43 protein-coding genes are annotated in these 50,206 nt (G+C 73.6%); 27 read left to right on the top strand and 16 right to left on the bottom strand.

From position 1 onward, the window contains the following. The 4 genes from VNL12_RS13135 to VNL12_RS13120 all read left to right on the top strand — a co-directional run. Positions 1 to 1,294 (top strand): aldehyde dehydrogenase family protein (locus tag VNL12_RS13135; RefSeq protein WP_325595277.1); only part of this gene is annotated, 1,294 nt, incomplete at its 5' end. Between the two features lie 124 nt (positions 1,295 to 1,418). Then, complete coding sequence (locus VNL12_RS13130) at positions 1,419 to 1,940, top strand: MaoC family dehydratase (protein ID WP_325595275.1); 522 nt, start codon at positions 1,419 to 1,421, stop codon at positions 1,938 to 1,940. 4 nt (positions 1,941 to 1,944) lie between these two features. Further along, a complete protein-coding gene (locus VNL12_RS13125; RefSeq protein ID WP_325595273.1) occupies positions 1,945 to 2,760 on the top strand; it encodes a class I SAM-dependent methyltransferase in 816 nt (271 codons plus the stop codon). A gap of 155 nt (positions 2,761 to 2,915) precedes the next feature. Then, complete coding sequence (locus tag VNL12_RS13120) at positions 2,916 to 3,755, top strand: A/G-specific adenine glycosylase (RefSeq protein WP_325595271.1); 840 nt, start codon at positions 2,916 to 2,918, stop codon at positions 3,753 to 3,755. A gap of 210 nt (positions 3,756 to 3,965) precedes the next feature. Here the strand turns inward: VNL12_RS13120 and VNL12_RS13115 are convergent, their stop codons facing one another. Both VNL12_RS13115 and VNL12_RS13110 read right to left on the bottom strand, forming a co-directional pair. Next, a complete protein-coding gene (locus VNL12_RS13115) occupies positions 3,966 to 4,469 on the bottom strand; it encodes a nuclear transport factor 2 family protein (RefSeq protein ID WP_325595269.1) in 504 nt (167 codons plus the stop codon). A gap of 1 nt (position 4,470) precedes the next feature. After that, positions 4,471 to 5,385 (bottom strand): alpha/beta hydrolase, encoded by a 915-nt coding sequence (locus tag VNL12_RS13110; RefSeq protein ID WP_325595267.1) that lies wholly within the window; start codon positions 5,383 to 5,385, stop codon positions 4,471 to 4,473. Between the two features lie 172 nt (positions 5,386 to 5,557). Here VNL12_RS13110 and VNL12_RS13105 point away from each other — a divergent pair, with 172 nt between their 5' ends. The 3 genes from VNL12_RS13105 to VNL12_RS13095 all read left to right on the top strand — a co-directional run bounded on the left by VNL12_RS13105 (position 5,558) and on the right by VNL12_RS13095 (position 8,301). Further along, positions 5,558 to 6,511 carry an MBL fold metallo-hydrolase gene (locus tag VNL12_RS13105; protein ID WP_325595265.1) on the top strand — a complete coding sequence of 318 codons (954 nt, stop codon included), beginning with the start codon at positions 5,558 to 5,560 and terminating at the stop codon, positions 6,509 to 6,511. 53 nt (positions 6,512 to 6,564) lie between these two features. Next, positions 6,565 to 7,725: an acyl-CoA dehydrogenase family protein gene (locus tag VNL12_RS13100; RefSeq protein WP_325595263.1), complete on the top strand. Its 1,161-nt coding sequence runs from the start codon at positions 6,565 to 6,567 to the stop codon at positions 7,723 to 7,725. Between the two features lie 87 nt (positions 7,726 to 7,812). Then, the gene (locus VNL12_RS13095; RefSeq protein WP_325595261.1) at positions 7,813 to 8,301 is read left to right on the top strand and encodes a flavin reductase family protein; all 489 of its coding nucleotides are present in this window, start codon (positions 7,813 to 7,815) and stop codon (positions 8,299 to 8,301) included. A gap of 38 nt (positions 8,302 to 8,339) precedes the next feature. Here VNL12_RS13095 and VNL12_RS13090 read toward each other — a convergent pair whose 3' ends face one another. Then, entirely contained in the window at positions 8,340 to 10,502 is a 2,163-nt protein-coding gene (locus VNL12_RS13090; protein WP_325595259.1) for a S9 family peptidase, read from the bottom strand. 61 nt (positions 10,503 to 10,563) lie between these two features. On the opposite strand from VNL12_RS13090, the gene VNL12_RS13085 reads away from it, so the two are divergent. Beyond that, on the top strand, positions 10,564 to 11,085 hold the full coding sequence (locus VNL12_RS13085; protein ID WP_325595257.1) for a gamma carbonic anhydrase family protein: 522 nt from the start codon (positions 10,564 to 10,566) through the stop codon (positions 11,083 to 11,085). A 212-nt stretch (positions 11,086 to 11,297) separates the two neighbouring features. On the opposite strand, the gene VNL12_RS13080 is transcribed toward VNL12_RS13085, so the two are convergent. Both VNL12_RS13080 and VNL12_RS13075 read right to left on the bottom strand, forming a co-directional pair. Continuing rightward, positions 11,298 to 11,852, bottom strand: coding sequence for a DUF2752 domain-containing protein (locus tag VNL12_RS13080; RefSeq protein WP_325595255.1), 555 nt, complete (start codon positions 11,850 to 11,852; stop codon positions 11,298 to 11,300). A 10-nt stretch (positions 11,853 to 11,862) separates the two neighbouring features. After that, entirely contained in the window at positions 11,863 to 13,221 is a 1,359-nt protein-coding gene (locus tag VNL12_RS13075; protein WP_325595253.1) for an ABC1 kinase family protein, read from the bottom strand. Between the two features lie 147 nt (positions 13,222 to 13,368). Between VNL12_RS13075 and VNL12_RS13070 the strand changes: the two genes are divergently transcribed. Both VNL12_RS13070 and VNL12_RS13065 read left to right on the top strand, forming a co-directional pair. Then, a complete protein-coding gene (locus tag VNL12_RS13070) occupies positions 13,369 to 15,270 on the top strand; it encodes an ABC transporter ATP-binding protein (RefSeq protein ID WP_325595251.1) in 1,902 nt (633 codons plus the stop codon). Then, a complete protein-coding gene (locus VNL12_RS13065) occupies positions 15,267 to 17,060 on the top strand; it encodes an ABC transporter ATP-binding protein (RefSeq protein WP_325595249.1) in 1,794 nt (597 codons plus the stop codon). The genes VNL12_RS13070 and VNL12_RS13065 overlap by 4 nt, the downstream gene beginning before the upstream one ends. 286 nt (positions 17,061 to 17,346) lie before the next feature. Here the strand turns inward: VNL12_RS13065 and VNL12_RS13060 are convergent, their stop codons facing one another. After that, complete coding sequence (locus VNL12_RS13060; RefSeq protein WP_325595247.1) at positions 17,347 to 17,901, bottom strand: hypothetical protein; 555 nt, start codon at positions 17,899 to 17,901, stop codon at positions 17,347 to 17,349. A gap of 297 nt (positions 17,902 to 18,198) precedes the next feature. Further along, on the bottom strand, positions 18,199 to 19,245 hold the full coding sequence (locus VNL12_RS13055) for a DUF480 domain-containing protein (RefSeq protein WP_325595245.1): 1,047 nt from the start codon (positions 19,243 to 19,245) through the stop codon (positions 18,199 to 18,201). A 107-nt stretch (positions 19,246 to 19,352) separates the two neighbouring features. Between VNL12_RS13055 and VNL12_RS13050 the strand changes: the two genes are divergently transcribed. After that, a complete protein-coding gene (locus tag VNL12_RS13050) occupies positions 19,353 to 20,582 on the top strand; it encodes a SpoIID/LytB domain-containing protein (protein WP_325595243.1) in 1,230 nt (409 codons plus the stop codon). Then, a complete protein-coding gene (locus VNL12_RS13045; RefSeq protein WP_325595242.1) occupies positions 20,579 to 22,822 on the top strand; it encodes an FG-GAP-like repeat-containing protein in 2,244 nt (747 codons plus the stop codon). The genes VNL12_RS13050 and VNL12_RS13045 overlap by 4 nt, the downstream gene beginning before the upstream one ends. 141 nt (positions 22,823 to 22,963) lie before the next feature. Here VNL12_RS13045 and VNL12_RS13040 read toward each other — a convergent pair whose 3' ends face one another. Continuing rightward, positions 22,964 to 23,290 carry a hypothetical protein gene (locus VNL12_RS13040; protein WP_325595240.1) on the bottom strand — a complete coding sequence of 109 codons (327 nt, stop codon included), beginning with the start codon at positions 23,288 to 23,290 and terminating at the stop codon, positions 22,964 to 22,966. A 161-nt stretch (positions 23,291 to 23,451) separates the two neighbouring features. Between VNL12_RS13040 and VNL12_RS13035 the strand changes: the two genes are divergently transcribed. The 3 genes from VNL12_RS13035 to VNL12_RS13025 are packed head-to-tail and all read left to right on the top strand — an operon-like array spanning position 23,452 to position 28,905. Then, positions 23,452 to 26,781: a glycosyltransferase family 2 protein gene (locus tag VNL12_RS13035; protein ID WP_325595238.1), complete on the top strand. Its 3,330-nt coding sequence runs from the start codon at positions 23,452 to 23,454 to the stop codon at positions 26,779 to 26,781. Beyond that, the gene (locus VNL12_RS13030; protein ID WP_325595236.1) at positions 26,778 to 28,376 is read left to right on the top strand and encodes a DUF5719 family protein; all 1,599 of its coding nucleotides are present in this window, start codon (positions 26,778 to 26,780) and stop codon (positions 28,374 to 28,376) included. The genes VNL12_RS13035 and VNL12_RS13030 overlap by 4 nt, the downstream gene beginning before the upstream one ends. A gap of 52 nt (positions 28,377 to 28,428) precedes the next feature. Further along, a complete protein-coding gene (locus tag VNL12_RS13025) occupies positions 28,429 to 28,905 on the top strand; it encodes a thioredoxin domain-containing protein (protein WP_325595234.1) in 477 nt (158 codons plus the stop codon). A gap of 34 nt (positions 28,906 to 28,939) precedes the next feature. Here the strand turns inward: VNL12_RS13025 and ftsH are convergent, their stop codons facing one another. Next, positions 28,940 to 30,859: an ATP-dependent zinc metalloprotease FtsH gene (gene ftsH, locus VNL12_RS13020; protein WP_325595232.1), complete on the bottom strand. Its 1,920-nt coding sequence runs from the start codon at positions 30,857 to 30,859 to the stop codon at positions 28,940 to 28,942. 75 nt (positions 30,860 to 30,934) lie between these two features. Between ftsH and VNL12_RS13015 the strand changes: the two genes are divergently transcribed. The 8 genes from VNL12_RS13015 to VNL12_RS12980 all read left to right on the top strand — a co-directional run bounded on the left by VNL12_RS13015 (position 30,935) and on the right by VNL12_RS12980 (position 40,509). Continuing rightward, complete coding sequence (locus VNL12_RS13015; protein ID WP_325595230.1) at positions 30,935 to 31,171, top strand: DUF3499 family protein; 237 nt, start codon at positions 30,935 to 30,937, stop codon at positions 31,169 to 31,171. Between the two features lie 125 nt (positions 31,172 to 31,296). Continuing rightward, positions 31,297 to 32,076, top strand: a complete 780-nt coding sequence (locus VNL12_RS13010) for a type II CAAX endopeptidase family protein (RefSeq protein WP_325595228.1) — start codon at positions 31,297 to 31,299, stop codon at positions 32,074 to 32,076. After that, positions 32,073 to 34,979 carry a hypothetical protein gene (locus tag VNL12_RS13005; RefSeq protein ID WP_325595226.1) on the top strand — a complete coding sequence of 969 codons (2,907 nt, stop codon included), beginning with the start codon at positions 32,073 to 32,075 and terminating at the stop codon, positions 34,977 to 34,979. Before VNL12_RS13010 ends, VNL12_RS13005 begins: the two co-directional genes overlap by 4 nt. Before the next feature lie 8 nt (positions 34,980 to 34,987). Continuing rightward, positions 34,988 to 36,178, top strand: a complete 1,191-nt coding sequence (locus VNL12_RS13000) for a glycosyltransferase (RefSeq protein WP_325595224.1) — start codon at positions 34,988 to 34,990, stop codon at positions 36,176 to 36,178. A gap of 12 nt (positions 36,179 to 36,190) precedes the next feature. Further along, positions 36,191 to 37,570 (top strand): phosphomannomutase/phosphoglucomutase, encoded by a 1,380-nt coding sequence (locus VNL12_RS12995; protein WP_325595222.1) that lies wholly within the window; start codon positions 36,191 to 36,193, stop codon positions 37,568 to 37,570. Between the two features lie 8 nt (positions 37,571 to 37,578). Beyond that, positions 37,579 to 37,815 carry a Trm112 family protein gene (locus VNL12_RS12990; protein ID WP_325595220.1) on the top strand — a complete coding sequence of 79 codons (237 nt, stop codon included), beginning with the start codon at positions 37,579 to 37,581 and terminating at the stop codon, positions 37,813 to 37,815. 4 nt (positions 37,816 to 37,819) lie between these two features. Then, the gene (locus tag VNL12_RS12985; protein WP_325595218.1) at positions 37,820 to 38,884 is read left to right on the top strand and encodes a bifunctional phosphoglucose/phosphomannose isomerase; all 1,065 of its coding nucleotides are present in this window, start codon (positions 37,820 to 37,822) and stop codon (positions 38,882 to 38,884) included. A 194-nt stretch (positions 38,885 to 39,078) separates the two neighbouring features. Next, entirely contained in the window at positions 39,079 to 40,509 is a 1,431-nt protein-coding gene (locus VNL12_RS12980) for a DUF2786 domain-containing protein (protein WP_325595216.1), read from the top strand. Between the two features lie 208 nt (positions 40,510 to 40,717). On the opposite strand, the gene VNL12_RS12975 is transcribed toward VNL12_RS12980, so the two are convergent. The 4 genes from VNL12_RS12975 to VNL12_RS12960 all read right to left on the bottom strand — a co-directional run bounded on the left by VNL12_RS12975 (position 40,718) and on the right by VNL12_RS12960 (position 43,385). Further along, a complete protein-coding gene (locus tag VNL12_RS12975; protein ID WP_325595214.1) occupies positions 40,718 to 42,052 on the bottom strand; it encodes a neocarzinostatin apoprotein domain-containing protein in 1,335 nt (444 codons plus the stop codon). Further along, complete coding sequence (locus tag VNL12_RS12970; protein ID WP_325595279.1) at positions 42,049 to 42,600, bottom strand: RNA polymerase sigma factor; 552 nt, start codon at positions 42,598 to 42,600, stop codon at positions 42,049 to 42,051. The genes VNL12_RS12975 and VNL12_RS12970 overlap by 4 nt, the downstream gene beginning before the upstream one ends. Positions 42,601 to 42,685: 85 nt before the next feature. Next, a complete protein-coding gene (locus tag VNL12_RS12965; protein ID WP_325595212.1) occupies positions 42,686 to 43,090 on the bottom strand; it encodes a type II toxin-antitoxin system VapC family toxin in 405 nt (134 codons plus the stop codon). 16 nt (positions 43,091 to 43,106) lie between these two features. Then, entirely contained in the window at positions 43,107 to 43,385 is a 279-nt protein-coding gene (locus tag VNL12_RS12960; RefSeq protein ID WP_325595210.1) for a type II toxin-antitoxin system prevent-host-death family antitoxin, read from the bottom strand. A 93-nt stretch (positions 43,386 to 43,478) separates the two neighbouring features. Here VNL12_RS12960 and VNL12_RS12955 point away from each other — a divergent pair, with 93 nt between their 5' ends. Next, positions 43,479 to 44,594 (top strand): acyl-CoA dehydrogenase family protein, encoded by a 1,116-nt coding sequence (locus tag VNL12_RS12955; RefSeq protein WP_325595208.1) that lies wholly within the window; start codon positions 43,479 to 43,481, stop codon positions 44,592 to 44,594. 248 nt (positions 44,595 to 44,842) lie between these two features. On the opposite strand, the gene VNL12_RS12950 is transcribed toward VNL12_RS12955, so the two are convergent. After that, positions 44,843 to 45,844: a GNAT family N-acetyltransferase gene (locus VNL12_RS12950; RefSeq protein WP_325595206.1), complete on the bottom strand. Its 1,002-nt coding sequence runs from the start codon at positions 45,842 to 45,844 to the stop codon at positions 44,843 to 44,845. 92 nt (positions 45,845 to 45,936) lie between these two features. On the opposite strand from VNL12_RS12950, the gene VNL12_RS12945 reads away from it, so the two are divergent. The 3 genes from VNL12_RS12945 to VNL12_RS12935 all read left to right on the top strand — a co-directional run bounded on the left by VNL12_RS12945 (position 45,937) and on the right by VNL12_RS12935 (position 47,500). Further along, positions 45,937 to 46,404 (top strand): hypothetical protein, encoded by a 468-nt coding sequence (locus VNL12_RS12945; protein WP_325595204.1) that lies wholly within the window; start codon positions 45,937 to 45,939, stop codon positions 46,402 to 46,404. A gap of 77 nt (positions 46,405 to 46,481) precedes the next feature. After that, positions 46,482 to 46,727 carry a hypothetical protein gene (locus tag VNL12_RS12940; protein WP_325595202.1) on the top strand — a complete coding sequence of 82 codons (246 nt, stop codon included), beginning with the start codon at positions 46,482 to 46,484 and terminating at the stop codon, positions 46,725 to 46,727. Between the two features lie 11 nt (positions 46,728 to 46,738). Further along, entirely contained in the window at positions 46,739 to 47,500 is a 762-nt protein-coding gene (locus VNL12_RS12935; protein ID WP_325595200.1) for an alpha/beta hydrolase, read from the top strand. 33 nt (positions 47,501 to 47,533) lie between these two features. On the opposite strand, the gene VNL12_RS12930 is transcribed toward VNL12_RS12935, so the two are convergent. Further along, entirely contained in the window at positions 47,534 to 49,357 is a 1,824-nt protein-coding gene (locus tag VNL12_RS12930; protein ID WP_325595198.1) for a DUF2207 domain-containing protein, read from the bottom strand. Next, positions 49,354 to 50,013, bottom strand: coding sequence for an HhH-GPD-type base excision DNA repair protein (locus VNL12_RS12925; protein ID WP_325595196.1), 660 nt, complete (start codon positions 50,011 to 50,013; stop codon positions 49,354 to 49,356). Before VNL12_RS12925 ends, VNL12_RS12930 begins: the two co-directional genes overlap by 4 nt. Positions 50,014 to 50,206: the final 193 nt, after the last annotated feature.

Below are 50,206 nucleotides of genomic sequence, written 5' to 3'. Positions count from 1 at the left end.
CCCCGAGCGCGCCGCGGTGCTGTTCGGGGCGGCGGCCTGGATGCGGGCCCGGCGCGACGAGCTGGCCGCCCGCCAGGTGCACGAGGCGGCCAAGCCGTGGGACCAAGCCGACGCCGATGTGTGCGAGGCGATGGACTTCTGCGAGTACTACGGGCGCGAGATGCTCCGCCTCGATGCCGGGGGCGAGGTGCAGTCACCGCCGGGGGAGGCCAACCGCCTGACCTATGAGGGCAAGGGCGTCACCGCGGTGATCGCCCCGTGGAACTTCCCCCTCGCCATCGCGTGCGGGATGACCGTGGCCGCCCTGGTGGCCGGCAACCCGGTGGTGCTCAAGCCCGCCGAGCAGACGCCGGCAGCGGCGTGGTCGCTGGTCGAGGCCCTCACCGCCGCCGGGCTGCCCCCCGGCGTCCTCGGCTTCGTGCCCGGACGGGGGGAGGAGGTCGGCGCCCGCCTCGTCGACCACCCCGATGTCGCCGTCATCGCCTTCACCGGCTCGCGCCCCGTGGGCCTGGCGATCAACGCCGCCGCCGCGGTCACCCACCCCGGCCAGCGCCACGTGAAGCGGGTCATCGCCGAGATGGGGGGCAAGAACCCGCTGATCGTCGATGCCGACGCGGACCCCGACGAGGTGGTGCCCCTCGTGGTGCGCTCCGCCTTCGGCTTCTCGGGCCAGAAGTGCTCGGCCCTCTCCCGGCTGATCGTGCTCGACCGGGCGTGGGACGCCATCGTGCCCCGGCTGGTCGCCGCCGTCGCCGAGCTCGTCGTCGGATCGGCCTCCGACATGGGCACGCAGGTGGGGCCGGTCATCGACGCCGATGCCCACGAGCGCCTGCGCGGCGTCATCGCCACCGCGGGACAGCACGGCACGGTGGCCCTTGCCCGCGACGACGCGCCGAACGAGGGCTTCTACGTCGGGCCCACGGTGGTGACCGACGTCGACCCCTCGTCTCCGCTGGCGCGGAACGAGCACTTCGGCCCGGTGCTGAGCGTGTTCCGGGCCCGGGACCTCGACGAGGCCATCGCCCTGGCCAACGACACCGACTACGCCCTCACCGCCGGGGTGTGCAGCCGATCACCGTCGACCGCTGAGCGGTGCCGCGCCGAGCTGCACGCCGGCAACGTCTATGTGAACCGCGACATCACCGGGGCGGTCGTCGGCCGCCACCCCTTCGGCGGCGTCGGGCTCTCCGGGGTCGGCTCCAAGGCCGGTGGCCCCGATTACCTGCTCCAGATGCTCGACCCCCGGGCGTCGAGTGAGAACACGGTGCGCCAGGGCTTCGCCCCTGGCTCCTGATCGGCCGACGCTCGTGACCCTGGCGGTGGGCGTCGGCCCGCGGCACGGGTGTGTCGTCCGAGGCGGAGCGGAGGTGACCCGCGTCCTACGCTGACGGCCGCATCGACCCCAGGAGGACCCCACGGTGACCGTCCACGAGCGTCCCTTCGGCCGCACCTTCGAGGACTTCGAGGTGGGCGACGTCTACCGCCACTGGCCCGGCAAGACGATCACCGAGTACGACGACCACCTGTTCTGCATGATCACCATGAACCACCACCCGCTGCACACCAACGACTGGTTCGCGGCCCAGGCCCCCCAGGGCCGCAACGTCGTGGTCGGCAACCTGGTGTACTCGCTGGTGCTGGGCCTGAGCGTCCCCGACGTGTCGGGCCAGGCCGTGGCCAACCTGGAGGTCGAGGTGCTCAAGCACGCCAAGCCCACCTTCCACGGCGACACCATCCACGCCGAGACGCGGGTGCTCGACAAGAAGCTGACCTCCAAGGGCGACCGGGGGATCGTGACGGTCGAGACCAAGGGGCTCAACCAGCACGGCGACGAGGTCTGCTACTTCCGCCGCAAGGTGATGGTCTGGACCAACGCCGCCGCTCCCGGGCGACCCCGCCCCTATGACGTCGATGCCGTGTGGGCCGACGAGGGGGCCTAGTCAGGTGGCGTCCTCCGACCTCAGCCCCGGCACCGACGGGCACGGGGCGCCCGACGCGCGGGTGATGCTGGCGGCCGCCTCGGGGTTCTCGGTCGGGGCCGGGGACTACGAGCGGGGGCGCCCGTCGTATCCCGCCGATGCGGTCGAGCTGCTGTGCCGTGAGCTCGGCATCGGACCCGGCGCAACGGTGCTCGACCTCGCCGCCGGCACCGGCAAGCTCACGCGCCTCCTGGTGCCGACCGGGGCCGAGGTGGTGGCGGTCGAGCCGGTGGCCGAGATGCGGGCCCTGCTCGAGGCCTCGACGCCGACGGTCGACGTGCGTGATGGAACCGCTGAGCACCTGCCGTTGGCGGGCGCGTCGGTCGATGCCGTCACCGTGGCCCAGGCCTTCCACTGGTTCGACGCCGAGGTCGCGCTGCGCGAGATCGCCCGGGTGCTGCGCCCCGGCGGCGGGCTCGGGCTGATCTGGAACGAGCGCGACACGCGTGAGCCGTGGGTGGCCGAGCTCAGCCGGCTCATCCGGTGGGACCAGCGGGGCGAGTGGCAGGTGCCCTACACCGTGGAGGACGACTGGGTGGCGCGGATCGAGGCTCTCGACGTGCCCTTCGGGGCCGTCTCCCGGCACGACACGACCTACCGCCAGCGGATGGACGTCGACACCCTCGTCGCCCGGGTGCTGTCGACGTCGTACATCGCCTCGCAGCCCCCCGAGGCTCGGTCGAGCCTGGCGGCCGAGGTGCGGGCCCTGGTGGCCGACGTTGCCGAACCCTTCGACCTGCCGTACGTCACCGTCGTGTACTGGTGCCGGCGGAACCCCTGAGCGCCCAGCCACCGGCGGCCGCCGGCGGCGAGGCCCCGGCCCCCGCTGGCGTTGCTCCGTCGGCCGTCGAATCGACAGCGAATCGCTCCCCGATGCCCGGCGGTCCGTCGGTCGACGAATCGACAGCGAATCGCTCCCCGACGGCTGAGGGATCGGTGGAGGAGGTGGTCGGGTGGTTCGCCGCCGGCGGCCGCGACCTGCCGTGGCGTGGGACCCGCGACCCGTGGGCCGTCCTCGTCTCCGAGCTCATGTTGCAACAGACCGGCGTGGCTCGGGTCCTGCCCCGCTACGTCGCCTTCCTCGAGCGGTTCGGGACCCCGGCGGCCTGCGCCGCAGCACCGGTGGGCGACACTGTGGCGCTCTGGCAGGGCCTCGGGTACAACCGCCGGGCCGTGAACCTGCACCGGTGCGCGGTCGCGATCACCACCGCCCACGGTGGCCAGCTCCCCACGACGCTCGACGGGTTGCTGGGACTCCCCGGCATCGGCCCCTACACGGCGCGCGCCGTGCTGGCCTTCGCCTACGAGCAGCCGGTCGGGGTGCTCGACGTCAACGTGCAGCGCGCTCTGTCCCGCCTGCACGGCCGACCCGTCACCCAGCCCGACGCCGATGCCCTCGCCGCCCACGCCGCGGCCCTCCCGGGCGGCGCGTGGGCCTGGAACCAAGCCGTGATGGAGCTGGGCGCCACGGTGTGCCGACCCCGCCCCCGATGCGCTGAGTGCCCGGCGATGACCCGCTGTGCCTGGCGCGAGGCGGGCCCGATCGAGCCCGACCCCTGGGTGAGGGCTCGCCCCCAGTCCCGCTTCGAGGGCAGCGATCGCCAAGGCCGAGGCCGCCTCGTCGACGCCCTCCGATCGGGTCCGGTCGCCGAACCCGACCTCCCAGAGGTGATGGGCTGGCCCGACGACCCAGAGCGTTCGACGAGAGTGGCGGCCACCCTCGAGGCCGACGGCCTCGCAACCCACGCCGAAGATGGCACCTGGCACCTGCCCTGACGCAGGCACGGCCAGCCCGGTCCCCATGGAGACGCGAGCAGCAACGCGCGGGGCCGACAACCCCGTGAGGTGGACGCCCGACGGACCGGAAGGCGACCGGCGTCGCCCGCAGCGAAGCGCAGCCGCGCAGCGAGCTTGCGAGCGGAGCCAGAGCGAGCATCGAACGGGCGGTGCTGGTCGCCCACCCCGTCCAGCAGGGCGTTCGGAGCCCTATCCGGCGAGGCTGCTGCGGCCGTCGGTGCGCCACCAGGAGGCGGTGAGCTGGAGGCCCTCGGTCGAGGCACGCGGGGCCAGCTCCTCCCAGAGCCGCTTGTAGCCGGTGGCGGCGATGAGCCACCGGCCGTTCTGGCGCACGTAGCGGTCCTCGTAGAAGCCGGCGCCGCGGATGGTGATGTCGAAGTCCAACATGATCACCGTGTCCTCCATGGCCCAGGTGCCGGTGGCGTCAGTGGCGGACGTGAGGCGGATCTCGGGGTGGTGGCAGTGGTGCGCGGAGTGGAACGACTCGGCGCCCATCGAGCGCTGGAGGAAGTCCAGCACCGCGTCGCGCCCCGAGAAGGAGTTGGTGCCCCCGGAGTAGGTCGCCTCGACGTCGGGGATGAGGAGCGTCTCCATCTCCTCCCAGCGCTTCTGGTCGAGGCAGCGGAAGTAGGCGTACTTCAGCTGCTCGATGTGGTGGATCGCCACGAGGTCGTCGAGCGTGATGTCGGGCATCTCAGGACCCTTCGGTCAGGAAGGCGCTGATGAGCGGGTTCACCACGTCGGGGGCCTCGACGTGGAGGAAGTGGCCGACGCCGTCGACCACCTCGGCGCGCGACCCGGGTGCGGGCAGGTGCGCCTCGACGTCGACGACGAGCTCGGCGCCGAGGCAGCCGTCGGTGGCGCCGTGCAGGTAGAGCGTGGGGATCGGCGTCGGGGTCGTCCACCCGGCCTGGGCCTCATCCAGGGCGGGATCGGTCGGGCCCGTGCCGAGCGTGGCCCGGTAGTAGCCGAGGGCGGCGGCCAAGCAGGCTGGGTCGCGGAGCGCCGCCTTCACCGCCGGCAGATCTTCGGCGGCGTCGAAGCCCGGAGACCAGTCGGCCCACAACCGGTCGATGAAGGCGAGGTCGTCGGCTGCCACCGCCCCTTCGGCCAGTGGGCTCTGGAAGAAGAACATGTACCAGCTCCGACGCAGCTGGTCATAGGAGGTGAACCCGCCGAGCATGGCCGCCGCGGGCGGCACCGCGAGGGTGACGACCCGGCGCCACAGGTTCGGCTGCCAGCCGGCGGCGGCATAGGCCGCCATCGCCCCCCAGTCGTGGCCCACGACCACTGCGTCGGGGCCACCGCCGAGGGCGTCGTGGAGGCGGTTCGCGTCGCGGGCGAGGGCCCCGACCTGGTAGAGCCCGTCGTCGGGCACCGACGTGGGGGCGTAGCCCCGCAGCCACGGGGCGACGGGTCGGAACCCGGCGTCGGTGAGGGCGGGGATGAGGTGGCGCCACGTGGTCGCGGCGTCGGGGAAGCCGTGCAGCAGCAGGGCCAGCGGTGCGTCGGGATCGGCGCGGGGGTCGGTGAGCCAGGCCACGTCGAGGTCGCCGAGGTCGGTGTGCCCGAGGGTCAGACCCGGCGGGAGATCGGGAGGAGCGTCCATCGGGGCGGGACGGTACACAGCGCGGCGGCGTGATGGGGCTCGTCTGCTCGCGGGCGATGCGAGTCTGCTCGCGCCCGTATCTGTCATTTCGGTCACACACCGTCCATGGTCCGGCCACCTCCACTACGGTTCGCCGCCACCTGGGGGCGGTGACGAGGGGAAGAGCGCGCGCATGGTCAACATCACGTTCTGGGGCGTCCGAGGATCGACGCCGTGTCCGTGTGCAGACAACCAGCGCTACGGGGGCAACACCGCCTGCGTGTCGATCGAGCGCCCCGGGCACCAGCCGATCATCCTCGACCTCGGCACCGGTCTGCGGTTCTTCGGCGAGACCCAGCCCACCGACGGCACGTTCGCGGCCCACGCCTTCGTCACCCACATGCACTGGGACCACGTCCAGGGCCTCCCGTTCTTCACCCCGGTGCTGGCCCCCGGCGCTCACCTCACCGTCCACGCCCCGCGGCCGTCGGCGGGGGTCAGCCTGGCCGACGCCTTCAGTGAGTTCATGCGCCCGCCCTACTTTCCGGTGCGGGTCGAGCAGCTCCACGGCCACATCGAGTTCGTCGACTTCGACGACGGCGAGGCGGTCGAGGTCGACGGGGCGACGATCCGGGCCTGGGCGGTGCCCCACGTCGGCGCCACCAACGGCTACCGGGTCGAGGTGGACGGTGTGTCGATCGCCTACATCAGCGACCACCAGCAGCCCACCGACGGCACCGATCGCATCGCCGAGGGGGCCCTCGCCCTCTGCGACGGGGCCGACCTGGTGATCCACGACGCCCAGTTCACCCACGGCGACTTCGCCCGAAAGTCCGACTGGGGCCACTGCACCGTCGACTACGCGGTGCACGTGGCCGCCACCGCCGGGGCCCGCCGCCTAGCCCTGTTCCACCACGATCCCGAGCGTCACGACGACGCCGTCGACGCCCTGCTCCGCCACGCCCGGGTGCTCGGCGCCGAGCGGGGCCTCGAAGAGGTCATCGCCGGCGCCGAGGGCACGACCGTGGCGCTCGCCCCCCGGAACCCGTGCCCGTCCAACGCGGTGATCTCGTCGCCGGTGCACGTCGGCCATGCCCTCGGTGCCATGTCCGAGCTGGCCACCGGGCGCGCCGCCACCGGTTCCTAGGACCGGCGATCGCCACCGCGTCGCGCGCCCGTCGGCCCGGTCGCGGCTGAGCGATGGACTTCACCGAGGATCCTGACCACGTCGCGCTGGGGGCCGGCGTCCGGGCCGTCACCGGGCAGTTCGACGACGACTACTGGTCGGCGTGTGATCGCGAGCACCGGTTCCCGTGGGAGTTCTACGGGGCCATGGCCGAGGGCGGTTGGATCGGCGTGGCGCTCCCCTCGGAGCACGGAGGCGGCGGGTGCGGCATCACCGAGGCCGCCATCGTGATGCGCGAGGTGGCGGCGTCGGGCGCGGCCATGAACGGCTGCACCGCGCTGCACCTGACCGTGTTCGGGCTCGAGCCGGTGGTGCGCTTCGGCTCCGAGCGCTTGAAGCAGGCGTTCCTGCCCCGTGCCGCGGCGGGTGACCTGCACGTGGCGTTCGGCGTCACCGAGCCCGACGCCGGCACCGACACCTCACGGATCACCACCCGGGCCGAGCGCGTCGGCGACGACTGGCGCATCTCGGGCCAGAAGATCTGGACCTCCAAGGCCGAGGAGTCCGAGGTCTGCCTCCTGCTCGCCCGCACCGGCCACGACGACACCGACCGCCTGGGCGGGCTCAGCCTTTTCCTCGTCGACCTCGACCCCGACCACGTCACCATCCGGCCCATCGCCAAGACGGCGCGCAACGCGGTGGGCAGCTGTGAGGTCTTCTACGACGACCTGCCCGTCGAGGGTTGGCGGCTGGTGGGCGAGGAGGGCCGAGGCTTCGCCCAGCTGCTCTCGGGGCTCAACCCCGAGCGCATCCTGATCGCGGCGGAGGCCGTGGGCACCGGCCTGGCGGCCCTCCACCGCGCCGTCGCCTACGCCTGTGGGCGCGAGGTCTTCGGGCGGCCCATCGGGGCCAACCAGGCCATCAGCCACCCCTTGGCCGACGCCCACGCCCGCCTGCGCGCCGCCTGGCTGATGACCGAGATGGCGGCGTGGCGCTACGACCACGGCCTTCCGTGTGGCGAGGAGGCCAACACGGCCAAGTACCTGGCGGCCGAGGCCGGGTTCGACGCGTGTGACCGTGCGATCCAGGTCCACGGCGGGTTGGGCTTCGCCGAGGAGTACCACGTGGGTCGCTACTGGCGCGAGGCCCGGATCATGCGGGTGGCCCCGGTGAGCCAGGAGATGACGCTGAACCACCTGGCCCAGAAGGTGCTCGGCCTGCCGCGCAGCTACTGAGGCTCGCGAGGCGCGCCGGGCGGAGCGGGGGCTCGCGTACCCTGACGACCCATCAGGTCGCCCCGGCCTGGCCCGACCGGAGGTCCCATGTCCGATCCCGCCATCGACCCGGCCAGCTACCGACAGGTGCTCGGCCACTTCCCGACCGGGGTCACCGTGATCACCGCCGAGGGCGACGGAGGGCGCGTCGGGCTGGCCGTGGGGTCGTTCTTCTCGGTGTCGCTCGATCCTCCGCTGGTGGGCTTCTGCGCCGGGCACCAGTCGTCGAGCTGGCCGAGGATCCGTGCCGCCGGGCGGTTCTGCGTGAACGTCCTCGCCGCCGATCAGGAGCACGTGTGCCGGGTGTTCGCCGGCAAGTCCGACGACAAGTTCGCCGGGCTGGGCTACGACGCCGCCCCGCACTCCGGCGCCCCGCGCATCGCCGACGTGCTGGCGTGGGTGGATTGCGAGCTCGAGGTCGTCCACGCCGCCGGTGACCACGACATCGTGATCGGGCGGGTGCACGATCTCGCCGTGGTCGACGAGGGCACCCCGCTGGTGTTCTTCCGCGGCGGCTACGCCGAGGTGGCGCGCTGAGCGACCAGGCCCAGGTGTTGACGCTCAGGCGGTGACGTTCACGCGGTGACGTCGAGGGCGGTCAGGAGGAAGGCCAGCACCTCGGCCTCCTTGCGCCAGGCGTCGTAACGGCCCGACGGCCCGCCGTGGCCCGCCCCCAGCTCGACGCGCAGCACGACGGGGCGCTCCGGTGCCGCCTCGGTGTGCTCGCGCAGGCGCTGCACCCATGTCGCGGGCTCGTGCACGCCGACGCGGGGGTCGTGGCGCCCGCCGGTCGCGTAGATCGCCGGGTAGGGGCCCGAGCCCACGTTCTCGGTGGGGCTGTAGCCCCGCATCACCGCGAACGCCTCGGGGTCGGTGATGGGGTTGCCCCACTCCTCCCACTCGGTGGCGGTGAGCGGCGCCTCGGGGTCGAGGATCGTGTTCAGCGCATCGACGAAGGGCACCTCGGCCACCACGGCCCGGAACCGCTGCGGGGCCCGGTTGACCGCGGCGGCGACGAGCAGCCCGCCAGCGCTCCCGCCGCGGGTGGCGATGCGATCCGGGGCGGCCCAGCCCTCGGACGCGAGGTGGTCGGCGACGGCGACGAGGTCGGCGAAGGAGCTCGGCTTGGCCGCGAGCTTGCCGTCCTCGTACCAGCGCCGACCCATCTCCCCGCCGCCCCGCACGTGGGCCACGGCGAAGGTGACCCCCCGATCGAGCAGGGACAGGCGGGCGATCGAGAACCACGGGTCCATGCTGATCTCATAGGCCCCGTAGCCGTAGAGCACGAGGGGGGCGGTGCCGTCGGGGGCCACGTCGGCCCGGTGGACGATCGAGACGGGCACCTCGGCCCCGTCACCCGACGGGGCCCACACCCGAGCCGTACGGTACGCGCCGGGGTCGAAGTCGCCCAGCACCGGCATCCGCTTGAGCTGGAAGCGCTCACCGGTGGCCAGGTCCTCCTCGAACACGGTCCCTGGGGTGGCGAGCGACTGGTAGCTGAAGCGGAACCGGCGAGTGTCCCACTCCTCGTTCGCGGCGCCGCCGAGGGTGTAGCCGGCGTCGGGGAACGTGAGGTCCCGGCTGGCGGCGGCCACCGTGGCCGGGTCGGGGGCTCCCCCGCCCCTGTCGAGGGCGGCCACGTCGATGACCCGCAGGGCGGGGCGGCCCTCGGAACGGAGGTGGAGGACGAGGTGGTCCCGGAACGCCTCCACGCCGAGCAGCCGGGTGCCCGGCGAGTGGGCGACGACCGGCTGCCAGCGGCCGCGGTCGGGCGCCGCGAGGGGAGCCCGCCACAGTGCGAAGTCGAGGGCGTCGTCGTTGCTCACCAGGTAGAGCCAGTCGCCGTGGTGCGCGACCTGGACCTCCACCCCCTGGCGGCGGGGGATCGCCAGGCGGGCGCCGGCCTCGGGGGCGTGGGCGTCGACGAGGCGGAGCTCGGAGGTCACCGCGCTGCCCACGTCGACGGTGATGAGGTCGCCGCTGCGGCTGGACCCGACCCCGACGAAGAAGCGGTCGTCGGGCTCCTCGAGCACGAGCGGGTCCTCGGCGCCGGTGGGGTTCGCGCCGAGGTGGTGGGTGTGCACGCGCCACGGGCGGTGGGCCGGGTCGAGGGTGGTGTAGAGGAACGCTTCGCTGTCGGCGGCCCAGGCGAAGCCGTAGGACACGTTCGCGATGGCGACCGGGAGGTCGCGGCAGGTGCGCAGGTCGCGCACCCGCAGCTCGTGGGCCTCGGAGCCGTCGACATCCAGCGCGTAGGCCAGGAGCCACCCGTCGGGGCTGATGTCGGCCACACCGACCGAGAGGTACCCGAGGCCCTCGGCGAGGGCGTTCTCGTCGAGGATCAGCTCGACCGGTGCATCCGCCGCAGGGCCCGAGCCGTCGCCGACGTCGGGCCGGCGCTCGTGGATGGCGTAGGAGGCTCCCTCCTCGGTGCGGGTCTGGTACCACCAGCCGCCCTTGCGGTGCGGCACCGACATGTCGTCCTCCTGGGTGCGGGCCCGGATCTCGGCCTCGATCTCGTCGATGAGGGGGGCCAGCGGCGCGAGCACGGCCTCGGCGTGGGCGTCCTCGGCCTCGAGCAACCGCAGGAGGGCGGCGTTGGAGTGGTCCCGCATCCAACCGAGGTCGTCGGCCTCGTCGTGACCGTGGCGGATCCGGCGGGCTGCCCGGCGCGGGGCGACGGGAGCCTCGGCCGGGGCGAAGCGGGGACGGGGGGTGCTCGGGTCACCGGTGATCACCCGCTGGAGGGTACGGGCTGGCCGTGACCGGCGGTCCCAGCACCGTCGATAAGGTCGGCCCATGGCGATCTACGCGCTCGGTGACCAGGTGCCCGACATCCACCCCGGGGCCTACGTGCACCCCGACGCGGTGGTCATCGGTTCGGTCACCATCGGGGCCGAGTCGTCGGTGTGGCCCCACGCCGTGCTGCGGGGCGACGACGGCGCCATCGTCGTCGGGTCGAGGACCTCCATCCAGGACGGCACCGTCGTGCACACCACCCCCGACTGGCCCACCACCGTCGGCGACGACTGCGTGATCGGCCACAACGTCCACCTCGAGGGCTGCACCATCGAGGACGGTGCCCTGGTCGGCTCGGGATCGGTGGTGCTGCACCGCGCCGTCGTGCGCACCGAGGCCCTCGTCGGGGCCAACGCCCTGGTCACCAACGACACCGAGGTGCCGAGCCGGGCCATGGCCCTCGGAGTCCCGGCCGTGATCAAGGAGGGCCGCGTCGACCCCGAGACGATGATCCGCCTGGGCGCCGAGGCGTACCGCGACCGCATCCCCCGGTACCGCGACGGGCTGCGGCGCCTCGATTGACCCCGACGTGCAGGGCCGACGAAGAGGCGCGCCATGCGGGCGCGCCCGACCTCGCCGAGACCGGCGAAGACCGTCACGCGCTCATCGATCCGCACCCGGATCGTGCCCTCTCGGTGGGGGATGAACAGCTCGTCGACCAGCACGGAGACCTCCGCTGCTGATCATCGGTCCGAGGCCGGCGTTCCTGAGCGCCGGCCCTTCGGGCGGCCGGGTCAGGTCGTGCTGTTGAGGTACTCGAAGAGGGCCACGCCACTGATGTTGCGGATCACCGTGAAGGCCAGGAGCAACGCGCCCAGGGCCCACCACACGGGCGCCTTGGGTTGCGGCGGGCGGGGGATGCGGACCCCGAGGCTCCGCAGCAGCCAGATGCCCCACAGCACCACCAGGGCGGGGAGGAGGGCGACGATCACGACGTTGTGGTCGAGGGCGCCCGCCAGGTCACCACGGGTGAGGGCGTGGGTGGCCCGGAGGCCCCCGCAGCCCGGGCAGTCCCAGCCCGTCGCCTCCCGCAGCGGGCAGCCGGGGAAGACGCCGCCGGCGTTGGGGTCCTGCCAGGCGGTGTAGCCGGTGGCCAGGCAGATTGCGGAGCCGACGAGCACGGGCGCGAGCCACGGCCGGGCCACATGCGCCCGGGTGAGGCGCCCGGGCGGGCGCGGCGTCCATGCGGGAGCCTCACCGTGAGCGGAGGCGTCGCCGTCGCGGCGAGGGTACGGGTGGTCGTCCACGGCGCGGGCCGGGGTCGAGGCAGGATCGGTCGTCGTGGCCACGTCCGCCACGCTACCTCCGCGACCGGGCGCCGCGGCCGGCGGCGGCGGCGGCGGCGATGGCATCGTCCATCTCACGGCCCCGCTGCATCGCACCCTGGATCTGGCTGGCCAGGTCGGGGTACTTGGTCATCAGGGTGGAGTATATGAGCGTCTGCTCCTGGAGCAGGTCGGCGTCGGGGGCGAGGGTCGCCGCCGCGCCTTCGAGGTACAGCATCTGCTTGGTGAGCAGCACCAGCTCGCGCGGCATGCGGACCCGGTGGCGGACCATGGCGCGGATGAGGGTGTCCATCAGCTCGCCCAGCTGGGCGATGACCACCCCGCCCTGCACGAACGGCTCGTAGAGCTCCGCGATGGTGGCCGCCAGCTCGTCGACGTCGACGTCGCGCGGCACCGAGCCGAACGAGCGCAGCGCCCGGACCATGGCTGCGTAGTCGTTGGTGGTGACCGCCATCAGGTAGGTGGCGAGCCGGGTGCGGGTCGACTCGGTGAGGCGACCGACGATGCCGAAGTCGAAGAGCACGAACGTGCCGTCGGGGAGGACGCAGAGGTTGCCGGCGTGCAGGTCGCCGTGGAAGAAGCCGTGCACCAACACGCCCTCCACCACCGTCTGGACGCCGAGTCGCAGCAACCTCTCGGTGTCGATGCCCTCGGCCCTCATGGCCTCCACGTCGGTGAAGTGCAGGCCGTCGATCCTCTCCATGGTGAGGACCCGGCGCCCGACGAGGTCGTGGTGCACCTCGGGCACGCGACAGTCACCGATGCCCGATGTGTCCAGCAGCCGGCGCATGCGGTCCATGTTCTCGGCCTCGAGCCGGAAGTCCATCTCCTCGTGGAGCGTGCGGGCGAAGTCCTCGGCCAGGGCGCGTGGCGAGCCGACCGATGTCTGGGGGATGCGCTCGAGCAGCTCGCACACGATGAGCAGGGCGCGCAGCTCGTCGCGGACCTGCTCCGCGAGACGGGGACGCTGGACCTTGACCACCACCGCCCGTCCGTCGAGGAGGGTCGCCCCGTGCACCTGGGCGATCGACGCCGCCGCCAGCGGTTCGGTGTCGAAGGAGGAGAAGATGCTCGAGAGCGGGCGGCCGAGGTCCTCCTCGACGGTCCGCCGGGCGAGGGCGGTGGGGAACGGCGGGACCTGGTCGCGCAGGGAGGAGAACTCATCGATCCAGTCCCGGGGGAAGAGACCGGGGCTCGAGGCGATGACCTGGCCGACCTTGACGAACGTCGGCCCCAGCTCGGTGAAGGCGGTGCGGAGGCGTCGGGGGAGCGGGTCGCGCACCCGGGCCAGGTGGCGGGCGAACGTGGTGCTGATGTCGGCCGATCGCCGAGCGATGCCGGGGCGCGACACGGGAGCGCCGGGTCTGCTCATCGGCCCTCGACGGTAGCCCCGGGCGGCCCTCGCACCGCGTCAGGCGGGTTCAGCGCCCAACGGCCTGCCGGCGCCCGGGGGTGCCCCGGTAACCTCTCGACCCGTGGGTCAAGTCTCGAGCGGTCCGGTCACCAGGTGCGGCGCCCGGTGACGGCGTCGACTCCGGTCCTCCCCCCGGCGGGCGCCTCGAAGGACGGGTGGCGGCTCCTCCGCCAGCAGCTGGGTCGCCAGAAGGTGGGCCTCGTCACCGGCGTGGCCATGGGCCTGGTGTGGACCGCGGGACGGGTGAGCATCCCGACGTTCGTCCAAAAGGCCATTGACCAGGGGATCGAGCGAGGCGACCAGGACGCCATCGTCGGTTGGGCCTTGACCATCGGCCTCGTGGCCATGTTGACCGCGGTGTGCACCGGAGGCCGGCGGTACCTGGCGTTCCGCGAGGCCCGTCACGCCGAGGCGTCGCTCCGAGATCGGCTGTTCGCCCACCTGGTGCGCCTGTCGCACCCGTTCCACGACCAGAGCGCCACGGGCCAGCTCATGAGCCGGGCGAACCTCGACCTGCAGCAGGTGCAGAACTTCGTCGCCCTCGTGCCTCTCACCATCGCCAACCTGGTCACGGTCCTGGCCACCGCCGTCATCCTCGTGCGCATCAACCTGTTGCTGACGCTCCTGGCCCTCGGTGCGCTGCCGTTCGTGGTCGTGCTGACCCGGCGGCTCAGCACCCGGCTCTTCCCGACGATGATGCGGGTCCAGCAGGAGTCCGCCGAGCTGTCCGAGGTGGTGGAGGAGACCGTGTCGGGCGTCCGGGTGGTCAAGGGGTTCGGGGCCGAGGGGGTGCAGACCACCCGCCTGGCCGGTGAGGCCGACGACGTCTACGACGCGGCGATGGCGGGGGCAACGGTGCGGTCGCGCTTCTGGCCGGCGCTCGAGCTGCTCCCCAGCCTCGGGCTGATCATGGTGCTGGCCTACGGCGGTCACCTGGTCATCGACGGTCGGCTGAGCATCGGGGAGCTGGTGGCGTTCAACGCCTACGTGGCGCTGTTGGTCTGGCCGATGCGCATGCTCGGGTGGATCGTGGCCATGGCCCAGCGGGCCGTCGCCGCCGCCCAGCGGGTGGCCGAGGTGCTGAGCACCGAGGTGGAGGTGGCCGAGCCCCGGTCGCCCCGACCTCTCCCCGTCGGGGAGCCCGGGCGCGACGTCGGTCTGGTCTCCTTCTCGGGGGTGTGCTTCGGCTACGCCCCGGGACCGCCGGTGCTCGACGGGTTCACGCTGGAGGTTCCCGCCGGCCAGTCCGTGGCGGTCGTCGGGGCGACCGGGACCGGCAAGTCGACCGTCGCCCGACTGCTCTGCCGCTTCTACGACGTCGACGAGGGAACGGTCCGACTCGACGGGGTCGACGTGAGTGACGTGCGGCTGCACGACCTGCGCCGCGCCGTGGGGCTGGTCTTCGAGGACACGTTCCTCTTCAGCGACTCGATCGCCGCGAACATCGCCTTCGCCGAGCCCGACGCCGAGATGGAGGAGATCGAACGCGCGGCGCGGCTGGCCGGCGCCCATGACTTCGTGACCGCCTTGCCCGACGGGTACGACACGTTGATCGGCGAGCGGGGCTACTCGCTCTCGGGCGGCCAGCGCCAGCGGATCGCCATCGCCCGCGCCATCCTGGCCGATCCCCGCGTCCTGATCCTCGACGACGCCACCAGCGCCGTCGACCCCACCAAGGAGCACGAGATCCGTGACGCCCTCGGCGAGGTGATGCGGAACCGGACCACGATCGTGATCGCTCACCGGCCCGCCACCATCGCCCTGGCCGAGCGTGTGGTGCTGATCGACGATGGCCGGGTCGAGGCCGATGGCACCCATGAGTCGCTGCTGCACACGAGCGCTCGCTACCGCCAGGTGCTGGCCTCGGTCCGGGTTTCGGACGACGACCACGACGGGGCGCCTGGTACCGGTGCGGCCGGCGCGGGTGCGATCGGTGCGGCGGGTGCGGCGGGTGCGACGGGCGCCTCGGAGGGCGATCAGGTGCTGCCCATCGGCGGTGGGTCGTGAACACGGGCTCGGCGGTCAGCGAGGAGGACCGGCTCGACCGCAAGGCGGCCCGGCGAGTCCTGCGGCGCGCGGGTCGAACCCTGGGCCCGTACCGCCGCGGCCTCGTCGCCGCCATGGTGCTGATCATCGTCTACACGCTGACGACCATCGCGGGGCCCTTCCTCGTGCGGGTCGGCATCGACGACGGCATCAAGGAGGGCGATAGGGGCGCGCTCAACCGGGCGGTGGTGCTCTACGTGGTGGTGGCGCTCATCGGCTTCGCGGTCAACCGGGTGCAGATCCTGTTGATCTCGCGCGTCGGGGAGGGGTTCCTGCGCGACATGCGCAACCGCGTGTTCCAGCACCTGCTGCGGCTCTCCATGCCGTACTACGACCGGGAGAAGGCGGGGGTCATCGTCTCCCGCATGACCTCGGACATCGACTCGCTCCAGGAGCTCGTCCAGCTGGGGCTCCTCCAGTTCCTGTCCAACGTGTTGCTCATCGTGTTGACGTTCGTGCTGCTCGGCATCACGTCGTGGCAGCTGCTGCTGATCGTCGCCATCCCCTTGCCGTTCGTCGTGCTGGCGAGCATCCGGTTCCAGCGCGACTCGAACGCGGCCTACCTCACCGTGCGCGACCGGATCGGCCTCATGCTGTCGCACCTGCAGGAGGGCATCAGTGGGGTGCGGGTCATCCAGGCCTACGCCCGTGAGGAGGTCGAGACCGAGCGCTTCGCCTACCGCAACCGGGGCCTCTACCGGGCGCACATGCGGTCGGTCTGGGTGCAGTCGTGGTACCTGCCGGTGATCGAGATCGCCGGCACCGGGGCCACGGCCCTGGTGGTCTACTTCGGCGGTCGGCTCGTGCTCGATGGGAGCCTCACGGTGGGGACCGTCGCCCTCTTCGTGCTGTCGCTCTCGAACCTCTTCGACCCGGTCCAGCAGCTCTCCCAGCTCTTCAACCAGGTGCAGTCGGCCGGGGCCGGGCTGAAGAAGCTGTTCGAGGTGCTCGACACCGAGGTCGACGTGCCCGAGGCCGCCGACGCCGTCGACCTGCCGGCGGCCGGGACCATCGCCGTGGCCGGGCTGCGCTTCGCCTACCGCCCCGACCTCGCCCCGGTGCTGAGCGGCGTCGACCTGGAGATCGCTCCCGGTGAGCGCATCGCCCTGGTGGGGCCCACCGGAGCGGGCAAGTCCACCCTCGCCAAGATGATCGCCCGCTTCTATGACCCGACCGCCGGTTCGGTCTCCTTCGGCGGCGTCGACCTGCGCCGGGCGACGCTCGCCTCGCTGCGCGACAGGGTCGCCGTGGTACCCCAGGAGGGCTTCCTCTTCAACGGCACCATCCGCGACAACGTCCGCGTAGCCCGGGCCGGAGCGACCGACGCGGAGGTCGACGCCGCCCTCGAGGCAATCGGCGTCCGCGAGCGGTTCGCAGCTCTGCCCGACGGCCTCGACACCGAGGTGCGCGAGCGTGGCAGCCGGCTCTCGGCCGGAGAGAAGCAGCTCGTGTCGATGGCCCGGGCCGCCCTGGCCGACCCCGCCGTGCTGGTGCTCGACGAGGCCACCTCCAGCCTCGACCCCGGCACCGAGGCGGTGGTCGAAGCAGCCGTGGAGCGCCTGATGGAGGGTCGGACGACGATCGTGATCGCCCACCGACTGTCGACCGCAGCTCGCGCCGACCGGGTCGGGGTGGTCGACGGAGGCGAGCTGGCCGAGCTCGGACCGCACGCGGAGCTGGTGGCCATCGACGGGGGGCGGTACCAGGCTCTCTACTCGGCCTGGACCTCTGGGTTGGCTCCCGCCGGTTGAGTTGCCCGGTCGGGGCGCCGTGGAGGCCGCTGACCCCCGCCACCCACCACCCACCCACATGGCCCTGACGCTCTGGCCTTCCGATCTCTCCTGCCCCTCTCCCCGACCCCACACATCTGCGGCAAACCGTCGGTCGGCGATTCGACGTCGATTCGCTGCCCGACGGCGGCGAGAGGGGTGCTGGGGGTGCGCGGTTGGAGGTCGGATGAGGGGCGGTCGGCGCGGGCCTGTCCGTCGGCGTCGGGGCCTCGCTGTCACACCCCCCGGTCAAGATGGGCCCACGGCGTCACCACGGCACCGGATCGCGATCCCCCGACCGCCGCACTGACCCCTCCACCTGGAGATGGCGATGACCCGCCCATCGTCCGAGCGGCCCCGCGCCGAACCGAAGCCCACCGCAGGCCCGAGGCACTGGGACCGCACCCTGGTGCGCGGCCGCCCGCCGACCTTGGGCGATGCCCGCCTGTTCCCCAACCGCCGACGGTCCGGCCTGCACCCGGCGGCCCGTCTCGAGCTGCAGGTGGCGCGCGACCGGCTCTTCGCCGAGCTGGACGAGCTCGACCGCTCGATGGTGAGGGTGGCAGAGAGGCGCCTCGACCTGCTCGACGAGCTGGCCGAGGCGCGCAACGAGCTGTGGCCCGTCATCCCGTGGCAACGGGGTCGTCGTCCGCCTGTCCTCGGAGGTGATCCCTTGCCGCCCGCAGCGACCGAAGCCATCGCCGTGGGCGGCGTCGCCCTGCGTCAGGCCTGCATCCAGATCCTCACCCGGCACGGCGAGCTGGCTCTCCGCGAGATCCACGCCTGGCTCCACCGCTACGGCTACCTGGTCGAAGGAGCCCACCCGGTGAAGGTCCTGGCCGACGCCCTGGGCCACGAGCACGACGCCGGGCGAGCCCGCCGCACGGCCCGGGGCGTGTATGACCTCGACCTCTTCTACCGACCTCTGCAGGGCCGCCCCACCGATCCGACTTCGACGGGCGACCTCGTGCCGGTCGTCGATCCGCTCGTCGACCCTCCGATCCGCCACGACCCGGACGACGACCCGGACGACGACCCGGACGACGACCCGTGGCCGACCTCTGATGCGGACCCGCAACCCGACGGCGGAGCCGACCTCCCCGCGGGGGGCGACCAGGCCTCACCGGCGGCGGAGGGTGGCCCGGAGGTGGTGGGCCACGGGGTGTCCGACGGCGGCCATCGACACGTCGTAGGTGAGCACGTCGCCCTCCACCCGGTAGCTGCGCTCCGTGGCCGTCACCACCTTGGCCGACGGCGTCCCCGCCACCGCCTCGGAGGCCAGCTCAACCCCGACGCCGGTCGCGGTCCGCTCGACGATGCCGGCACAGGCCTCGACGATGCCGGGGCCGGCGGCCACCACCAGCTCGACGCCTCCGTCCCCGGTGAGGCGGAAGAACCCGCTCTCGGCGTGCAGTCCCCGCCCGTCATCGGCCGCGCTGGTCACCGAGCGGTAGGCGAGGAGCGGCTTCCCGGGCACGGGCGTGACCTCGATCTGCTCCGCATAGGAGAAGCCGGCGATCGTCGGGTAGTGCCCGTCGCCCGGGCCAACCCACGTCCCCACCAGCGCAACGAGCTCGCCGTGGAGCACCGGGTCGGGTGCCGGTACCGCCGGCCCGGTGGGCGGGACCGGCGCGACGCTCGTCGGTTCGGCGACCTCGGGCTCGCTCGGCTCCCCGGCCAGGCGGTGGGCCCACCGGGTGTCGCGCTGCCCCCGTCGTCGGGGCAGCTCGGCGACCAGCGGATCACCCCAGCCGGCCATGTCGACGAGGGTCTCGCGCACGACCTCCGCATCGCCGAAGGGGTGGAGGCGCTCGGCGCGGGTCCGCAGCTCCTGGGGTGTCTGCGGCCCTCGCAGCAGGAGCACGGTGAGGACCGCGCGCTGGGCGTCGTCGACGGTGAGAGCCTCCTGGGCGACCTGGCGGTACTTCGTGGCCCGGGTGCCGGTGGTGGCGAGAACCTTGCGGACCAGCTTGTGGGCCTTGAGGCCCTCGACCGCGGCATCGACCTCGGCCTCCGACACGTCCATCAGCGGATCGCGGCTGGAGCTCTGGTTGCACGCTGCCACCAGCGCCTTCATCGTCAGCGGGTAGGTGGCAGGCACGGTGCGCTCCTTCTCCAGGAGGCTGCCCAGCACCCTGACCTCGACCGCCGTCAGCACCACGTCCACGGGGGCCAACCTAGGACCTGTGGTCACCCGCCGTCGGCGGCACCGGCCACCCGAGCCGGTGTCCCGGGTTGTCTCAACTTGGGTCCACGGCTGACCGATGGACGGGGATGGCATCGCGAACCCTCCTCATCCGCGTCGTGGCCGGGCTGCTCGCGCTCGTCTCGGTGATCGCGCTCACCGGTTGTGAGACCACACCGTCCTCCGCGACGCTGCGCGGCCACGGGTTTGGGCACGGGAGGGGCATGGGCCAGTGGGGCGCCCTCGGCTACGCCGTCGACCACGGGTGGAGCGGCACCCGAATCCTCGACCACTACTACGGCGGCACCACCACGGCGACGGTCACCCCTGCTGAGGATCAGAGGGCGTACCTGGTGGCGAGCAAGGGGCGGGAGCTGATCGTCACCCAGACCGCAAGCGCGCTTCGGGTCGACGGCTACGGGGCCGACGTCGCCGCCGTCCGCGTCGCCCGGCTCTCCAGCAATCGGTTCCGCATCTGGCGGGGCGCGGGCTGCGCCGGACCGTGGAGCCTCGTCGGCGACCGCAGCGCCGGCGAGGTGGAGGTCCGCTCGAGCATCGCCCAGGGCGACAACCCCGCCACCATGCTCCAGCACTGCGTCAGCGGCGCGACCCGCTACTACCGGGGATCGCTCCGGGCCGTCGAGGCCCTCGGCACCATCGTGACGGTCAACCAGGTGCCGATCGAGTCCATGCTCCGCTCGATCGTGCCCAAGGAGATGTCCCCGTCGTGGGCCGATGTCGGCGGCGGGCGCGGCGCCAACGCGTTGCGGGCCCAGGCGTTGGCCGCCCGGTCCTACGCCCTCTCCGGAGACACCCGGTGGGGCTCGTGGGCCACCACCTGTGACAACACGATGTGCCAGTCCTACCAGGGCTACGGCACGAGGGCGTCGGGGTCGAGCACCATCGTCAAGGTGGAGGACCCTCGCACGGACCGAGCCGTGCTCGAGACCGCCCACCAGGTGCGGCGGCACGGCAACGGACGCATCGCCCGCACCGAGTTCTCGACCTCGAGTGGCGGCTGGACCCTCGGCGGAGAGTTCCCGGCAGTGCGCGACGACGGCGATGCCTACGCCGGCAACGCGCACCACAGCTGGACCGTGACCCTCACCCGCGAGCGCATCGAGGCCGCCTTCGACGCCCGCCAGGGGCGTGACATGGGCACGTGGACGGGGTTCGACGGCTACGTGCGAGACGGCCAGGGTGACCTCGGTGGGAGGGTGACGACCGTACGGGCCCGCTTCACCGGAGGCGACGTCACCCTCACCGGTGACCAGATGCGGTTCCTGTTCGGGCTGAAGTCGAGCTGGTTCGCCCCGTGACCACCACGTGGCGGCGCCCCACCCGGACCGCACGCGGGACCGCCCCGCACCGCTCCACCGGTGTGACCCGCCTGGCGGTGGCGACGGCCCTCGCCGCGGTGATGTCCGCCGGCATCGTGCCCGGAGCCTCGCGCGCTCCGTTCGCGCCGGCGCCCGCGGGGGCGGCGACGACCACCGTGCGGCCGCTGCGCACGGTCGACGTCCCGCTCAACATCCTGTCGGTGGCGACGGGGACACCGGAGTACTTCTCGTCACCGGCCCTGGCCGACCTGGACGGCGACGACCGACCCGAGCTGGTCGTGGCCGCCCCGAACGGCACCGTGACCGCCACCCGGCTGACCGACGGCGCCCGGTTGTGGCAGCGGTCGCTCGGCCCCACGGCCATCCAGGCGTCGCCCGTGGTCTCCGACATCGACCGCGACGGCAGGGTCGACGTGGTCGTGGCGACGATGGATGGTCGCGTCGTGCTGCTGGACGGTCAGTCCGGCGGCGTGAAGCGCACGTTCCGCCAGGGGGCGCCGCAGTTCTGTCCGCCCGGCGTCGACTGCCGGCCCGACGGGTTCTTCGCCACCCCCGTCATCGGCGACGTCAACGGCGACGGCCGCCTCGACATCATCGCCGCCAGCTACGACCACTCGCTCTACGCATGGAGCGTCGGGGGCACCCTGCTGTGGCGCTCCTTCCTCCACGACACCCTCTGGTCGTCGCCCGCGCTGGTCGACATCGACAAGGACGGCCGGCTCGAGGTCGTGCTCGGCGGCGACATCTACGCCGGCAACCCCCTCAACGTGCCCGCCGGCGGCCTCCTGTGGGCCCTGCGGGGCACCAACGGCACGCGGTTCCCGGGGTACCCCAGGTCGATCCCCGGTCAGACCGTGTGGTCGTCGCCGGCCATCGCCGATCTCGACGGCGACACCCGCATGGACGTCATCGTCGGCACCGGCACCCACGGCCCCTTCGGCGACGGCACGGCCCAGCGCCGGGTGTACGCCTTCACCCTCGCCGATCGGCGCGACCTCCCCGGCTGGCCCGCCGTCGCCCCGGGCCGCGTCGTGCACCAACCCGCCGTCGGTGACATCGATGGCGACGGGCGGCCCGAGGTCGTCGTCGCCTCCGAGGGCGGGTACCTGACCGCTTTCGACCACACCGGGGTGTCCGGCGGGGTCAAGTGGAAGTGGGCGACCTGCAACGCGGCCGCGGTCACCCAGTGCCCCGGCTCGTCGCCGATGCCCACCCACGGCGGGGTCGCCATCGCGGATGTCGACGGTGACGGCCAGCAGGAGGTCGTCTCTGCCCTGTCTCAACGCCTGCGCGTGTACAACGGCGCCAACCGGGCCATCGAAGCCGACTTCCGCCTCACCGGCGGCAACGGGTCCCTGGGACCCAGCTCGATCGCCGCCATCGGTGAGATCAACGGCAGCACGGTCATCGCCCAGTCCTACCTGAACCGCGCCGGCGGCCACGGCGGGCCGGCCGTGGCCGGCCACGCGGTGCGCACCGACCTGCTCACCACCGACCGGCCGCTGTGCGCCGAGGACTGGCCCGGCTTCAAGCGGGGGCCGATGCGCACCTCGTGGCTGGCGCCGCGCCCGGCGTGGCACCCCTTCGCCTGCGGCCGCCCGTTCGTCGCCCAGCAGTACGCCGACCTGCTCGGCCGCTCCCTCGACGCCGCCGGCCAGTCGTTCTGGACCGCCCGCCTGCGCACCACGTGGTCGGGGGCCCGGGTCGTCGAGGGCTTCATGAACAGCGCCGAGTTCGGCGTCGTGGCCTCCCCGGTGGTGCGCCTGCACCTCGGGCTCAAGGGCGGTCCGCCGATGACCTCGGCCGAGGTCCGCAGCCAGATGCTCGCGCTGCGTCGCGGGGCCAGCCTGGCCCAGGTAGCCGCCGGGCTCCTCGACGATGCGCCGTGGGCTGACGAGAGTGATGCGGCGCTCGTCGACCGCGCCTACCGCAACCTGCTCGGCCGCGGCCCGAGCGCGTCGGAGCGCGCCACCGCCCTCTCGTCGATCTCGGGTCAGGGACGCGCCACGTGGCTGGCCGGCCTCTCCGGCTCCGCCGCCGTGGTCGCCCGCCTCAGGGGCCCGGTGCAGGTGGCGATGACCTACATCGGCCTCCTCGGGAGGGGACCCGACGCCTCGGGCTGGAGCTTCTGGCTGGGACGGGTCCAAGCCGGCACCTCGCCTCAGCGCCTGATCGAGCAGTTCCTCGCTGCTCCCGAGTACCGCCGGCGCGTGCTCTAGGGGGAACCCGCGCCCGGACGCGAAGGAGGCCCGGACCCAGGGCGGAGGGTCCAGGCCCCCCTCGGGGCGACCGGCGGACCGGCCGCGCCGCGCTCCGGTGCCCAGGGGGCGGACGCCGGAGGCGAAGGCAGCGGGTCGGGCTCAGGCGGCCCAGCCGACGGCGCTGCGGACCTGCTGGCGGGCGTCGCGGGCGGTCACCCGGGCCTGCTGCACGATCTCGCGGGTCTGCTCGGGGAGCTTGGCCTCGATCTCGTCGAGCAGGGCCTCGAAGCGGTCCTCGACGGCGTCGGCGTTGGTGGCGATCTTGTCGATCTGGCCCTTGGCCTCGCCGACCTGGCCCTTCAGCGTCTTGGTCAGCTCGACGCGCTGGACCTGGGCCTTCTGGAAGGCGATGACGCCGAGGCCGACCCCGACGTAGAAGGCGTCCTTGGCCACGCGGTTGGCAGCATCGGTGGTGATCTCGGGCATGGTGGGGTCTCCTCCGTAGGGGTGTTCTCGACTGCTCGCAACCGTACCGATGTTGTTAAACAGTTGCAAGCAGCCGACGGTGTGAACGTCGTCTCTTCGGCCCCGTCGACCGCCCCGGGGTACCCGATCGTCGAGGGGTCAGCCGGTAGGTTGGATCAGCCGTGACCGACGACGCCCGCCCTCCCGCCGACGAGTCCCCGACGGTCTTGACGGCCCCTCCGGACCCGGCGGCGCCCACGGTCCCCGCCGTCGTCGCCGTGGTCGTCACCCACGACCCTGGTCCCTGGTTCGATGACGTCCTGCGCTCCCTCGCGGAGCAGACCTACCAGCAGCTCTCGGTGCTCGTCGTCGACGTCGCCAGCGGCGAGGACCCGACCCCCCGGGTGGCGCCCGTGCTCCCCGACGCACGCGTCAAGCGGCTCGACCACGCCCCCGGCTACGGCGCCGCCGCCAACGTCGTGCTCGACCTCGTCGAGGGGGCCGCGTTCTACCTGCTGCTCCACGACGACGTCGCCCTCGACCGCGAGGCGGTCCGGTACCTGGTGGAGGAGGCCTTCCGCACCAACGGCGGCGTCCTCGGACCCAAGCTGCTCGACTGGCACGACCCGCGGCGGATCCGCTCGGTCGGGGGGTCGGTCGACAAGACCGCGGCCCCGGCTCCCTTCGCCGAGCCCGACGAGCTCGACCAGGAGCAGCACGACGCGGTGCGCGACGTGTTCTACCTGGCCGGGGGAGCGACGCTCGTCCGCGCCGATCTGTTCGCGACCATCGGCGGTTTCGACCCCGGCATCACCTACCACGGCGACGACGTCGACCTATGCTGGCGGGCCCACCTCGCCGGCGCCCGCGTGGTCATCGTCCCCGCCGCCACCGCCCGCCACCTCGAGGCCCTGGGCGTCCGGCGGCCCGGCGACGACCGCCGCCGGCTCCAGCAGCGTCACCGGGTGCGGGCCCTGCTCTCGAACTACGGCCCGGTCCACCTCGCCCGGGTGGCTCCCCAGGCCATGGTGATGTCGGCCCTGGAGGTCATCTTCGCCGTGGTGAGCGGGCGCTTCCGCCACGCTGCCGAGGTGGCCGGGGCCTGGAGCTGGAACCTCCGCCACGGCGGGGCGGTCCTCCGGCGCCGCCGGCGCAACGCCCGGATCCGCACCGTCAAGGATAGCGAGGTGCGCGACCTGCAGGTCCGCGGCAGCGCCCGTCTCACAGCCTTCCTGCGCGGGCAGGTGGGGCCGGCCGACGACCGCTTCGGGGCCCTCGCCGCGACCGGGCGCGGCCTGTCCTCGGCCCTGCGCGCCCCGCTCAGCCGAGTCGCGGTGACCGCCGCGGCGGTCACGCTCGCGCTCATGGCCCTGGGGACCCGGAACCTGCTGTTCCAGCCCCTGCCCGCCGTGGGTGATCTCAGCGCCTTCCCCGCCTCGGCGGTCGACCTGCTCCGCACCCACGCGTCGGGTTGGCGCACGACCGCCGGCGGCGGCACCGCGCCGTCGCCCACGGGCAACGGCGCCTTCGGGCTCCTCGGGCTCCTCTCGTTCGGGTCGATGGGCGTGGCCCGGAAGCTGGCCATCTTGGCCCTGCTGCCGGCCGGCCCGCTCGGCATCTGGCGGCTGGCCCGGCCCATCGGCTCCATCCGCGCCGGTGCCACCGCGGTCGTCGTCTACGCCGCGGTCCCCGTCCCCTACAACGCTCTCGCCGACGGCTCCTGGTCGGCCTTGGCGGCCTACGCCTCAGTGCCGTGGATCGTGCTCGGTCTGGCCCGCGCCATGGGGCTGGCCCCGTTCGGCCGCGCCGACATGGCCGACGCCGAGGCCGACCCCGCCATCGCCCCCACCAGCGTCCCCGCCCGCCTGTTGGGCATAGGCCTGGCCGTGGGCCTGGCCGGGATCATCACCCCCGCCATCGTGCCGTTGACCGGTCTGGTGGCCGGGGGCCTGCTCGTGGGCTCCGTCGTGGCCGGTCGGGTCACGGGCCTGTTCCGGCTCCTGGTCACCGCCATCGGTGGCGTGGTCGTGGCGGTTGCGCTGCACCTCCCGTGGAGCGCGTCGATCCTGGTCGACGGAGGCGGCTGGGACGCGGTGGTCGGCGCCGATGGTTCCACGATCCCGCCGATCGGCGAGCTCCTCCGCTTCGAGAGCGGCCCCTTCGGCGGGACGCCCCTCGGCTGGGCGATCCTCGCAGCCGGCGCCCTCCCCCTGGTGATCGGGCGGGGATGGCGCCTGGCGTGGGCGGTCCGGGCCTGGTTCGTCGCCCTCTCGGGCTGGGGCACCCTGCTCGCGGCCGAGCAGGGGTGGCTGCCGTTCGACCTTCCCCCGACCGAGCTGCTGCTGGTGCCCGCCGCGGTGGGCCTCGCCCTGAGCGCGGCACTCGGCATGGCCGCCTTCGAGGTCGACCTGCGCCACTACGGGTTCGGGTGGCGCCAGGGCGCGTCGATCCTCGCTGCCCTCGCGGTCCTTGCCGGCGGCGTCACCCTCGCGCCGGCCATCGTCGGGGGGCGCTGGGACGTCCCCCGCGGCGACCTGAACCGGGCCCTGGCGCCGACCCTCGCGGATGACGGCGCCCGCGAGGCGCGCGTGCTGTGGCTGGGCGACCCCGAGCTGCTGCCCCTGGGCGGCCACCGCGACGACGACGTCGCCCTGGCCACCAGCGACGGCCTGCCCGATGTCACCACCCACTGGTCCGGCGCCCGGCACAGCAGCACCGAACGCCTCGCAGACGCGGTGCGCCTGGCCTCCGAGCGGCGCACCGTGCACCTCGGTCGTCTGCTCGGTCCGGAGGGGGTGCGCTACATCGTCGTGCCGACCAGTGCGGTGCCCGAGGCGTTCAACCGCGGCCCACAGGAGGCTCCGCGGGGGCTCACCGACACGCTGGCGGCCCAGCTCGACCTCGAGCAGGTGCCCACCGACCAGTCCCTGATCGTGTACCGCAACACCGCCTGGCGCGGCATGGCCACCGCGGTGCCGGCGGCGACCGACCTGCCCGACGCGCCCGAGGGGGCCGCGGCGCTCGACCCCGACGACTGGGAGACCGTCGTCGAATCCTCCGACGCGGAGTCCTTCGGTGTACGCGCCCCCGCGGAGCGCGTGGTGGTCGCCGCGGTGCCTGCGGAGGATCGCTGGGCGCTCGAGCTGGACGGTGACGACGCGACCTCCGGTCCGGCCTATGGATGGGCGTTGCGGTCCGAGGGGTCGGACGGTGGTGAGGGCACCGTTGCCTATGACACCGCTCCCGCCCACGTCGCGCTCGTCGCCGCGCAGCCCCTCCTCTGGGTGCTCGTGCTGGTCGGGCGCAACCGCCTGAGTCGCCGGGCCGCCCGTCGCGGCGCGACGCCGGAGCCGGCGCCCGCACCCCCGGGACCCGCGGTCGACCCGGTCGAGAGCGCCGCGGTGGCTGTCGCCGGCCTCGCGGCGCGCACCGAGGCGGCCACGGCCGATGCCGAGGCGGGGGAGGCCTCGCGCCGCCACGCCCGCCGCCGCCGTCGCAAGGGAGGACGATGATGCGCCGCGGGCCCGCTCTCGTCCTGATCGGTGCGCTGCTCGTGGCTGGCGTCGTCGTCGGTCGCGACGGCGGCGCCGGGACCGGCTCGGTCGCACCTGGCCCCGAGCCGGCGACCCTGCTATCGGTCGGGCCGCCCGATGACGCTCTCGGCTCGATCTGGTTCTGCGCCGGGCAGACCGCCGGTGAGGACACCGCCGCCGACGGCACCGTGGTCATCGCCAACCTCGGTGAGTCCGATGCGGCGGGCACCGTCGAGGTGGTCTCCGACGCCGGTGGTTCCGCCACCGAGCCCGTCGAGGTCGCGGCCCGCACCACCGAGCGGGTGCGGGTGGCCGACGTTCTCACCGCCGACTGGGCGGCGGCGACGGTCCAGATGGACCAGAGCTCGATCATCGTCGAGCACGAGGTCGTCGGTCCCCACGGGCGTGACGCCGCCGCGTGCCAGACCCGGGCGTCGGACCGCTGGTACCTGCCGGCCGGGGCCACCACCCGCGACGCCCAGCTGACCCTCGTCATCTACAACCCCTACCGCGACGCAGCGCTCGTCGACCTGGCCTTCACGACCGCCGAGGGCGTGCGCCGGCCCACCGCCCTCGACGGCGTGCCCATCGAGGCCGGCGGCGTCCACGCCGTCGACGTCTCCGGTGTGGTCACCGTGCGCGAGGTCGTGGCGACGACCCTGACGGCCCGCCGGGGCCGAGTGGTGGTCGACCGCATCCAGACCTACGACGGGCGCGGGTCGAGCACCACCGACGAGGAGGCCGCCACCGAGTTCTACCGGGCCGAAGGCCTCACCGTCACCCCCGGCGTGCCGGCGCCGCGCCCGGTGTGGGACCTGCCCGCCGGGGTGCGCTCTGCGGGCATCCACGAGCGCATCACGGTGTTCAACCCCGGCCGGCGCGACGCCGAGGTCGAGATCACGTTCTCGCTCCGGGACCCCGAGCGAAACGACGAGCTCGACCCGTTCCCGCTGGCGGTGCCGGCCGGCGAGTTCGAGGTCTTCGAGGTCGACGAGTCCGACGTCATCCCCGAGGGCGTCACCCACGCCGTGACGGTGCGTTCGACCAACGACGTGCCGGTCGTGGCCGAGCGCTCGCTCGTCGCGGCCGCGGGGGCGTCCTACCTCGCCGTGCTGGCCAGCACCGGCTCGCCCCTGGCCGCCCGCCGCTGGGGCTTCGCCGCCGGTCGGCGGAACGGCGAAGCCGACAGCCAGCGAGTGGCGCTGCACAACCCGGGCGACGAGGAGGTCGAGGTCCGGCTGGTGGCCTTCGGCGACGGCCGGCGCACACCGGCCCCCGTTCCCGACGGCCCCGTCCTGCTGGCGCCCGACGAGCACCGGGAGGTCGTGGTGACCGACGTGCCCGACGGTCGGACCTCGATCGAGGTCATCGCCTCGGCGCCGATCGTGGCCGAGCGCCGGATCATCGCCCAGGGCCCGCAGGCCGACGCCACGCCCGAGGACGAGGAGGAGGACGAAGAGGGCGAGGAGGAGGACGAGGACGACGAAGAGGACGAGGGGCCCGAGATCGGTGTCGGTGCCTCCACCGCCATCGGCATCCCCCTCGGCCGCACCGTGGTCGTGCTGGACGACTGAGGAGCCGGGACCGTGCCGCATGAGGCCGTCGCCGGCACCGTGACCGTCGCCGGTGCCCGACCTCTTCGCGGCCCCGACGACGTGGCAACCTGCGCTCGTGGAACGGGTCCTGCTCCTCGTCGCCCTCGGCGGCGTCGCGGTGGCGATCGCCGCGCTCCTCCGGGCCCGCACCCGCCCCGACCCCCCGACCCGACCCGCGTGGGCAGTGCCCGACCACGTCGAGCGGACCGACTTCGCCCACCCCGAGACGCCGTGGCTGGTCGCTGTGTTCAGCTCGTCGACCTGCACCGCGTGCCGCAGCACCTGGGAGAAGGCCCGGCCGCTGGCCAGCGACGAGGTGGCGGTCCTCGACATCGACGCCGTTGAGGGCGCGGATCTCCACCAGCGCTACGGCATCGACGCGGTGCCGCTGCTGCTCGTGGTCGACGCCGACGGCGCCGTGCGCTCCAGCTTCCTGGGCGAGCCGCCGACCGCAGACCTCTGGTCGGTCGTCGCCGAGCTGCGCGCCGGCGACGCCGCCGCGCCCTAGCCGGGCCCGGAGGTCGGACGTCGCCGGCCCGAGGTCAGTCGACCGGGGTGGACTCGGCGGGGGTGGTGGGGGCGCCCTCGAGACCCATGCGCACGAGGCGGCCCACGGTGGCGCCGTCGACGGTCTCGTGCTCGAGCAGTGAGCGGGCGACGAGGTTGAGCCCGGCCCGGTTCTCGCTGAGCACGGTGCGGCACCGCTCCTCGGCCTCGCGCAAGATGCGCTCGACCTCGGAGTCGATGACCCCGGCGGTCGCCGCGCTGAAGGAATCGCGGGAGCCCATGAGGTCCTCGCCCAGGAAGACCTGGCCGTGGCTGCCCCACGCCTGCGGGCCGACGCGGGGGCTCATGCCCCACTCGGTGACCATGCGCCGGGCCCGGTTGGTGCTGACCTCGAGGTCGTTGCCGGCGCCGGTGGTCATGCGCCCGAACACGAGCTGCTCGGCCACCCGGCCGCCCATGGCCACGACGATGGAGTCCTCGAGGTAGTCCTGGTCGTAGCTGTGGCGGTCGTCGGTGGGCAGCTGCTGGGTGACGCCTAGGGCCATGCCGATGGGGAGGATCGTGACCTTGTGGAGCGGGTCCGCGTTCTCGAGCACCACGGCGCACACGGCGTGGCCGGCCTCGTGGTAGGCGGTGAGCTCCTTCTCGGCGTCCGACAGCGCCATCGACTCGCGCCGGGCGCCCATCAGCACCCGGTCCCGGGCGTATTCGAAGTCCTCGTTGCCGATCTCCTGGCGGCCCTGGCGCACGGCGTGCAGGGCGGCCTCGTTGACCAGGTTCGAGAGCTCGGCGCCGCTCATGCCGGGGGTGCCCCGGGACACGACGTTGAGGTCGAGGTCCGGAGAGAGGCGCTTGCCCTTGGTGTGCACGCCGAGGATCGCCTGGCGCTCGGAGGCCTCGGGCAGGGGCACCACGACCTGGCGGTCGAAGCGACCGGGGCGGAGCAGGGCCGGGTCGAGGATGTCGGGCCGGTTGGTCGCCGCCATCATCACGATGCCCTCGGTGGCCTCGAAGCCGTCCATCTCGTTCAGCATCTGGTTGAGGGTCTGCTCGCGCTCGTCGTGGCCGCCGCCGAGCCCGGCGCCGCGCTTGCGGCCGATGGAGTCGATCTCGTCGATGAAGATGATGGCCCGGCCCATCTTCTTGGCCGACTGGAACAGGTCGCGGACCCGGCTGGCGCCGACGCCGACGAACATCTCCATGAAGTCCGAGCCCGACACCGAGAGGAACGGCACGCCGGCCTCGCCGGCCACGGCGCGGGCGATGAGGGTCTTGCCCGTTCCCGGGGGGCCGACGAGCAGGATGCCCTTGGGGATGCGGGCGCCGATCTGACCGAAGCGCTCCGGGTGCTTCAAGAAGTCCACGACCTCGTTGATCTCGGACTTGACCCCCTCGTAGCCGGCCACGTCGGCGAAGGTCGTCCCCGGGCGTTCGGTGCTGTAGGTCTTGGCCTTGCTCCGGCCGATGGACATGATGTTGCCCATCTGGCCCGATGCTCGTTTGTTCAGCAGGTAGAGGAGGCCACCGAAGAAGAGGAAGGGCAACAGCAGCGGGAACCACGTGGCCAGGAAGCCGGGGCCGGGGGACTTCGGCTCGATGTCGACGTCCTGCTCGGCGGCGAGGGTGAGGGTGTCCTCGGGGAACTCACTGAACCCGGTGGTGGCGAAGGTCTCGCCGTCCGCGTAGACGCCCTTGATCTTGGCCGTCGAGTTGTCGAACTCGATCGACTCGACGCGGCCCCGCTCCACCTGGGTGCGGAACTCCGAGTAGGTGATGTCGGTGTCCTCCTCGCTGCTGGAGGTGACGGCGAGCATCATCACCCCGAGGAACGCGGCCAGGAGCACGTAGAGCGACCACTTCGGCCAGCCCGGCTCGGACTTGCCCGGTATCTTGCTGCCCTGGCCCCCATCGGGACCGCCGGAGGGCGGGGGAGACTGCGGACCCTGCTGCGACATGCGGACATGGTAGGGCCCTCCGGGGGCGTTGCGACCATCACCGAGGCCTTTGCCGGGGGGCGGTACCCTCACGGGATGGCTCGTCGCTGCGCCCGCCCGGACTGCGGTGAGACGGCGTTCACCACGCTCGCCTACGACTACGCCACCTCGACGGTCTGGCTGGCGCAGCTGACCGACGAGGCGCACCCCATGACCCACGACCTGTGCGCCCGCCACGCGGATCGCCAGTCGGTCCCGCGAGGGTGGCAGCTGCGCGACCGCCGTGACGTGGTGCCCTTGCCCCTCTTCAGCGTCGACGTTCTCGCCGGCTGAGCCGGGACCCCGATCGCCAGACGAGCCGCCCGGGCCCGCTGACGAGGGCCGGGCGCACCTGACCGGTAACCTCGCCCGCTCGTGGCGCACCGATTCCCTCGATCCGTCTGGCCGCACCTCCGACCGTGAGCGCACCGACCCCGGCCCCCACCCGCCCCGACGTCCCGACCAACCCCTCGTGGGGCCTGGCCGAGGTGGCCGTCGCCGCAGTGGCGACCCTGTTCATCAGCACGTTCCTGGGATCGGTGGTGCTGTCGGTGGCCGGGGTGGAGGACACCGAGGACGCGTCGCTGGCCCTGATCGCGTTGCTCCAGACCACGCTGTGGGTCGGGATGCTCGGCTCGGTCCTCGTCGTGCTGCGCCGCCGGGGCGGTCGCCTCGGCGCGGACCTGGGCCTGCGGCTGAAGGCCCTCGACGTGCCCCTCGGCATCGCTGTCGGCGTCGCTTGCCAGCTGATCCTGGTGCCGGCCGTCTCGTGGCCGTGGACGACGCTGCTGGGACGCAGCTCCGACGAGCTCCGCGAGCCGGCCTGCCGCCTCGCGGCGCGGGCCGACGACCCCGCCGGGATCGCCCTGCTCTTCCTGATCACGGTGATCGGCGCCCCCATCGTCGAGGAGCTCTTCTTCCGGGGCTTCGTGCAGCGGCCCTCGGTGGCCCGCCTCGGCCGCCCTCTGGGCCTGGTGCTCACCGCCGTGCTCTTCGGCCTCACCCACTTCCAGCTGCTCCAGCTCCCGGCCCTGGTGGTCTTCGGCCTGGTGCTCGGCCTGCTCGCCGAGCGCACCGGCCGGCTCGGGCTCAGCATCGCCACCCACGTGGCGTTCAACGCCACGACCGTGGTGACCCTGCTGCTCCTGGAGTCCTCGCTCGAAGACCAGTGCCGCTCGGTGCTCGGGGCCGTGCTGTGACCGGCATCGACGACCGGCCGGTCGACCCGCCCGTCGCACCGTGGCCCGGCCCAGATCCGGCCGACACCGACGGCGTCGCCGCCCCGGGCGAGGGGGCGGGTCCCGCACCCCGCTCGGCGGTCGGCCACGTCGGCGACGTGCTGCTCGTCGGCCTGCGCCGCCTGGGGGGAGCGTCGTGGGAGTCGACCGCCTCGACGGTGGTGGTGGCGGCGTGTGTCGGCTTCGTGTTCCTCACCGTGCACCCACGGCTGATCTTCACCGAGAACACGCCCACCGGGGGCGACATGGGCTCCCACGTCTGGGGTCCGATGTACCTCATGCGCGAGGTGCTGCCGCAGTGGCGCCTCACGGGCTGGGCCCCCGACTGGTACGCCGGGTTCCCCGCGTTCCAGTTCTACATGGTCGTGCCCATGTTGATGATCGTGGCGCTCAACGTCGGCGTGCGCTCGCCGTTGCTCGTGCTGTCGCTGCCCGCGGCTCTGGCGGTCATCCCCCTCGGGTGGTTCGTGCCCCGCCTGCACCGCTACCGCTGGGCCCTCGTCGCCCTCGGCTCGGCGCTGACCGTGCTGGTCACGCCCGTGCCCTACGGCGTCAGCTTCAAGCTGGTCGCGGTCTCGGGGCTCCTCGGCCTCCCGATCGCGGCGTGGGCCCTCGGCCGCCTCGCCGGCGCCCCCTTCCCGGTCCCGCCCGCGCTGGCCCTGGGCTCGCTGTTCTTCCTCTACAACCTGGAGCCGACGCTCAACTCGGGCACCGGCAACATCATCGGGGGCAACCTCACCTCGACGATGGCGGGCGAGTTCTCGTTCTCCATCAGCCTCACCGTCGGACTGCTCTACCTGGGCTTCTTGATCCGGGGTCTGCGCACGGGTCGGGGCCGCGGGATCACCGCCGCGCTGCTGGCGGTGTGCGGGCTGTGCCACATCATCCCCGCGTTCTACATGCTCGCCGCCACCGCCCTGGCCCTGGTGCTCTGGCCCGGGCGGGCCCGGCTGCGGTGGTTCCTGCCCATCGGTCCCGTCGCCGGTCTGCTGGCCGCGTTCTGGATCGTGCCCTTCGCCGGGCGCCACGCGCTCGTGAACGACATGGGGTGGGAGCGGGTGCCGCACGAGGGCTCGGAGCCGGCCCAGACGGTGTGGAGCTACCTGCTGCCCTCCGCGCTGCACGTGCCCATCGGCGTGGCGGTCGTGGGCCTCGTCGTGGGCATCGTGTTCCGGCGGCGCCTGGCGTACCTGCTCGGCCTGCTGACCGTCGGGTCGGCCCTCGCCTTCGGCCACGTGCCCGACGGCCGCCTCTGGAACGCCCGCATCCTGCCTCTCTACTACCTGTCGATCTTCCTGCTCGGGGCGCTGGCCGTGGCCGAGGTCCTGCGGGCGATGTCGATCCTGGTGTCGCGCGACCCGGAGCGCCCGACCCCGTGGGTGGGCGTCGCCGCCGCGCTGCCGGCGGTGGTGGCCGTGGTCGTCTTCCTGGGTGGCCCGCTCGCCACCCTGCCCCTCGTGTCGGGCACGACCCCCGAGGGCGAGGCCACGATGCTCGGCACCACCCGCAGCTACCGCAACCCGGGCTCGTTCTGGGCCCAGTACAACTTCCGCGGCCTCGAGGGCCAGCAGCCGGTGCAGGGGGCCGGGGCCGACGCGGTGGTGCCCGACGGCCAGGGCGGCTGGCCCGAGTTCCGCGACATGGTCGCGACCATGGACGGCCTCGGCCAGGACCCCGACCACGGCTGCGGCCGGGCGTTCTGGGAGTTCGGCAGCGAGCGCCTGGGGTCCTACGGCACGACGATGGCGCCGATGATGCTCCCGTACTTCACCGACGGGTGCATCGGCTCGATGGAGGGCCTGTACTTCGAGTCGTCGGCCACCACGCCCTACCACTTCCTGGTGCAGTGCCAGCTCTCCCAGGCGGGGTCGTGCTCCCAGCGCGACCTCGCCTACTCCGGCTTCACCCTCGAACGGGGCCTCCAACAGCTCGAGCTGCTCGGCGTCTCGTACTACATGGCGTTCAGCCCGACCGCGGTGGGCCAGGCGTCCCAGAGCGACCGCCTGACCGAGGTCGCGGTGTCCGGTCCGTGGCACGTCTATGAGCTCGATGCGGAGCGCACGGAGATGGTGGTCGGCCTCGACCACGAGCCGATCGTGCTCGAGGGGGTCGAACCCACCCAGGACAGCTGGCTCGACCCCTCCGCGGCCTGGTTCAACGACCCCGAGCGGTGGGACGTGCCCTTCGCCATCGACGGCCCCGACGACTGGGCCCGCGTTCCGCTCCCCGAGCTCGAGGCCCAGGCCGAAGGCGACGAGGTCCGTCGCGCCGGGGACCGCGAGCTGCCCGCGTTCCCCGAGGAGCAGGTGCGCCCGGCTGAGGTCACCGACATCGAGATGGGCACCGACACCGTGTCGTTCGACGTCGATGAGCCCGGCACCCCGGTGCTGGTCAAGGTGTCGTACTTCCCCAACTGGGAGGTCGACGGGGCCGAGGGCCCGTGGCGGGTGGCGCCCAACCTGATGGTCGTGGTGCCCACCGAGCGCGAGGTCACCATGAGCTACGGACGTACGTCGCTGGACTGGGCCGCGTACCTCCTCACCGCCCTCGGGCTGCTGGCCCTGGTCGGGCTCTGGCGGTTCGGGCCGGTACCGATCCCCGAAGGCCTCCTCGACCGCCGCCGCCGCCAGCGGCGCGAGGCGTGGACCCGGGCGCAGGCCGACGCTAGCCCGGTCGACGAGGGCGTCACCGGCCCTCCGCCGCCCGCGGTGCCGCCCGGCGGCTGGGGTGCGCCGGCACCCGGCCCGGGCACCGGTCCCGGGCCCTCGCCCCCTGTGGTACCGCCCGGCGACGTGGGTCCTCCCGGGCCCTCGCCCCCCGGCGTGCAGCCCGATGGGGCGCCGCCCGCCGACCCCCGGCCGTGAGGCACCGGTTGCGGCGGTTCGCCTCCATCGGGCTCATCGCCACCGCCGTCGACATCGGGGTCCTGCTGCTCCTCGCCCGGGGCGTGGGGCTCATCGTGGTGGCGGCCGACGCCGTCGCCCTCGTGGTCGCGGCGGGCGTCAGCTTCGGGCTCCACCGCCAGATCACCTTCGCCGGAGACCCCGCCGTGCGCTGGGTGCAGCACCCCCTGGCCTTCGTGCTCGGTGCCACGGTGGCCGGCGCGGTCGACGTCGTCGTGCTGCGCGCCGTCGTCGAGCTCACCGGCTGGGAGTCGGCGGCCACGCTGGCCACGGCCAAGGTCCCCGCCATCGCGGCGGCCTCGGGGGTGCGGTTCGTGGCCTACCGGTGGGTGCTCTTCGGCGCCGTGCGGGCCGAGCTGGCCGAGCGCCAGGACCGTCCGCCGGCCCCGGGCGACCGCCGCCTCTCGGTGGTGATCCCCGCCTACCACGAGGCGGACCGCATCACCGCCACCGTGGCCCGCGTGCGCGCCGAGCTGGCCGACGTCGCCCCGGGGGCCGAGCTGGAGGTCGTGGTGGTCGACGACGGGTCGGGCGACGGCACCGGCGACGCGGCGGTGGCCGCAGGGGCGGACCAGGTGCTCACCCTCCCGGCGAACCGGGGGAAGGGCGCCGCGGTGCGCGCCGGCGTGCTCGCCGCCCACGGCCGCACCATCGCCTTCACCGACGCCGACCTGTCGTACCCGCCGGCCCAGCTCGCCGACCTGCTCGCCGAGGTCGAGGCCGGGTGGGACGTGGTGGTGGGCAGCAGGGTCCACACGCAGACCTCCACGCTCGTGCGGGCCCGCCGGGTCCGCGAGCTGGGGGGGCGGGCCATCAACCTCTGCACCCACGCGGTGCTGCTGGGCGCCCACCGTGACACCCAGTGCGGGATCAAGGCGTTCCGCTCGGACGTGGCCCGCTCGCTGTTCTCCCGCACCCGGATCGACGGCTTCGCCTTCGACGTCGAGGTGTTCCACCTCGCCGAGCGCGACCAGCTCTCGGTCCGCGAGGTGCCGGTGCGGGTGGCCAACGCCGAGCGCTCGAGCGTGCGAGTGGTCCGCGACGGCCTCGCCCTCATCCGCGATCTGGTCCGCATCGTGCGGGGCGGCCGGGCCGGCTGGTACGACCAGGACCCCGAGGGGTCGACGGCGAGCACCGGGGCCGAACCGGGCACCCGCTAGGGTCGCCGCGCCATGGCCGACCTCGATGCCATCTTCAAGGCCTACGACGTCCGGGGCACGGTCCCCGACCAGATCGACGCCGAGGCCTGCCGGGCCATCGGGGCCGCCTTCGCCCGCTTCGCGGCCGACACGGAGGGCGCCACGCGCATCCTCGTGGGCCGCGACATGCGCCCGACTGGCGTGCAGTTCGCCGCCGCCTTCGCCGAAGGCGCCCAGTGCCAGGGCCTCGACGTGATCGACCTCGGGCTGTGCTCCACCGACCTGGTGTACTTCGCGTCCGGTCGCCACGACGCCCCCGGCGCCATGTTCACCGCCAGCCACAACCCGGCGCAGTACAACGGCATCAAGTTCTGCCTCTCGGGGGCCAAGGCCGTGGGTCGAGACTCCGGCCTCGACCGGATCAAGGCCCTGGCCGCCGCCGGCGTCGCCGACCACCTGGGCGAGCCGGGCCGGTTCTCGGTGCTCGACCAGCTCGACGCCTTCGCGGAGCACGTCCGGTCCTTCGTCGACGTCACCGCCCTCGCTCCGCTGAAGGTCGTGGCCGACACCGCCAACGGCATGGGCGGCCTCGTGGTGCCCGCCGTCTTCGCGGCCCTCCCGTGTGAGCTGGAGGTGATGTACGGCGAGCTCGACGGCAGCTTCCCCAACCACCCCGCAGATCCCATCCAGGTCGAGAACCAGGCCGACCTGCGGGCCCGGGTCCTCACCACCGGCGCGGATGTGGGCCTGGCCTTCGACGGTGACGCCGACCGGGTCTTCGTGGTCGACGAGAAGGGCGAGCCGATCTCGGGTTCGACGACCACCGCCATGGTCGCCGCCGGTGTACTCGAGAAGGAGCCGGGGGCGACGATCCTCCACAACCTGATCTGCTCCAAGGCGGTGCCCGAGATCGTCCGGGAGCGGGGCGGCACCCCGGTGCGCACCCAGGTCGGGCACTCGATCATCAAGGCGGTCATGGCCGACACCGGCGCCGCGTTCGGCGGTGAGCACTCCGCCCACTACTACTTCCGGGACAACTGGCGGGCCGACAGCGGCCTGATCGCCGCGCTCCACGTGCTCGAGCAGCGCAGCAAGGCCGGCGTCCCGCTCTCGGAGATGCGGATCCCGTTCGACCGCTACGCCCCCTCGGGGGAGATCAACACCACCGTCGACGACCCGCTCGCGGTCATCGAGCGGGTGGCCGGGGCCTTCCCCGACGCGGAGGTCGACCGCCTCGACGGGCTCACCGTCGAGGTGGGCCCGTGGTGGTTCAACCTCCGCCCGTCGAACACCGAGCCCCTCCTGCGCCTCAACCTCGAGGCCCCGACCCGGGCCGAGTGCGACGCCCACGTCGCCGAGGTCCTCTCGCTCATCACCGGATCGGCCCCGGCCGGATCCCCGACCACGGAGTAGACCCCCCCATGGCCCTCGACACCCAGCTCCTCGACATCCTGGCCTGCCCCGACGACAAGGGACCGCTGCTGTACTTCGAGGACGAGTCCTCGCTCTACAACCCTCGCCTCAAGCGGCGCTACCGCATCGAGGACGACATCCCGGTGATGCTCGTCGACGAGGCCGAGAGCGTCACCGACGCCGAGCACGAGCGCCTCGTCGCCAAGGCTGCGACCGACGACGTCACCCCCACGTTCGAGGCCTGAGCTGATGGCAGGGGAGCCGACCGACACCGACCCGACCCGGCGGGGCATCGACTCGCTCGGCCTGCGCGCCGCCACGCTCGGCCTGGCCGACCAGGTCGCCGACGCGGTGGCGGTGGGCGAGGCCGTCACCGGCCTGCCCGAGGGTGAGGACATCGCCAACATCCTGGTGCTCGGGATGGGGGGCAGCGGCGTGGTCGGCGACGTGCTCGACGCCGTCGGCGACCTGTTCCTGCCCATCCCCGTCGTCGTCTCCAAGGGCTACGACGCGCCCAGCTTCGTCGGCCGCGACACCCTCGTCGTGGCCGTCTCGTTCTCGGGCGACACCGAGGAGACGCTCCAGGCCGCCGAGGAGGCCCAGCAGGCCGGGGGGCGCATGCTCGTCGTCTCCGGCGGCGGGCGCCTGGCCGAGCTGGCCGAGGAGTGGGGCGCGGCGTTGGCCCCCGTCCCCGAGGGCATCGCCGTCCCACGGGCCGGCATCGGGGCCATGGTGACCCCGCCGCTCGTGGTGCTCGAGCGCATGGGCCTCTTCCCCGGCGCGCACGGGTGGATCCAGGCCGCCGTCACCCAGCTGCGGCACCGGGCCGACGAGCTCGCCTCCGACCACAGCCCGGCGGCCGCCCTGGCCCGCAAGCTGGGCCGCTCGCTGCCCATCATCTACGGCGCCGGCGCCGTGGGCCGGGTGACCTCATCGCGGTGGAAGACGCAGGTCAACGAGAACGCCAAGACCCCCGCGTTCGCCAACGTCGTGCCCGAGCTGGGACACAACGAGCTGGTGGGCTGGGGCCAACACGGTGACCTCACCCGCCAGGTGTTCCAGATGGTGTTCCTCCGCCACGACGAGGAGCACCCGCAGCAGTCGCGGCGCTTCGACATCCTCGAGGAGCTCCTCGATGAGGTGGTGGGCGCCATCCACACCGTCGCCGCCGAGGGCGACGGAGCCTTGGCCCAGCTGCTCGACCTGTGCCTGGTGGGCGACATGGTCAGCCTCGAGCTGGCCGCCCAGGAGGGCCTCGACCCCGGCCCGGTGCCGGTGCTCGACGACCTCAAGCGCGCCCTCTCCCACGGCTGACCGTCCTCGCCCGCCTCACCCGCCGGTCCGCAGCCCCCCACCCCGCCGAACCCCCCATCACGTCGAACTGGTAGCGACATCGGGTGTTCTGGCCCCCAGATCCGCTACCAGTACGGCTGCGGTCGCCGAACGTCGATGCCCCATCGGCGCGAGGGTGGCGCTCGTTGTCGTAGGGGGTCTCTAAGGTCGGGTCCATGTCGACCCGACGCAAGACCCTCCACAAGCGCCGCCCTCGGCGCGGACCCGGCGCTCGACCGGGTCCGTCCGGCCCCGAGGCGTCCCGCAGCCGCCCCGATGCCTCTGATTCCCGCGCTGGGGGCCGACCCGACGCGGGGCCCGGTCGGCACCGTGACCCCGGCGCGGGGTGGGGCGAGCGCCGCTCGGCGCGAGACGAGGCGCGGCCCGAGGATGTGGCCGCGCAGATGCTCACCCTGCTCGCCGCCGGTGGCGCCCCGCGGGTCGCCGCCGCCCGCCATGCTCTCCGCCGGCTCCCGCCTGCCGTCGTGGTGAACGCGGCGCAGCCCTTGGTGGAGGCCACAGTGGCGGCGGCGTGGACCGGGGGCTGGCAACCGGCCGAGCTCGAGTGGCACACCCGCCGCGTCGCCGGCGCGGGCGCGGCCTCGGTTCTGGTGGCGGCGGTCGCGGCCGACGCGGTGCTGCGCGCCGGGCGCGACCTGCACCCCCTCTGGCGTGCTCAGCTGAGCGAGCTCGGCATCACCCCGCCGGAGCGTCCTGGTCACGTGCCGTCGCGCTGGTTGCACGCCGCGGTGGGCGACGGGCCCGACGCAGGGGTGGAGGCAGTGTGCGACCTCGTTGCGGCCACCGGCCGCCTGCCGCAGCTCCAGGTGTTGCTCCCGGTGCCGGGTCGCCCCGACATCACCCTCGACGCCGTGGGCGACGATGCCGGGGCCGCACCGTCGGGCATCGAGCCCCGCGTGCTCGAGCGGGTGCGGGCGCTGCTCGCCAAGGCCGAGGCGACCACGTTCGAGGCCGAGGCCCAGGCCTTCACGGCCAAGGCCCACGAGCTGATGACCCGCCACTCCCTCGAGCACGCGACGGTCGCCCGCCCCGGGTCCGGGCCCCGCACCCGCCCCGTCGCCCGCCGCCTGCTGCTCGACGATCCCTACGCGGACGCCAAGGCTCTCCTGGTCCACGTCGTGGCCGGGGCCAGCCGGTGCCGGTCGGTGTCGCAGCCCGGGGTGCAGATGTCGACGGTGGTGGGCTTCGAGTCCGACGTCGAGGCGGTCGAGGTGCTCTTCACCTCGCTGCTGGTGCAGGCGCAGACCGCGCTGCAGGAGCTGGCGCGACGCTCGACGGCGGGGTCCCGGGAGCGCAGCCGCGGTTTCCGCTCCTCGTTCCTCCGAGGCTTCGCCCACCGCATCGGCGACCGCCTCGAGGCCGCCGGTGATGCGGCGGTCGCGGATGTCGACCGGGCCCGCGGGGGTGCGCTGGTGCCGGTGCTCGCCGCCCGGGAGGCCGAGGTCGACGAGCAGATGGCCCGGCTCTTCCCGGCCGTCACCAGCCGGGCGGGGTCCCGGCCCGTCGACGCCCTCGGCTACCGGGCAGGGTCCGCCGCGGCCGAGCGGGCCGACCTGCCGTGGGAGCACCTCGCGTCCGGAACCTGACGCCCCGGGGGTCTGTGTGCGCCGCCGATCGCATCTTGCCGGGACCTGGGGGCGCTCGGTCGGTGTGGGCGGCCGACCGCACGGCGCCAAGACCTCGACCCCCGAGACCATCGGACCTGGCGCGCCCCGGCAGCGCGTGAGCACAGGCGGACACGACGTCGCCGCCGAGGGCCAAGGGGCGACCGGGGCCCTGACGAGGGTCGTCCCATCAGGCGGTGGGCAGCGGCGCCGTAGCCACGGTGGGACCGTGGTTGAGGACCCAGCCCAAGTGACAGGGGCGGTCCGGGCCGCACGGGCCCAGGGCGGTGCCGAGGCTCAGGTCAGTGGTTGCCGTAAAGGTTCCGTCGGCCGCCACCACGATCGCATAGAGCACCGCCGGGTAGACGCACCGCTCCTCGGCGGCGGTGTCGAGGTCGGCGGGGCACTGTCCGAGCCTGACCACGGCCCCGGCCGGGAACCCGGTCCCCCGGACCGTGACCTGCTGGTCCGGCACGTAGGGGCCGGCCGGATCGATCACCAGCTCGGGCACGGGGGCCTCGACGCCGGGCGCGAAGGAGATCGGGACGGCCGCCTGAACCTGGAACCTCTCGTCGCGGATCGTGATGGCGCAGGGCGAGGTCGTGCAGTCCGTGCGGCCGTCGGGGGAGTACACCGCGGACCGCACGGTCACCGTGGCCACCAGAGCACCGTCGGCATCGGACGAGGCACGCGCCGAGGGACCGATCTGGTCGCAGGCGGACTCCCCCGGGGCGCACACCTCGATCACGAACGCCCCGTTGGGCCGGAGCCCCTCGGCCCGCACCGTCACGGCCTCACCCTCGGCCAGACCCGTGCGGGGAGAGGCGGTGATGCTCGGCGCGACCGGGGGCCCGACGTCGGCGAAGGTGAGGGGCACGAGGACGGCGCGAGGGGGTAGGGCGAAGGGGCCCACGGCCAGGACGCACCCGGCCGGCTCGATGGCGCAGTCGTAGGGCTCGGCCTGGTTGAGGTCCGCCGAGCCGCGAGTGATCTGGAGCGTCCGGCTCACCGACACCGTCTGCTCCGCCGACGCCGCGACCTGGCCCTCGACCCCGGCCTGCTCAACCGCTGATGTCGTGCACGACCTCGACGCGTCATCGGCGGTGACGTCGCCGGCGCACATCAGGACCACGGCGTCGGGCAGATTGTCCAGCCCCTCGACGCGGACGGTCACCAGATCGCCGTCGCGGAGGCCGGTGCGGGGGGTGACGTCGACCGAGACATCCTCGGCCCCGCCGAGCACACGGTTCCCCTCGGGCCCGGACGGGAGGGTGGAGCTCGAGCCCGGCTCGGGGTCGGTGCTCGCCGGTCCGAGCTCGGTCCGCACCCGGTCTGCGGGTTCATCGCCGAAGGTGTTGGCGGCCACGGCGATCGCCACGAGCAGGACCGGCACGGCTGCCGCGAGCACCGCCACCCGGCGGCGGCGGGCGCGGCGTGCGGCCCGACGTCGGAGGTCGTCGGAGCCCGGTCCGTCGGCGACGGGCGTGGTGCGGAGGGATTTGAGACGGGTCTCGATGTTCGTCACGGGAGGGCTCCATCGATGGGGGCGGGGTCGGTCCCCGGGTGGCGGGCGGAGGAACGAGGGGCGACCTCATTGGGGGTCTCGGCCAGGTGCCGGGCGAGAGCCTGGCGGGCTTGGTGCAGGGTGGCGCCGACGGTCCCGACCGCGATGCCCATGGCCTCGGCCACGTCGTCGTAGGCGAGGTCGGCCACGTGGTGCAGGACGATGGCCGTCCTTTGGCGGTCCGTGAGCAGGGCCAGCGCCCGTCGAAGGTCGAGGTCGGTGCCGTCGGGCCCGGCCACCGTCTCGGACTCGCCGGCGGCGCGCCGTCTGAGCAGGTGGTGCTCCATGCGGTGGCGGCGCTGGCGGCGGCGGACGACGTTGGTGGCCGTGCGCCACACCCAGCCGGCGGGTGACGGCATGGTGCGCACCCTCTCCCAGCGCTCGACGGCGCGGACGAAGGCCTCGTCGAGGGCGTCGGCGGCAACCGAGGCGTCACCGCACCAGGCGGCGAGGGCGACCGCCATGGACGGTCGCAGCTCCTCGTACCAGCCGTCGAAGTCCTCCACCATCACCTCCCCGAGTCACGAGCCTCCCCGCTCCTTTAGCGGCTGTCGGGCGTCTCTGCCGTGAGGGGGCCCCGACCCACCCGGTCGGTCAGGTGGACACGACCTCGAGGCCGAGGGCGAGGGCGACGGGGATCTGGCGGGGGTCGAAGGTCACGAACCGCACCGGCGGCGGCAGGCGGTCGGCCGCCGCGAGGTGCAGGGCGTCGACAGTGCGCAGCGGCTGCTCGCGGACCAGCTCGGCGGCCCGGTCGAGGCAGAGGGCGTCGACGGGCACGACGTGCACGCGCTCCCAGTCGTCGCGGAGCGCCCGGCGCAGGCGGTCGCGATCGACCGGGTTCTCGGTGACGCGGTCGACGAGGGGCAGGGCCTCGGCCAGGGCCAGGGCCGACGCGCACCACGAATGATCGTCGGCCATGGCGTCGAGCACGATGCGGCGGTGGGGCCCGGTGAGGTAGCGGCCCAGCAGGGCGGTGGTGTCGAGGGCCAGGGTCACGAGCGGGGGAGCAGGGTCACGAGCGGACCTCGGCGACGAGGCGGTCGAGGCGGGTGCCGGGCCAGGGGTCGAGGCGGACATCCGGCGGCGGACGGTCGGACCGCCGGGCAGGGGTCACCAGGCCGCGGGCGGCGAGATCCGGGATGGTCGGCACCCCGGTGCCGGGGTCGAGGGGTCCGAGCTGGGCCACCGGGCGCCCGGCCACGGTCACCACGATGCGCTCTCCGCCCTCGGCCCGGCGCAGGAACGCCGCGACTTGGGCCCGGAACGTGCGCACCGGCACCGACTCGGTCATGGCCGCACGCTACCGGACCGACGCCCTCACGTGTACACGCGTGGACACCTGAGGCGTGGCGCGATCCGCCGCCCGTGGGCCATCCTCTCGCCCATGAACTTCGCCTTCAGTGACGAGCAGGAGGAGCTGCGCAAGGTCGTGCGCCAGTTCCTCGAGAACAAGTCCTCCGAGACCGCGGTCCGCGAGCAGATGGACACCGAGACGGGCTACGACCCCAAGGTGTGGAGCCAGATGGCCGAGCAGCTCGGCCTCCAGGGCCTCGCCATCCCCGAGGAGTACGGAGGCTCGGGCTACGGCTACATCGAGCTGGTCGTGATCCTCGAGGAGATGGGCCGGGCCCTGCTCTGCGCGCCCTACTTCTCCACCGTGGCCCTGGCCGCCAACACCCTGTTGCACGCCGGCGACGCGGACGCCAAGGCGGCGATCCTCCCCGGCATCGCCTCGGGCGAGACCATCGCCACGGTGGCCTTCACCGAGGCCAACGGCAAGTGGGACGCCTCGGGCATCACCACCGCCGCCACCAGCGACGGCGAGGGCTACACCCTGTCGGGCGAGAAGATGTTCGTGCTCGACGGCCACGTCGCCCACACGATCATCGTGGCCGCCACCACCGACGCCGGCGTCAGCCTCTTCGTCGTCGACGGCGAGGCGTCGGGCCTCACCCGTGAGGCCCTGCCCACCATGGACCAGACCCGCAAGCAGGCCCGCCTCACCCTCGACGCCACGCCGGCCACCCTGCTCGGCACCGACGGCGAGGGCTGGACCGTGCTCGAGCGGGTGCTCGACCTGGCGGTGGTGGCCCTGGCCGCCGAGCAGGTCGGCGGCGCCCAGTTCGTGCTCGACATGGCCGTCCAGTACGCCAAGGACCGCGTGCAGTTCGGCCGGCCCATCGGCTCGTTCCAGGCCATCAAGCACAAGTGCGCCGACATGCTGCTCGAGGTCGAGTCGGCCAAGTCCGCCGCGTACTACGCCGGCTGGTGCGCCTCGGAGCTCAACGACGAGCTGCCGTCGGTGGCCTCGCTGGCCAAGGCCTACTGCTCCGAGGCGTACTTCCACGCCACCGCCGAGAACATCCAGATCCACGGCGGCATCGGCTTCACCTGGGAGCACCCGGCCCACCTGTACTTCAAGCGGGCCAAGTCCTCCGAGCTGCTCTTCGGTGATCCGACCTACCACCGCGAGCTGCTGGCCCAGCGCATCGGGCTGTAGCGAGCCCGTCCGCCGCCAGGCGGGTCACCTCGGGTCCGACATGTCGGCGCCATCGGCGTCGCCCCGCCGGGACAGCCCCTCGTCGGGCAGCGAATCGACGTCGAATCGCCAGCGGACGGGCGTCCTGGGTGCATCGGCCGGCGCGACGGCGACGACGCGCCGGCCCGACTGGAAGCACGACCCGCCTCGTCGGGCAGCGAATCGACGTCGAATCGTCAGCCGACGGGTCGTCGACGGGCGTCGGCCCCTTAGCGCCGCTCGCGCTCGCCGACCACTGGGGCTCGGCGTCGGCCGGGGCGCGAGCGGTGCCGGGCCCCGGTCGACGCGGTGAAGCCGAGCGAGGCGTAGAGGGCCTCGCCTTCAGGGGTGGCGTTGAGGGTGATCCATTCGACGCCGTCGGCATCCAGCGCGTCGACCAGGGCCTTCGTGGCGGCACGGGCGCACCCCCGCCGGCGCCACCGCAGCTCGGTCGCCACCGAGCCGATGTGAGCGGCGCGACCCTGCTCGCGCCCGGGCGCCGGCGCAACGGTGCTGCCCACGGCCAGGGCCGAGGCCACGGGACGGCCCCGGATGTCGTCGACCACGGTGGCCCGCCACGCACCGGAGGACCACCCGTCCGTCCAGGCCGTGAGGAACGGCGCGACCCACCCCGGACGACCGGCCAGACCGTCGCCCATGAACATCACCTCGCGCAGGCGGGCCAGGGCGGGGCCGTCGGCCGCGCCGGCGTCGCGGGCCACGGGCTCGCCGGCGTCCGCGTCGGTCGGCGGTGGGGGCGCGGTGGTGGCCGTCATGGTGAGCGAGCCGGCATCGCGGGCCACCTCGGTGAAGCCCAGCGCCCGGTAGAGGTGCACGGCGGCGGGGTTGACGGCGTCGGCCACGCTGAGGCTCACCCGGGCCGTACCGTGGGCCGCAGCCTGGTCGAGGGCACCGCCCACCAGCGCCCGCCCGAGGCCGCGCCCGCGATCCGCGGGAGCCACGGCGACGGTCAGCTCGGGGACGTCGGGGCCCACGAAGCCGTAGCCCGCCCGATCGGCCGACATCCGCCGGGTCCACGCGGCACCGACGCGCCGGCTCCCCTCCCAGGCCACCAGGCCCAGGTCACCGGGACGGCCCCACCCGTCGAGGTAGCGGGCGACGTGGTCATCGGCGAGCGGGTCGGCGGGTCGAGGGGTGCCGGGCGGAAACGCCGCCTCGGCGAGCATGGCTCGCAGGAAGGGCAGGTCGGCGTCGGTCGCAGGCAGCAGCACGGCGCGATCATGGCCCCCGGTGCGGGGCGGGTACCCCCGAGTTGGCATCATCGGAGCGTGAGCGACCCTGCGACTCGGACCGGACGCCGCCGATGCTGGTGATCGTGCTCATCGCGGTGGCGATCGGGCTGGTGGTGGCCATCGCCCTCTACGCCATCGGGCGTGAGGTCGTGCTCCTCGAGTCCCGGGTCCAGCCTGCGGTGTTCGAGCTCGAAGAGGCCATCGCCTTCGTCGCGGATCGCCTGCCCGACCCGGTCACGGCCCGGGTGAGCCTCGACGACGTGCGCTGGGTGCTGCAGGCCGACGCCGAGGTGCTCGAGGCGGCCACCGCCGAGGAGGTGGCGCAGGGCGAGAGCGACGAGGTCCTCGATGAGGACGGCGCCGTGGGCCGCGTGCTCGAGCGGGCCACCGACGAGCGCCCGGCCCTCGCTGACGAGGACGTCGTCGCCATCCTCGACGCCCGCCTCACCTACCTCCAGGCCATCGGCGCCGTCGGCACCGAGGCCCCCTTGGGCCTCGAGGCGGGTCCCGGTCCCGCGCCCGACGACGGGGCCGTCTGACCCGGCGGGGCGCCTGCTGCGCGTCGGTCGGGGGGCCGAGATCGGTCGTCGTCGGCGTACGGCCCTAAGGTCGGCCCATGGAGCGTCCCACCCGTTTCGAGCACAGCCGCTGGGTCGGTGACAAGCGTGACCAGCACGTGCACGACCTCGACCACTGCGACGAGGAGCCGGTCAAGGAGCTGATGGAAGCCCGCACCTACCTCTGCTTCGGGCCCGACACACTCGCTGAGGCGCGCAACCGTGGCTACCGCCCGTGCCGCTGCCCGGGGTCCCGTGTCGCCCGTGAGGCCGAGACCGACATCGACGCTGAGGCGACGGGCTAGGACGCTCCACCGTGCCGGTGGAAGAGCACCCCGTCCGCTCGGGGGATCTGGCCCTCGTCGGCCACCTGGCCCGACCTCGAGCCCGCAGCAGCACCGGTCGCCCCGGGCTCGTGCTCACCCACGGCCTGCCGCCGGCCACCGCCGGGGCCGCCGCCGCGGGCACCGACCTGCCCGAGCTGGCCGATCGGATCGCCACCACCCTCGGGTGGGTCGTGCTGACCGTGCGCCTCCGGGGGGCCGGCGGCTCCGAGGGGGACTTCTCCCTCGGGGGGTGGCAGTCCGACCTCGAGGCCGGCCTGGCGTCGCTGCGGGCCGTCGCCGACGTGCAGGGCACCTGGCTCGCCGGCTTCGGCACCGGTGGGGGTCTGGCCATCTGCGCCGGCGCCGCCGACCCCGGTGTCGCAGGGGTCGCGGCCCTCGCCGCCCCGGCCGACTTCGACGACTGGGCCGGTCACCCGCGCCGGCTGCTCCAGCACACCCGGGAGATCGGCATCATCTCCACCCCGGGCTTCCCGGCCCAGCCCGAGCTCTGGTCCCGCGAGCTGCGCGACATCCGGCCGGTGGCGCGCGTCGCCCGCCTGGCGCCCCGGCCCCTGCTCGTCGTGCACGGGCTCGACGACGAGGCGGTGCCCCAGTTCGACGCCCGGGTGCTGAGCGACGCCCACGGCTCGGCCGAGCTTCGCATGATCGGCGGCGCCGGCCACCAGCTTCGCCACGACCCTCGCGCCATCGCCGTGCTGCTGGGCTGGCTCGACCGCCAGGCCAACACCTGACCGGCCCCACCGTCGGGAGCGACGGACGCGGACTCACCAGCTGCCGCCGCCGCCCCCTCCTCCGCCGCCACCGGAGAACCCGCCGCCGGAGAACCCGCCGCCCGCGCCCGACCCGCTCGAGCTGGGCGCGGTGGTGGTGGAGCTGAAGCTCGAGGCGTAGAGGGCGGGGACGAGGATGTTGCCCGACATCGTCTGCTCGACGGGCGGCACCGACGAGGCGGACATGGCGTGGTTCCAGGCGTCGGCCTCGCCGAGGGCGACGGCCCACGCCGAGTACTCCCGCAGCAGCCCGTTCTGCCACGCCCACTCGACGTGCTGGGCCTCGCTGTCGTGCAGGAAGCGGCGGAACGACTCCGACCGCAGGGCGATGGCCGAGCCGCGGGCACTGAGGCTGCGGGTGAGCTTGCCGTAGGCCAGCCAGCCGATGACGGCGGGGATCAGGACGGCGGCGACGATGGCGCCGACGGCGCTGCGCAGGCCGAACGCGGCCGCGGCCCCGCCGGTGCCGACCACGGCGACGGGGAGGACGAGGCAGAACGCGATGGCGATGCCGGGGTTGCCCCCCGCCGCACGGAGCCCGCCTCCGCCTCCGCCACCGAAGGACGGCGCCCGGTGGCGGAACACGTGGGACGACTGGACCCAGGCGGTGATCGCCTCGCCCGCCTCTCGCCACGCGGCCGAGAAGCCGGGGCTGTAGCTGCCCAGCTCCACCGACCGGTTGCCCCCGAGCGCCTTGTTCATGATGGGCGCGGTGGTGGCGTCGGCCGTCGCCGCGGCGGGGCCGGGGGCCAGGCTGACCTCGCTGCCGTTGCGGGTGATGGTGACGATGTCATGGGCGACGAGGCCCGAGAACCACGAGCCGATGGTCCGGTCGTCGATCTCCTCGCGCAGCACCACCGCGGCCTGCCACGGTTCGATGCCACCGGGGGGCACGAACTCCAGGCCCGCCAGCTCGCCCATCTTGGTGTCGGCCACCATCCGGGCGCCGGGCACCGGTGGGGGGGCGTCGGTGGGCGCATCGTGGTGGGGGCCGAAGGCCTCCGAGCCGAAGGGCACGAACGCGGCCTCGGTGGCCCCGCCGCCGGCGACCTCGTTGCGGCCGATCTGGCGGGCGAGGACGTAGGCGGCCAGGGCGACGACGGCGCCGATGGCGGCGACGATGCCGGCCCAGCGGAACCGGGCCGAGGTGTCGCGGCCCTCGAAGGGGGGCACGTCTCCGAAGCTGGCCTCCGCGGTTTCGAGCACGTCGCCGTCGATGGTGAAGCCCTCGTTGGCGTCGAGGTGGTCGATCGCGGTGCGGTAACCGCCGTCGACCTCGGTGATCTCGCAGCGATCGGTCGACCCGGCCGGTCCGCTGAAGCACCGGGGCTCGTCCAGCTCGGCGCCGAGGATGGTGGCTCGGGCGTCCTCGATGGGCACCGGCCACCCGTTGCCGATGGCGTCGAGGGCGAAGCGGTCCTCGACGATGGTCGCCGGCAGCGTGTAGGTGATCTCGTAGCGGTGGCGGCCGCTGATGGTGACGTCGGGGTCGCCGATGCGGATCTCGGTGGCGCTGCCCTTGGGGCTCACCGTGAACTGGTCGGGAGCGGTGGGCGATGACACCGTGATGTCCTGGGGCGCACCGCCGTCGCTCGGGATGTCGCGGAAGATGCCCCGCTTGTCGTTCGGGCCGTAGTCCCAGTCGATCACCTCCCGGATGTCCACCGTGTCGTCGCTGCGGATCACGGCGTCGACGGTGAAGGAGTGGATGCGCTCGCCGCCGACGGCGGGGCCGACGCACCCGGCGGCGGCCAGGGCCGCCAGCACCACCACCGCCAAGGCCATGCCGGCGTGGCGGATGGGCATGTTCAGGTTCATGGCGTCGGTTCCTCCGGTCGTGATCGGGCGGCGAGGCTCGTCGCCCTCACCCGTTGGCCCTCGGTCTTGGCCTTGGCCTTCGGCACCGCCTGCCCTTTGGCCTTCTGCTCCTTCTTCCAGGCCCGCACCCGGTCGAACGCGGCGCGCGAGTCGACGTCGGCCACCGAGAGCCGGGTGCCGTCCGCGTAGGGCCCCGCGGCGCCCTGCCAACCCTCGGGGCGCACGTCGATGCGCTTGGCCAGGAGAGCGATGAAGATGCGGGCCTTCTCCTCGCCGAAGCCCGGGAGGGCCCGGAGCCGGCTCAGCAGGTCGGCGCCGTCGGCGGCACCGGTCCACACGTCGTCGGCCCGTCCGTCGTGGTGTGCAACGAGGTGGGCGCAGAGGGCCTGGACACGCTCGGCCATTGCCTTCGGGAAGCGGTGCACGGCCGGTGGGCCGCGGAACGTGGCGAGGAAGGCCTCGGGCGGAGCCTCGGCGATGGCGGTGGCATCGAGGGGTCCGCCCATCCGCTCGGCCAGGACGTGCGGACCGATGAACGCCTTCTCCATCGGGATCTGCTGGTCGAGCGTCATCCCGAGCAGCAGCGCGAGCGGATCGGAGACGAGCCGCCGGTCGGCGGCCTCGTCGCCGGTCACAGGAAAGGTCGGAGGAGCCACGCCCCAAAGGTACCGTCGCCGCGCACCGGGCGAGAGCCGGGAGTGACGATCCGGGCCCGCAGCGGCCTGGGGGCGACCTGATCGTGCTCCGGTACGGCGCGAGGGGACCCGTGCGGGCGCCCCGGGCTGACCGCGGGCGTCGCCTACGGTCGCGACGATGTCTCCAGCGCTCGACCTGTCCCGACGCCGCGCC

The organism is Iamia sp. (assembly GCF_035575815.1).
Classification (GTDB): Bacteria; Actinomycetota; Acidimicrobiia; order Acidimicrobiales; family Iamiaceae; genus Iamia.
Note: the sequence above shows the minus strand (reverse complement) of the source record. Positions and strands in the feature narration are given on the sequence as shown.

Bases quoted from the DNA above. Each gene is read 5' to 3' on its own strand.
- VNL12_RS13105 (WP_325595265.1), top strand. From the start codon at position 5,558: ATGGTCAACATCACGTTCTGGGGCGTCCGAGGATCGACGCCGTGTCCG.
- VNL12_RS13115 (WP_325595269.1), bottom strand. From the start codon at position 4,469: ATGCCCGACATCACGCTCGACGACCTCGTGGCGATCCACCACATCGAG.
- VNL12_RS12985 (WP_325595218.1), top strand. From the start codon at position 37,820: ATGGCAGGGGAGCCGACCGACACCGACCCGACCCGGCGGGGCATCGAC.
- VNL12_RS13030 (WP_325595236.1), top strand. From the start codon at position 26,778: ATGATGCGCCGCGGGCCCGCTCTCGTCCTGATCGGTGCGCTGCTCGTG.
- VNL12_RS12970 (WP_325595279.1), bottom strand. From the start codon at position 42,600: ATGGTGGAGGACTTCGACGGCTGGTACGAGGAGCTGCGACCGTCCATG.
- VNL12_RS13110 (WP_325595267.1), bottom strand. From the start codon at position 5,385: ATGGACGCTCCTCCCGATCTCCCGCCGGGTCTGACCCTCGGGCACACC.
- VNL12_RS12995 (WP_325595222.1), top strand. From the start codon at position 36,191: ATGGCCGACCTCGATGCCATCTTCAAGGCCTACGACGTCCGGGGCACG.
- VNL12_RS13050 (WP_325595243.1), top strand. From the start codon at position 19,353: ATGGCATCGCGAACCCTCCTCATCCGCGTCGTGGCCGGGCTGCTCGCG.
- VNL12_RS13015 (WP_325595230.1), top strand. From the start codon at position 30,935: ATGGCTCGTCGCTGCGCCCGCCCGGACTGCGGTGAGACGGCGTTCACC.
- ftsH (WP_325595232.1), bottom strand. From the start codon at position 30,859: ATGTCGCAGCAGGGTCCGCAGTCTCCCCCGCCCTCCGGCGGTCCCGAT.
- VNL12_RS12980 (WP_325595216.1), top strand. From the start codon at position 39,079: ATGTCGACCCGACGCAAGACCCTCCACAAGCGCCGCCCTCGGCGCGGA.
- VNL12_RS12960 (WP_325595210.1), bottom strand. From the start codon at position 43,385: ATGACCGAGTCGGTGCCGGTGCGCACGTTCCGGGCCCAAGTCGCGGCG.
- VNL12_RS13100 (WP_325595263.1), top strand. From the start codon at position 6,565: ATGGACTTCACCGAGGATCCTGACCACGTCGCGCTGGGGGCCGGCGTC.
- VNL12_RS13095 (WP_325595261.1), top strand. From the start codon at position 7,813: ATGTCCGATCCCGCCATCGACCCGGCCAGCTACCGACAGGTGCTCGGC.
- VNL12_RS12990 (WP_325595220.1), top strand. From the start codon at position 37,579: ATGGCCCTCGACACCCAGCTCCTCGACATCCTGGCCTGCCCCGACGAC.
- VNL12_RS13075 (WP_325595253.1), bottom strand. From the start codon at position 13,221: ATGAGCAGACCCGGCGCTCCCGTGTCGCGCCCCGGCATCGCTCGGCGA.
- VNL12_RS12930 (WP_325595198.1), bottom strand. From the start codon at position 49,357: ATGAACCTGAACATGCCCATCCGCCACGCCGGCATGGCCTTGGCGGTG.
- VNL12_RS13085 (WP_325595257.1), top strand. From the start codon at position 10,564: ATGGCGATCTACGCGCTCGGTGACCAGGTGCCCGACATCCACCCCGGG.
- VNL12_RS13040 (WP_325595240.1), bottom strand. From the start codon at position 23,290: ATGCCCGAGATCACCACCGATGCTGCCAACCGCGTGGCCAAGGACGCC.
- VNL12_RS12955 (WP_325595208.1), top strand. From the start codon at position 43,479: ATGAACTTCGCCTTCAGTGACGAGCAGGAGGAGCTGCGCAAGGTCGTG.
- VNL12_RS12945 (WP_325595204.1), top strand. From the start codon at position 45,937: ATGCTGGTGATCGTGCTCATCGCGGTGGCGATCGGGCTGGTGGTGGCC.
- VNL12_RS12940 (WP_325595202.1), top strand. From the start codon at position 46,482: ATGGAGCGTCCCACCCGTTTCGAGCACAGCCGCTGGGTCGGTGACAAG.